The organism is Pilosibacter fragilis (genome assembly GCF_032490495.1).
GTDB classification, from domain to species: Bacteria; Bacillota; Clostridia; order Lachnospirales; family Lachnospiraceae; genus Pilosibacter; species Pilosibacter fragilis.
Window position 1 is genome coordinate 1 of record NZ_JAVYJB010000008.1, and the last position, 57,671, is coordinate 57,671.

At 49.2% G+C, this 57,671-nt stretch carries 49 protein-coding genes and 1 tRNA gene (1 of these 50 running past the window's edge); 37 read left to right on the forward strand and 13 right to left on the reverse strand.

All coding sequences use genetic code 11. The features are described from left to right. Positions 1-187 precede the first annotated feature (187 nt). The gene (locus ABCW45_RS09105; RefSeq protein ID WP_117470625.1) at positions 188-1,093 is read left to right on the forward strand and encodes an RsmB/NOP family class I SAM-dependent RNA methyltransferase; all 906 of its coding nucleotides are present in this window, start codon (positions 188-190) and stop codon (positions 1,091-1,093) included. 49 nt (positions 1,094-1,142) lie between these two features. Here the strand turns inward: ABCW45_RS09105 and ABCW45_RS09110 are convergent, their stop codons facing one another. Further along, entirely contained in the window at positions 1,143-2,522 is a 1,380-nt protein-coding gene (locus tag ABCW45_RS09110) for an MATE family efflux transporter (protein ID WP_343220744.1), read from the reverse strand. A 132-nt stretch (positions 2,523-2,654) separates the two neighbouring features. Here ABCW45_RS09110 and ABCW45_RS09115 point away from each other — a divergent pair, with 132 nt between their 5' ends. The 9 genes from ABCW45_RS09115 (at position 2,655) to ABCW45_RS09155 (ending at position 10,181) form a co-directional block, all read left to right on the forward strand. Next, on the forward strand, positions 2,655-3,602 hold the full coding sequence (locus ABCW45_RS09115) for a LysR family transcriptional regulator (protein WP_343220697.1): 948 nt from the start codon (positions 2,655-2,657) through the stop codon (positions 3,600-3,602). Positions 3,603-3,846: 244 nt separating this feature from the next. Next, complete coding sequence (locus ABCW45_RS09120) at positions 3,847-4,179, forward strand: hypothetical protein (RefSeq protein WP_015554964.1); 333 nt, start codon at positions 3,847-3,849, stop codon at positions 4,177-4,179. Further along, complete coding sequence (locus tag ABCW45_RS09125; protein WP_117503020.1) at positions 4,125-4,559, forward strand: AP2/ERF family transcription factor; 435 nt, start codon at positions 4,125-4,127, stop codon at positions 4,557-4,559. The genes ABCW45_RS09120 and ABCW45_RS09125 overlap by 55 nt, the downstream gene beginning before the upstream one ends. A gap of 788 nt (positions 4,560-5,347) precedes the next feature. Continuing rightward, positions 5,348-5,491 carry a hypothetical protein gene (locus ABCW45_RS09130; protein ID WP_117470627.1) on the forward strand — a complete coding sequence of 48 codons (144 nt, stop codon included), beginning with the start codon at positions 5,348-5,350 and terminating at the stop codon, positions 5,489-5,491. Then, on the forward strand, positions 5,472-6,188 hold the full coding sequence (locus tag ABCW45_RS09135) for a class C sortase (RefSeq protein ID WP_015554961.1): 717 nt from the start codon (positions 5,472-5,474) through the stop codon (positions 6,186-6,188). Before ABCW45_RS09130 ends, ABCW45_RS09135 begins: the two co-directional genes overlap by 20 nt. 77 nt (positions 6,189-6,265) lie before the next feature. Then, entirely contained in the window at positions 6,266-8,101 is a 1,836-nt protein-coding gene (locus tag ABCW45_RS09140) for an isopeptide-forming domain-containing fimbrial protein (protein ID WP_117552047.1), read from the forward strand. Positions 8,102-8,147: 46 nt separating this feature from the next. Continuing rightward, positions 8,148-9,101, forward strand: coding sequence for a hypothetical protein (locus ABCW45_RS09145; RefSeq protein ID WP_343220698.1), 954 nt, complete (start codon positions 8,148-8,150; stop codon positions 9,099-9,101). A 39-nt stretch (positions 9,102-9,140) separates the two neighbouring features. Then, positions 9,141-9,983 (forward strand): LPXTG cell wall anchor domain-containing protein, encoded by an 843-nt coding sequence (locus ABCW45_RS09150; protein WP_117503017.1) that lies wholly within the window; start codon positions 9,141-9,143, stop codon positions 9,981-9,983. 30 nt (positions 9,984-10,013) lie between these two features. Further along, the gene (locus tag ABCW45_RS09155; RefSeq protein WP_015554957.1) at positions 10,014-10,181 is read left to right on the forward strand and encodes a hypothetical protein; all 168 of its coding nucleotides are present in this window, start codon (positions 10,014-10,016) and stop codon (positions 10,179-10,181) included. A gap of 182 nt (positions 10,182-10,363) precedes the next feature. On the opposite strand, the gene lysS is transcribed toward ABCW45_RS09155, so the two are convergent. After that, positions 10,364-12,304, reverse strand: coding sequence for a lysine--tRNA ligase (gene lysS, locus ABCW45_RS09160; protein WP_343220699.1), 1,941 nt, complete (start codon positions 12,302-12,304; stop codon positions 10,364-10,366). 97 nt (positions 12,305-12,401) lie between these two features. Then, complete coding sequence (gene greA / locus ABCW45_RS09165) at positions 12,402-12,884, reverse strand: transcription elongation factor GreA (protein WP_015554956.1); 483 nt, start codon at positions 12,882-12,884, stop codon at positions 12,402-12,404. A gap of 327 nt (positions 12,885-13,211) precedes the next feature. Here greA and ABCW45_RS09170 point away from each other — a divergent pair, with 327 nt between their 5' ends. From ABCW45_RS09170 to ABCW45_RS09195, 6 genes are all read left to right on the forward strand, one after another. Continuing rightward, positions 13,212-13,430: a hypothetical protein gene (locus ABCW45_RS09170; protein ID WP_015554955.1), complete on the forward strand. Its 219-nt coding sequence runs from the start codon at positions 13,212-13,214 to the stop codon at positions 13,428-13,430. A 364-nt stretch (positions 13,431-13,794) separates the two neighbouring features. Further along, on the forward strand, positions 13,795-14,439 hold the full coding sequence (locus tag ABCW45_RS09175; protein ID WP_343220700.1) for a DUF4317 family protein: 645 nt from the start codon (positions 13,795-13,797) through the stop codon (positions 14,437-14,439). A gap of 46 nt (positions 14,440-14,485) precedes the next feature. Then, a complete protein-coding gene (locus ABCW45_RS09180; RefSeq protein ID WP_343220701.1) occupies positions 14,486-16,036 on the forward strand; it encodes a Y-family DNA polymerase in 1,551 nt (516 codons plus the stop codon). Further along, on the forward strand, positions 16,033-16,455 hold the full coding sequence (locus tag ABCW45_RS09185; protein WP_015554951.1) for a hypothetical protein: 423 nt from the start codon (positions 16,033-16,035) through the stop codon (positions 16,453-16,455). The genes ABCW45_RS09180 and ABCW45_RS09185 overlap by 4 nt, the downstream gene beginning before the upstream one ends. Before the next feature lie 190 nt (positions 16,456-16,645). Continuing rightward, positions 16,646-17,827: an iron-containing alcohol dehydrogenase gene (locus ABCW45_RS09190; protein ID WP_117503015.1), complete on the forward strand. Its 1,182-nt coding sequence runs from the start codon at positions 16,646-16,648 to the stop codon at positions 17,825-17,827. Between the two features lie 429 nt (positions 17,828-18,256). Then, positions 18,257-19,099, forward strand: a complete 843-nt coding sequence (locus ABCW45_RS09195) for a DegV family protein (protein ID WP_117484590.1) — start codon at positions 18,257-18,259, stop codon at positions 19,097-19,099. Between the two features lie 370 nt (positions 19,100-19,469). Here the strand turns inward: ABCW45_RS09195 and mnmL are convergent, their stop codons facing one another. Beyond that, a complete protein-coding gene (gene mnmL, locus ABCW45_RS09200) occupies positions 19,470-20,402 on the reverse strand; it encodes a tRNA modification radical SAM protein MnmL/YtqA (RefSeq protein WP_117566282.1) in 933 nt (310 codons plus the stop codon). A 361-nt stretch (positions 20,403-20,763) separates the two neighbouring features. Between mnmL and ABCW45_RS09205 the strand changes: the two genes are divergently transcribed. The 5 genes from ABCW45_RS09205 (at position 20,764) to ABCW45_RS09225 (ending at position 27,769) form a co-directional block, all read left to right on the forward strand. Continuing rightward, positions 20,764-22,050, forward strand: a complete 1,287-nt coding sequence (locus tag ABCW45_RS09205) for a galactokinase (protein ID WP_343220702.1) — start codon at positions 20,764-20,766, stop codon at positions 22,048-22,050. Next, positions 22,047-23,024, forward strand: coding sequence for a TAXI family TRAP transporter solute-binding subunit (locus ABCW45_RS09210; RefSeq protein ID WP_343220703.1), 978 nt, complete (start codon positions 22,047-22,049; stop codon positions 23,022-23,024). Before ABCW45_RS09205 ends, ABCW45_RS09210 begins: the two co-directional genes overlap by 4 nt. A gap of 56 nt (positions 23,025-23,080) precedes the next feature. After that, positions 23,081-24,031 (forward strand): DUF1177 domain-containing protein, encoded by a 951-nt coding sequence (locus tag ABCW45_RS09215; RefSeq protein ID WP_117470638.1) that lies wholly within the window; start codon positions 23,081-23,083, stop codon positions 24,029-24,031. 196 nt (positions 24,032-24,227) lie between these two features. Then, a complete protein-coding gene (locus ABCW45_RS09220; RefSeq protein ID WP_343220704.1) occupies positions 24,228-26,456 on the forward strand; it encodes a C40 family peptidase in 2,229 nt (742 codons plus the stop codon). 158 nt (positions 26,457-26,614) lie between these two features. After that, entirely contained in the window at positions 26,615-27,769 is a 1,155-nt protein-coding gene (locus ABCW45_RS09225; RefSeq protein ID WP_343220705.1) for an N-acetylmuramoyl-L-alanine amidase family protein, read from the forward strand. Between the two features lie 250 nt (positions 27,770-28,019). Here ABCW45_RS09225 and ABCW45_RS09230 read toward each other — a convergent pair. Beyond that, positions 28,020-28,092: transfer RNA gene (locus ABCW45_RS09230), tRNA-Ala, on the reverse strand. Between the two features lie 412 nt (positions 28,093-28,504). Here ABCW45_RS09230 and ABCW45_RS09235 point away from each other — a divergent pair. Together ABCW45_RS09235 and ABCW45_RS09240 are read left to right on the forward strand one after the other, a co-directional pair. Beyond that, positions 28,505-28,912, forward strand: coding sequence for a ribonuclease Z (locus ABCW45_RS09235; RefSeq protein WP_343220706.1), 408 nt, complete (start codon positions 28,505-28,507; stop codon positions 28,910-28,912). A gap of 167 nt (positions 28,913-29,079) precedes the next feature. Then, on the forward strand, positions 29,080-30,201 hold the full coding sequence (locus ABCW45_RS09240) for a DNA/RNA non-specific endonuclease (RefSeq protein WP_343220707.1): 1,122 nt from the start codon (positions 29,080-29,082) through the stop codon (positions 30,199-30,201). Positions 30,202-30,327: 126 nt separating this feature from the next. On the opposite strand, the gene ABCW45_RS09245 is transcribed toward ABCW45_RS09240, so the two are convergent. Continuing rightward, positions 30,328-31,239 carry an Rpn family recombination-promoting nuclease/putative transposase gene (locus tag ABCW45_RS09245; RefSeq protein WP_343220708.1) on the reverse strand — a complete coding sequence of 304 codons (912 nt, stop codon included), beginning with the start codon at positions 31,237-31,239 and terminating at the stop codon, positions 30,328-30,330. A 525-nt stretch (positions 31,240-31,764) separates the two neighbouring features. Here ABCW45_RS09245 and ABCW45_RS09250 point away from each other — a divergent pair. Then, positions 31,765-32,589, forward strand: a complete 825-nt coding sequence (locus tag ABCW45_RS09250) for an EFR1 family ferrodoxin (protein ID WP_343220709.1) — start codon at positions 31,765-31,767, stop codon at positions 32,587-32,589. 93 nt (positions 32,590-32,682) lie between these two features. Here the strand turns inward: ABCW45_RS09250 and ABCW45_RS09255 are convergent, their stop codons facing one another. Beyond that, complete coding sequence (locus ABCW45_RS09255; RefSeq protein ID WP_117470644.1) at positions 32,683-33,186, reverse strand: hypothetical protein; 504 nt, start codon at positions 33,184-33,186, stop codon at positions 32,683-32,685. A 120-nt stretch (positions 33,187-33,306) separates the two neighbouring features. Next, positions 33,307-34,062 (reverse strand): ATP-binding protein, encoded by a 756-nt coding sequence (locus tag ABCW45_RS09260; RefSeq protein WP_117470645.1) that lies wholly within the window; start codon positions 34,060-34,062, stop codon positions 33,307-33,309. 289 nt (positions 34,063-34,351) lie between these two features. Between ABCW45_RS09260 and ABCW45_RS09265 the strand changes: the two genes are divergently transcribed. From ABCW45_RS09265 to ABCW45_RS09310, 10 genes are all read left to right on the forward strand, one after another. Next, complete coding sequence (locus tag ABCW45_RS09265; RefSeq protein WP_117470646.1) at positions 34,352-35,008, forward strand: Crp/Fnr family transcriptional regulator; 657 nt, start codon at positions 34,352-34,354, stop codon at positions 35,006-35,008. Between the two features lie 167 nt (positions 35,009-35,175). Continuing rightward, positions 35,176-35,889: a peptidoglycan recognition protein family protein gene (locus tag ABCW45_RS09270; RefSeq protein ID WP_117470647.1), complete on the forward strand. Its 714-nt coding sequence runs from the start codon at positions 35,176-35,178 to the stop codon at positions 35,887-35,889. 205 nt (positions 35,890-36,094) lie between these two features. Beyond that, complete coding sequence (locus ABCW45_RS09275; protein WP_117484583.1) at positions 36,095-37,762, forward strand: Na/Pi cotransporter family protein; 1,668 nt, start codon at positions 36,095-36,097, stop codon at positions 37,760-37,762. A 172-nt stretch (positions 37,763-37,934) separates the two neighbouring features. Next, positions 37,935-38,672: a FadR/GntR family transcriptional regulator gene (locus ABCW45_RS09280; RefSeq protein WP_117470648.1), complete on the forward strand. Its 738-nt coding sequence runs from the start codon at positions 37,935-37,937 to the stop codon at positions 38,670-38,672. A 365-nt stretch (positions 38,673-39,037) separates the two neighbouring features. Beyond that, positions 39,038-40,393 carry a GntP family permease gene (locus tag ABCW45_RS09285; RefSeq protein WP_117470649.1) on the forward strand — a complete coding sequence of 452 codons (1,356 nt, stop codon included), beginning with the start codon at positions 39,038-39,040 and terminating at the stop codon, positions 40,391-40,393. Positions 40,394-40,543: 150 nt separating this feature from the next. Further along, entirely contained in the window at positions 40,544-42,283 is a 1,740-nt protein-coding gene (gene ilvD, locus ABCW45_RS09290) for a dihydroxy-acid dehydratase (protein ID WP_343220745.1), read from the forward strand. A 348-nt stretch (positions 42,284-42,631) separates the two neighbouring features. Continuing rightward, positions 42,632-44,992, forward strand: a complete 2,361-nt coding sequence (locus ABCW45_RS09295) for an ATP-dependent helicase (RefSeq protein ID WP_117484582.1) — start codon at positions 42,632-42,634, stop codon at positions 44,990-44,992. Between the two features lie 476 nt (positions 44,993-45,468). After that, positions 45,469-45,786 (forward strand): hypothetical protein, encoded by a 318-nt coding sequence (locus ABCW45_RS09300; RefSeq protein WP_015554931.1) that lies wholly within the window; start codon positions 45,469-45,471, stop codon positions 45,784-45,786. Between the two features lie 166 nt (positions 45,787-45,952). Beyond that, the gene (rlmD, locus tag ABCW45_RS09305; protein ID WP_117484581.1) at positions 45,953-47,623 is read left to right on the forward strand and encodes a 23S rRNA (uracil(1939)-C(5))-methyltransferase RlmD; all 1,671 of its coding nucleotides are present in this window, start codon (positions 45,953-45,955) and stop codon (positions 47,621-47,623) included. A 24-nt stretch (positions 47,624-47,647) separates the two neighbouring features. Further along, positions 47,648-47,893 carry a DUF6061 family protein gene (locus ABCW45_RS09310; RefSeq protein WP_117484580.1) on the forward strand — a complete coding sequence of 82 codons (246 nt, stop codon included), beginning with the start codon at positions 47,648-47,650 and terminating at the stop codon, positions 47,891-47,893. A 67-nt stretch (positions 47,894-47,960) separates the two neighbouring features. Here the strand turns inward: ABCW45_RS09310 and ABCW45_RS09315 are convergent, their stop codons facing one another. From ABCW45_RS09315 to ABCW45_RS09335, 5 genes are all read right to left on the reverse strand, one after another. Further along, entirely contained in the window at positions 47,961-50,186 is a 2,226-nt protein-coding gene (locus ABCW45_RS09315) for a sensor histidine kinase (protein ID WP_117484579.1), read from the reverse strand. 2 nt (positions 50,187-50,188) lie between these two features. After that, positions 50,189-50,860 carry a response regulator transcription factor gene (locus ABCW45_RS09320; RefSeq protein WP_117484578.1) on the reverse strand — a complete coding sequence of 224 codons (672 nt, stop codon included), beginning with the start codon at positions 50,858-50,860 and terminating at the stop codon, positions 50,189-50,191. Between the two features lie 85 nt (positions 50,861-50,945). After that, on the reverse strand, positions 50,946-52,118 hold the full coding sequence (locus ABCW45_RS09325; protein ID WP_117484577.1) for a sigma-70 family RNA polymerase sigma factor: 1,173 nt from the start codon (positions 52,116-52,118) through the stop codon (positions 50,946-50,948). Positions 52,119-52,162: 44 nt separating this feature from the next. After that, positions 52,163-52,795, reverse strand: a complete 633-nt coding sequence (locus tag ABCW45_RS09330) for a hypothetical protein (RefSeq protein ID WP_021683574.1) — start codon at positions 52,793-52,795, stop codon at positions 52,163-52,165. Then, a complete protein-coding gene (locus ABCW45_RS09335) occupies positions 52,788-53,915 on the reverse strand; it encodes a DUF6076 domain-containing protein (RefSeq protein WP_117484576.1) in 1,128 nt (375 codons plus the stop codon). The genes ABCW45_RS09330 and ABCW45_RS09335 overlap by 8 nt, the downstream gene beginning before the upstream one ends. Before the next feature lie 223 nt (positions 53,916-54,138). Here ABCW45_RS09335 and ABCW45_RS09340 point away from each other — a divergent pair, with 223 nt between their 5' ends. The 3 genes from ABCW45_RS09340 to ABCW45_RS09350 all read left to right on the forward strand — a co-directional run. Next, positions 54,139-54,759, forward strand: a complete 621-nt coding sequence (locus tag ABCW45_RS09340; RefSeq protein ID WP_039996408.1) for a CHC2 zinc finger domain-containing protein — start codon at positions 54,139-54,141, stop codon at positions 54,757-54,759. After that, the gene (locus ABCW45_RS09345; protein WP_117484575.1) at positions 54,734-56,125 is read left to right on the forward strand and encodes a DNA primase family protein; all 1,392 of its coding nucleotides are present in this window, start codon (positions 54,734-54,736) and stop codon (positions 56,123-56,125) included. Before ABCW45_RS09340 ends, ABCW45_RS09345 begins: the two co-directional genes overlap by 26 nt. 381 nt (positions 56,126-56,506) lie before the next feature. Then, positions 56,507-57,671: the 5' portion of a plasmid recombination protein gene (locus tag ABCW45_RS09350; protein ID WP_117484573.1), read on the forward strand. The gene runs 125 nt beyond the window's last position; the window shows 1,165 of its 1,290 coding nt (coding positions 1-1,165); its start codon is at positions 56,507-56,509; the stop codon falls past the right edge of the window.

Sequence of the window (57,671 nt, forward strand, 5' to 3'; positions counted from 1 at the left end):
AGAATTATATCGGCAACGAGAGCGGCCGCACATTTTGATTGATGTGTCAACTATAATTTATAAATTTTTGTTAGAGGTTTACCTCTTAGTGAACCAATAAGCTTAACTAAGTGACATTGGTACTGAATCGTTACATATTTTTGTGAATTGTGATAAGAGATAAGAAAAGATCGATAAGGAGCAGGTTATGGAACAGATGATTCCGGGATTTCTGGAAGAGATGTTGAAAAAACAGTATGGAGAGGAAGCTTTCGCGAAGATCCTCGCGGGATATCAGGCGAGACGCCCGGTGACACTCCGGGTCAATCCCCTAAAGGCGGACCGGAACTCGGTGGAGCAGGCACTTACCGGTGCCGGGATCGCGTTTAAAAATGTATCATGGTATGAGGACGCGATGATCATCGAGGGTGCAAGGGAGCCGGAGATCCAGGAACTTCCGATCTATAAGGAAGGCGGAATCTATCTCCAGAGCCTTTCCTCCATGCTGCCGCCGCTGTTTCTCGGTCCAAAGGCGGGAGAGTCCGTCCTCGATATGGCTGCCGCTCCGGGCGGAAAGACGACCCAGATGGCGGCGATGACGGGAAATCAGGCGCAGATCACGGCCTGCGAGAAGAATAAGGCGCGGTCGGAAAAGTTAAAATACAATCTGGAAAAGCAGGGGGCATCCGGAACCTACGTGATGGTGGAGGACGCAAGAAAGCTTGATGATTTCTTTTCCTTCGACCGGATCCTCTTAGACGCGCCCTGCAGCGGAAGCGGAACCGTAGAAGTGCGGGACGGTGTCTGCCGGACAAAAATCTCAAAGGAACTTGTGGAAAGATCCGCGAGAACGCAGGAAGAACTGTTAAAAAAAGCGCTGAAGCTCTTAAAATCCGGACATGAGATGGTCTACTCCACCTGCTCAATCTTAAAAGAGGAGAATGAAGGTCTCTTAAAGCGCGTGTTAAAGAGTTCAGGCGGAGAACTTGTACCGATCGGGGAAGAGTGGACGAAGGAACTTCCGTTACTTCCGAACGCGATGCCGGGGACACTCCTCGTGGGACCGGATGAATTGTTTGAGGGATTTTTTGTGGCGAAGATCAGAAAAAAATAGAAGCTCCGCGAGGAACTTCTATTTTTTTGCAAAAAAACGCTTTAAGCTTTTATTCCGCCTTGCGGTTCTCAACCTCGATCCGTTTCAGCTCAGGCATGATCGTGATCAGCATCGTGAGAATGCAGGCGGTTCCGCCGATGACATTGGAGACCGGCTCAGCGAGGAATACGCCGTCGGTTCCCATATGCATGGCGTAGGGGAGAAAGTAGGTCAGCGGTACGACGATGAATACTTTGCGGAGCAGGGAGAAGAAGATCGCAAAGACCTTCTTGTTCAGGGATTTAAATACCGCCTGACCGATGTACTGGAGGTCCATAAAGATAAAAGCCGCAAAATACATGTTCAGTGCCGGAACCGCATCCTGGATCAGCGCCGCGTCCGAGCTGAAAATACGGATCAGCGTTTCCGGGATGAGGATGATCATGCCCCACATGACGGCCGTGTAGCCGAAAACAAGGAGACTCATGATCAGAATGGATTTCCGCACGCGTCCCGGTCTGCGGGCACCGTAGTTGTAGCTCAGGATTGGGGAGGTTCCCTCTACCATGGCGTGGATCGGAGTCTCAACAAGCTGGCGCACACTGGAGATGATGGTCATGACGGAGATATAGATATCACCGCCGGTGACGGAAAGAATATTGTTGCAGCAGATCGTTACGAGACTGTTGGTGAGCTGCATGATAAATCCGGCTGCACCGAGGCTGAGGATATTTTTCGCGTGTCCGGTACATTCCGGGATCTCATTCTTATGAAGGAACCGCAGCTTCAACTCGGATTTTTTCGTGAGGAAAAACACGACGAAGGCGGCAGATAGGCACTGGGAGATCACGGTGGCGATGGCTGCGCCGCGGACGCCGAGTCCGAGGGCAAAAATAAAGAGCGGATCAAGCACAAGGTTCGTTCCGGCACCGATCGCGACGGATAACATGCCGATGCTGGAGTAGCCCTGGGCGTTGATAAACGGGTTCATGCCGACCGCGATCATCGACGGCAGGGTTCCGATCAGATAGAGCATCATATACGGATAGGCGTAAACGATGGCCTCAGCGGAAGCGCCGAAGAGGATCAGGATCGGGCGGGCGAAGAGGAAGCCGACCGCCATCAGGATCACCGCGCAGACACAGAGCATTGTAAAAGAAGTGTTCATAATGCGCCTTGCTGTGTCAGGGTCCTTTTTCCCGCGGAAGATCGAGAAGAGCGGTGCACCGCCGGTTCCAAAGAGATTGCTGAAGGCTGTGATGATGACAATGATCGGAAAGCATAAGCCGACCGCGCCGAGAGCGGCTGTTCCGATCTCCGGGATCCGCGCGATGTAGATGCGGTCCACGATATTATATAGAAGGTTTAAGATCTGGGCAATCAGCATGGGGAGCGCGGCTCCGAGGATATTGCCCGTTATGGTTCCGTTTTCAAAATCAATACGTTTCATATGTATGGTAGATTCGATTCGATCCTTTCTAAATTTTCTCTTGCGTTTCAAGTATAGCATCCCCTATAATATATGTAAATTATTGTTTTTGTATAGAAATAAAATAAAATCTATATAATATAAGAAGATTCTTTGTATTCAGACTATGATTTTTACGATCCGGGATCCGGATTCCACAATTCGCACCGCTGCGAGAGTGGAGGTCCGCAGATCGCCGGTCAGACAGGAGAGATGATGGAGATCAGACAGTTGGAATACTTCCGGGCCATCGTTGACGCCGGAACCATCAGCGGTGCGGCAAGAGAGCTTCATATGACACAGCCGCCGCTAAGCTACCAGATGAAAATGCTGGAGGAGGAACTTCAGGTGCCGCTTTTTATCCGCGGCATGAAGCATATTACACTGACGGAGGCGGGAAAAACGCTCTACGAACAGGCGGGAAAGATCCTGATGCTTTCGGAGGTAACGAAGCGTGAGGTCATAAAATCAAGTCAGGCGGCGACGATCCATATCGGAATGACTCCGTCCACCGTGTCCATGATGTCCCATTACCTGATGCGTTTTGCAAAAAGCCATCCCAATATCCATTTTGATATCCACGAGGGATCCACATTCACGATGAGGGATCAGCTTGAGAACCGGATTCTTGACCTCACGACCCTGCGCACGCCAATTACGTTAAGGGGCTGTGAGACGAAAACTCTGGCCGAGGAACGCCTTCTCGCCATGGCAGTTCCGGAGTTCCCTCTTTTAAAAGGACGCACATCGCTTCAGCTGCAGGAGCTCTCGGAACAGCCCCTGATCCTGTCCCACCGGTTTCAGAAATATATCGCCTCGAAGTTTGAGGAGGCGGGACTTGTCTGCGATATCTACCTTGCCTGTGAAGATGCAAGGACCGCGATCACGATGGCGGAACGGGGAATGGGGATCGCGATTCTGCCGACTTCGATGCTGGAACTTTCTGATAAGCTGAAAGCATGTGAGGTCTGTGATGCCGATTTTACAACAGAGGTCCTTCTTGCCTGGAGAAAAAGTCGGATTTCGTCGGAAATACAGGAATTTCTGGAATTTTGGAATTGAGAAATGTATTCGTGGAATGCATGAATCTTGAAAAAATCTTGCGAGCAGCTTTTGCAGGCAGATTAGACGAGTGATTTTCAAAAAAACATGCGGTCCTGGAAGCAGACTCGCAGATCGGATACTTTTTTAAATTAACTTTAGAAAGCGTAAAAAGTATGAAAATTTCATATAAGAACGATGAAGGATCGTCTAAGACAAGCCGTCCATGACATAATACACATTATGTCATGGACGGCTTTTTTGAATGAAAAAATGTATGATCGGAAAACGATACGGAAGTCTCGTGGTAATTGAAAAAGTGAAGATTTCAGGGAAACCGAAAACCTATTGGCGGTGTCAGTGGGACTGCGGGAATACATGCACCGTAGAAGATTCACACCTGAAAAACGGACATACGAAGAACTGTGGCTGCAGGAGACGGATCCGACTCCAGGAAAAACGCCTTGATCTCACCGGACAGCGGTACGGCAGGCTTGTGGTTCTGGGACCTGCAGCGGAGCTGACAGAAAAAAGGAAGGTACGATGGAGCAAAGTGGATCGTCCGAAGGTGATCGCGCGGATCGTCCGGGCAGGATGAGTGACTACTGGCTTTGCCAGTGTGACTGTGGAAAACAATGCATCTGCCAAAAAGAGAATCTCCGCTCCGGGGTCACAAGAAGCTGCGGCTGTCTTCAGGAAGCACAGAGAAAGGTAAATATGAAGAAAACCATCCATTTTATGGACGGAACCTGTGTGGAGCGGATCGCGTGCAGAAAGACATTTTCCAATAATACTTCCGGTCATCGCGGAGTATACAGAAGAGAAAACAACCGATGGAGAGCATCCATTGGCTTTCAGGGAAAGTCCTACAATCTTGGCAGCTTCGCAACCTATGAGGAGGCAGTTCAGGCGCGGCTGGACGCGGAAAAGCGGTTATATGATCCATTTTTAGCGAAATATCGCGAAGAAAATTCCTGAGGACGCAGGGGGATCACAATACTGATAAAAACACTTCCAACCGCAGGAATACCGGGCAGCTTTGCTGCATAGAATGCAGTTTAGGGAGTGATTTTTATAAATTTTTAAGGAGCAAGGGGGAAAGGAGGAGCTTTGTGAGCATACAGAGGCAGAAGAATCCTGTGTGCAGCAATTGAAATATTGACTCACAGTAACTGTTCGACAGAGATACAGTTACGATCCACGATTCAAAGAAGGAGGAAAAGAGAGATGAAGAAGCGCGGAATGAAAAAACGTGTTATGGCAGCACTCATGACGGCCTGTATGGTCGTTGGGTCTGTGCCGGGGGTGTCGTTGGCGGATGTGTCAGGTGAACCATCTGGTACGCTGACACCGGCTGCAAAGAAATATAACTTTGATGGAACAGCGTCAACAGAAGCAGACCCGGATATTGAGCTTAACAAGACAGCTGCATATAACGGAACATTTACTGAGAACGGTCAGACAGAACTTACAAAGACCTTTGAGGTTGGAACGAAACTCACGCTTGCGGATATTCCTGCATCCAAGGGTAAGAGCAGCAGTTACAGCGATCAGACCTGGGATAAATTCCCGGTTGGATATATTGTAGGAAAAGACGGAACGACCTTCACGATCACCTACAAGTGGAGATCAAGCGGCAGTGGCAGTGATTATGACTATAGCACCTCCACAAGAGGCAAAGCCACAAACGCAGCTGGTAAGTCCGGACGTTGGATCTTAGAGGGCGGCGAGTTCACGGAGGATAACGGGACAACACAAGAGGACACATGTACACCGGCTGGCATGAGATCGACGGCAAGTGGTATTACTTCAACACAGCATCCGACAAGGGAACACTTGGCGCAATACTTGCGAACACCACAACACCGGATGGATATCAGGTAGATGCAAATGGAGCATGGATCCGGTAATTCCGGCAGGAAACCTTCATGGCTCACCGGGCGCGGGATCCTCATAGCAGTCATGTTTCTTTTGGGACTGGGAATCTTTCTGTACCCGCATATCTGTGACTGGTACTATCAGTATCAGTTTAACAAGGCGATCGCGGCGTATGACCGGTTTCAGGGGATCGACTGCGAAGGAATGATCCAGGCGGCCAGAGAGTACAATGAAAGACTTGCAAAGAAAGAGGAACAGTTTCTGGTTCCCGCAGAGGAACGGGAGGAGCTTGACCACCTTCTGGATCCATGGGAAACAGGGATGATGGGATATGTGGACATTCCGAAGATCGGGGTCCACGTTCCCATTTACCACGGAACGGAAGAGCGGGCGCTTCAGTCGGGCGCCGGTTTCTGGTATGGGACAAGCCTGCCGGTGGGCGGTGAAAATACCCATTGTGTGCTGGCCGCCCATAACGGTCTTGTGAAGGCGAAACTGTTCACTGACCTGGACAAACTGGAAGTGGGAGATCGGTTCACTCTGGATGTCTTAAACGAGACATTCACGTATGAGGTGGATCAGATCCTCGTAACACTTCCGGAAGAGACGGAAGAACTTTATGTCCAGAACGGAAAAGACCTTGTGACGCTTTATACCTGTACTCCGTATGGGGTAAATACCCACAGGCTCCTTGTCCGCGGACACCGGGTAACAGAACCGGAAGAATGATGGAAAAAATGCGCCGGTTCACAAAAAAGTGAAAACGGAGCTTTTTTCGACATAAATTGACATGGAGGGAATCGAAAATGAAAAAGAAAATGAACAAGGTTTTAGTAGTCTGCACAGCGGCAGCAGCGATGACAGCATTTTCAGGAACCGCTTTTGGGGCAACTCTCGATCTGGAGTCAAAGACAGCGGTTGCTGACGCGAAGGATGGAGCCGGGGATATCCAGGAGGCCATAAATCAGATCTCGGGGAACGGAAATAAAGATGGGTGGACCATCAAAATAAAGTCTGGTACATATGACCGATTTACAATTCCGGCAGATTTTAAGAACATCACGGTTGAGGGAGAGAAAAACAGCGTTATTCAGGTGATGAATGCGTCAGTGGCAGACAACCTTTCAGATGCTGGCGGAATTAACGCGTTTGGCAGTAATATTACTTTAAAAGGACTTACAATTGATGCTGGAAATGTACCGGCTGAAGAGGGAAAGTTTACAGCAGCGGTTTCCAATCACAATGGCGCAGTAGGTGGAACTGGCTTTTCTCTTCATGTTGAAAACTGTACGATCAAGGGAACAGATTCACAATTTGCGGATGGTATTTTATTTGACAGTCCGGGATTTGATGTGAAAAATTGTAAAATTTCAGGTTTTAAGCAGGCAGTTGAATTCTTTGGAGATAATTTTGTAGTTCCGGAATCTGGAAATATGGTCAGTGGGAATACGTTCCGTGACTGTAGCTTTGCTATTCATGGATATTTTGGCGGCGGCTCGGATGGCGGAGTGCTGAGTTTTAAGAATAATAAGGTAACCGGTACGGATGATCTGCGCGCCAAAGTAGTGATTCAGGATCAGAGTAATACAGGGGCTGTTCGCGCGGATATCTCTGGAAACACATTTGTGAATGCACTTGTGGGACTTGTCAATCTGAGAGAAAACGGGAAAACGATCTCACCAGTATTGACCTCCAATGAGATGGGCGCAAACAGTTTTTATGTTGAGGCGGTGGAGCCGGGAACCATTGAATTTTATGCGACATATCATGCGCCGGAGAACAGCGAAGGCTGCTGGAGAGTGACAGGAATTGAAGATTTTGGCATTGATGCCGGATTAAATCCGGATGGATCCAAAGCAAAGATCGAGGAGTTGGTGGATGCAGCGAATGAAAGTGGATCCAGAACGTTGAGCATTACGGGAATTGATGAAAACAATCTGATCAAAACGTTCACTTATTTTAAAGATGGAATTTACTGGGACAGCGATAAGGAAAGTAAACCGTCGGTGGACAAAAAAGCGGATGGTCAGGACCGTATCGAGGCAGCAAGGCCAGGAGATGTTATTTCTTTTACACTGGAATCCAATCTGCCGCAGTCACTGTCAGCGCAGGTAAAAAGACGTACTCCAAATGACGACAGACCAGATGATGACAGACCATATATTATAGAAAAGCAGTCTTATCAGCTGATATTCCATGATAAGATGAGCAGTAATCTTTCTCTTAATCAGGCTACATTGAAAGTCGAAATCATGAATAATGGAAAGCTTGTGGAACTGCCGGAGAAATATTACATGGTGCGTACAGATCTTGAAGGTGAGACTTTCCGGGTAACAGTAGGACTTGTGGCAGCGTTTAATGATGGTCAGATCTCGTATGATCAGCTGAAGAATGCGGCACAGATCGTCGTATCTTATGACGCAACGGTAAAAGACAGTGTTATCAATGGAGACAAGGTGGAGAACCGTGCATGGGTCAACGACAGCGAAGAGGATATCGTTGACGGCCCGGTCATCGATCCAGATGTTCCGTCCACCGGTGGAGTTGGAACAAAAGCCTTCACAGCAGCAGGAATCGCCCTGATGGGAGTTGCAGCAGGTGCTGTGATCGTGACAGGTAAGAAAAAGAAAGAAGAACAGTAATTCAGACTTTTCGGATTGTTGCTAGTTATGAGAACGAGGTAGAGACATGAAAAAATCATGGAAAAGTTTCATGACCGTCACCGCAGCCGCTGCTGCGATGACGGCTGCCATGGCATTTTCTTCGTTGGCGGCTGTGGCGAAGGTAGATGATGACCTTCCGGAAAACCGTCATATCGTATCGGTAGCCTCCGGCGGATATGAGACGGGATTCCAGATCAAGGCGGCTCATGGCGCGGACATCTACGAGACGACAAGTTATCCGATCGATAAAAAGGCAGACGGCGAGGATGAGATCGGAACCGTAAGTCAGGGAAAGAAGATCGAGTTTACACTGACCTCCAGTCTTCCAAAGCTGCTTGCACGCTATGTTGTAACGGCATCCAACGCCTCACCGGCAAACTCCGCCAGGGAGATTCGCAAAGTCCGCGTACACAGTGCGTCCGGCGCGGAAACAGTCCGCGTACACAGTGCGTCCGGTGCGGAGACAGTCCACGTGTACAGCGCATCCGGTGCCCAGTTCCTTTCTGCAGATGAAAAATATGCGATCCCGGATTCTGTTGTGGAGACCATGGTCTTCCACGATGAGATGAACCGGTATCTGAAGTTTATCGACGGTACGCTCCGTGTGACTGCGGGCAGGGATGGAAAAGAAGTTCCTTCCGGGTATTACACGGTAACAGCCAGTGGTTCCAACGCATTCCGGGTTGAAGTTGATCTTGTAAAACTCTTTAATACCGGAATCATCGATTATGAAGATCTGACGGGTGAAAATCCGATTACAGTGACCTATGAAGCGGTCGTGACAGACGACGCGATCCAGGGGGACGAGCTGTTTAACGAAGCCTGGGTCAACGATGGAGAACATGACTCCGTGGAAGGTGCGGTCCTCGATAAGAAGGTTCCGTCCACAGGCGGAATGGGACGGGGAATGTTCACGGGTCTGGGACTCCTGTTTATGGGCACAGCGGCAGCAGCATGGAAGAGAAAAAGAAGCATGTAGATCAGATACAGAAATCGATGTAGAAGGAAGGAATCCAAGATGACAGGAATTCGGAAAAAGAATAAGATCCTGGGCTTTATTTTTGCCGTGCTTGCGGTATGGATGGTGATATTTCAAAATCCGTCCTACGCGGCACAGCGGTGCAGCCTGAATGTAAAAACAGAACAGGCCGGAATGACGGTATATCTCTATCGGGTTGCAGAAAAACAGGCGGGTGTCTATGTACTGAATGAGAATTTTCAGGCTTCCGGCGCGGATGTTTCCGGAGGAGGCTCCAGAGAGGCTGCGATCACTCTGACAAATTTTGTGAAGGCGCAGGGGACCCAGCCTTACCGGACCGGAACGGGAAGCGGAAAACATGTGTTTTTTCGGAATCTTCCGGATGGAGAGGCTCTCTACCTTGTGACGGGGGATCCGCTGACCGTTGGCGGCAAGACCTACATTCCGGCACCGGTTCTCGTGGAAGCGGGCGGTGCCGCGGCGGAAGCAGATATCAAGTGTGATATTGAAGAACCGGAAAACCCGACAAACCCAACGGAACCCACAAACCCGACGGATCCATCGAATCCGACCTCTCCGACCCGTTATTATGATGACAGCGATGATGACGACTGGGATCCGACTCCGAATAAGAAGCCGACTATCACAACAGCGGCTGACGAGACGGTGACGATCACAGATGCGGAGACACAGTCGGAAACCAGAGTGGAGGAGAGTACGGCAGAGAGTGAAACAGAGACATCTACGGAGACAACCGTGGAGAACGAAAAGAAGCTTCCCCAGACAGGACAGCTGTGGTGGCCGGTAGGGATCCTGCTCTCCGCAGGCGCGGTCCTTCTGGCGGCAGGTCTTGTGATGAAAAAGAGAAGTAAAGAAAAATAAAAAATTAAAGAGAAACATGAGGATACAGATATGAAAAAGAAAACGCTTCATCCCTCCGGATTTACAAGCAAATGGAGAGCATACTCCAGCACCACAACTCCGCCGACAGAACCGGGACGTTATACCATGACAGTCGTTGTCCTTGGCGGTAACTATCTGGCCTCCCCGATCAACCGGTCCTTCCAGATCACGAAGTAGAACGGCTGAATGGTAAAATCGCGGGTCCTGTAACCCGCGATCAGGAGACATTCATATGAAAAAAGTACGCATCACATTCCCGTTATCAGATCAATGGCGATGTGATGCGTATTTTAATGTAAAAAGAATGTGCCCAGGCGGCTCCGTAAGGAACCACCCGGGCACAGTAGATTGTTTCGTTATTAGTACAACTTTGCACCGGCCGGGATTCTGTCATCGACCATCAGGAGGTTCAGTCCCTCATGGCCATCTTTCTCATGGACTGCTGAGATCAGCATACCTTCGGAATCGATTCCCATCATCTTTCTCGGCGGAAGGTTCACAATCGCGATTGCTGTCTTTCCAACCAGCTCTTCCGGCTCGTAATACTCGTGAATACCGCTTAAGATCACGCGGTCCTTGCGCTCTCCGTCGTCCAATGTGAACTTCAGGAGTTTCTTGGACTTCGGTACCGCTTCACAGGCTAAAATCTTAACTGCGCGGAAATCGGATTTTGCGAATGTTTCGAAATCAACCATTTCTTTGAAGATCGGCTCGATCTTAACGTTGGAGAAATCGATCTTCTCAACAGTCTTTGCTGCCGGAGCGGCTACGGAAGACTTGGAAGATTTTTTGTCGGAATCTAAGGACTTCATTGTCGGGAAGAGCAGTACGTCACGGATCGCCGGGGAGTTTGTAAATAACATAACAAGACGGTCGATACCGTATCCGATACCACCGGTCGGCGGCATACCGATCTCAAGGGCATTTAAGAAGTCCTCGTCAGTGGTATTTGCCTCGTCATCACCGGCAGCAAGTGCTGCTTCCTGTGCTTTGAAACGCTCTCTCTGGTCGATCGGGTCGTTTAACTCGGAGTATGCGTTGCACATCTCACGGGCATAGATATAGAGCTCGAAACGCTCAACCTGCTCCGGGTGACCCGGTTTCTTCTTGGTAAGCGGGGAGATCTCGATCGGATGGTCTGTGATGAAGGTCGGCTGGATCAGGTGCTCCTCAACGAATTCCTCGAAGAAGAGGTTGATGATGTCGCCGCGGACATGACGATCCTCGTAGTGAACGCCCTTCTCATCCGCTAATTTCTTTGCTTCATCAGTTGTCGTGATCTCGTTGAAATCAATACCGGTGTATTTCTTGATCGCATCGATCATGGTAAGGCGCTCGAACGGCTTTCCAAGGTCGATCTCGACATCTGCGTACGGAATCGTTGTGGATCCGCAGATCTGCTTTGCGATATGACGGAACATATCCTCTGTGAGATCCATCATTCCCTGGTAATCCGTGTATGCCTGATATAACTCCATAAGAGTAAATTCCGGGTTGTGTCTTGTATCAAGACCTTCATTACGGAATACACGGCCGATCTCGTAAACGCGCTCCATACCGCCGACGATGAGTCTCTTTAAGTAGAGCTCAAGGGAGATACGAAGCTTTACATCCTCGTCGAGAGCGTTATAGTGTGTCTCGAACGGTCTCGCGGCAGCACCGCCTGCGTTTGCGACGAGCATCGGAGTCTCGACCTCAAGGAATCCGAGGTCATCTAAGTATCTGCGGATGCAGCTGATGATCTTGGAACGCATAACGAATGTCTTCTTAACGTCCTCGTTCATGATCAGGTCAACGTATCTCTGACGGTAACGGGTATCTGTGTTTGTAAGTCCGTGGTACTTCTCCGGAAGGATCTGTAAGCTCTTGGAGAGAAGTGTTACGGAATGGGCATGAACAGAGATCTCGCCCATCTTTGTTGTGAATACAAAGCCCTTGATGCCGACGATATCGCCGATATCCATTCTCTTGAAGTCTTTGTAGGAATCCTCACCGAGGTCATCGCGGCATACATAGCACTGGATGTTGCCCTTGAGATCCTGGACGTTGCAGAAGGAAGCTTTACCCATGACACGCTTGGACATAATACGTCCTGCGATGGAAACTTCCTTTCCGTCATATTCTGCGTAATGATCCTTGATATCTGCGCTGTGAGCTGTCTGATCATATTTTGTGATCTGGAACGGGTCTCTGCCCTCTGTCTGTAACTCAGAAAGCTTCTCGCGGCGCACCTTTAAGAGCTGGTGGATATCCTGCTCTTTTGCATTTGCATTCTTGTTCTGATTCTGCTGTTCAGCCACTTTTCTATTTCTCCTTCACTGTAGTCTTTGTGTATGATCGATACGGTCGTGTACAGAATTTTCAGTCCGGAAGCTTCCCGTCTGTACACGGCGGCGATCAATCGACTCTTTTAATATCGAGTACCTTATACTGGATAACTCCGGACTGTGTCTCAACGTCAACAACGTCACCAACGCGTTTTCCGATCAGCGCGTGTCCGACCGGGGACTCGTTGGAGATCTTATTCTCAAGGCTGTTTGCCTCTGTGGAACCAACGAGCTTGAATTCCATCTCCTCGTCGAAATCGACATCGTAAACCTTTACGATACATCCGACGTTGATCTTGTCAAGGTTTACCTCGTCCTCAACAACGACCTCCGCGTTCTTTAACAGCTTCTCGAGCTCTTCGATTCTTAACTCAATATCTCTCTGCTCGTCTTTCGCAGCATCGTACTCGGCGTTCTCGGATAAGTCTCCCTGTTCTCTTGCCTCTTTGATCTTCTGGGCAATCTCACGACGGCGGTTTACTTTCAGATCCTGAAGCTCATCCTCGTATTTTTTCAGTCCTGCATAAGTTAAAATATGTTTCTTATCAGCCATGACGTCTTACCTTTCTTATTGTTTCGGGGCAGAATGACCCTTTATAATTTTTAGCTTTACATTCTCTGTATTATAGCGTGAACACTGGGGATTGTCAAGAAGACGAAAGGCTTTGTTTTTGAGGATTTTCACGGTATCTTTTGATAAAAAATGACTCGTATGGACAGAGGCTGCATCTTATTAGGAAGAAACAGAAAACAGGGAAAGGACAGGAAATAACAGACAAGGCAAAAACAGGAATAATTACTGATATTTACTTGATATCCTATCCGCGCTATGCTATAATCAGGTTGATCAAAAATATTTATGAGAAAGGAAGTTACCAATATGCAGTACGCGATTGCACATTTAGATCAGGACGGCAACGGAGATTCCGACAAGAATCCATATATTTCCGTAGATTTTGAAAATAACCTTGAGTCATGTCTTGAGGCGGCAAATATGATGGAGGATGAGGGATATAAGGAGATCACACCGTTTATCCTTGAGGATGAGGGAAAAAGCGGCACTTATACCTGGGAGTATGTGAGACAGCATTCCATTTAAATTTGGAAAAGAGAAATTGGGGAGATCCTGCGGGGCGTGTGAATGCTCTGCGGGGTCTTTTTTGTTGCGATGAAGTTGGAAGAGGCTGTCGGCAGCAGGTCCTGTAAGTCTTGTAAGAAGGAAAAGATAGAAAAACTTGACGAACATATGTTCTGAATGTATAATGGAAACATAAGATTTTAGGGAGAGAATTGAGTCTGGAATCGAGATAAACCATATTAGGAAAGCCGCAGAGACATTTAGTGGCTATGTATTAGTAAGGGATGTTGGTGACAGGTTCTGTAGGTTTTTTGGAGTGCTGGAAGATGACAGATAAGACTGAATAAAAGCTAAGACTAAATAACAGAGAAAACGGAGAAAATATATGAATCAGATCAACCGTGAGGATATGCTGGAGCTTACGAGAAGAATGACATTGAAGAGAAACTGCTTTGACCGGATTGCAGGGGCTTATCTGGATAGGGAGGGGTTTGTAGACGGGACATTTAATAAGAATTTCCGTCAGCTCTCCCTGCCAGATCAGCAGAAGAATCTTGATATCGCGAAGACGATCCCGTTTTCGGAGACGAATGTGGCGTTGAAGGAATATGTCTTTTCGGGGGAGGAGAAAAAGCCCGGGAGTGTGTGGCAGCTGCTCTGCGCACTGCGGGAGTGTGAGCTGAAAAACGATGCACTGCTTGATATTTTTTATGAAGTGTTTGGGGAAAAATATCCGGCGTCGGGGGATTATGCGGTCTATTTCTTTCACGGGAATTATGATGTTCCGAGAAAGGCAAAGGATAAGGAAAGCCTCTGGGAATCGGAGGAAGTTTACCGGTTCCTAATCTGTGCGGTGTGCCCGGTGAGCGGAGATTATGAGCCGGGGATGCCGGTCTGCGGATTTATGTTTCCGGCGTTTAAGGACCGGGGACCGGATAATGGGCGGATTCAGGTGTTTGAAGCGGATCCGGCGCGGCCGCATAGGGATTTTTTAAATTTGATCTTGCCAGTGAGTGCATATATTTTGTGAAGGTATGTGGGGGAAATGGAAATTGATGTCGGAAGGGAGACGGGCTATGGCGGATAGAATGAGCAAGATGGATAGATCAAACAGAATTTACGCAGCGATCGATCTGAAGTCATTTTACGCCTCTGTTGAGGTGGTGGATCGAAAACTGGATCCGATGACGACGCACCTTGTCGTCGCGGACCGGAGCCGGACATCGAAAACGATCTGCCTTGCGGTATCGCCTTCTTTAAAGGCGTATGGGATTCCCGGACGCGCGCGCCTCTTTGAGGTGGAGCAGAAGGTGGAAGAGGTGAACCGGGAGAGAAGGCGGCGGGCCCCCGGTGGAAAATTCACGGGAAGTTCCTGTGATGCGGTTGAACTGACGAAAAGACCGGATCTTGCGCTGGATTTTATCGCTGCGCCGCCGCAGATGGCCCACTATATGGAGAAAAGTTCACAAATTTACCAGATCTATTTAAAATATGTGGCACCGGAAGATATCCATTCCTATTCGATCGATGAGGTCTTTATCGACCTGACTTCCTATCTTGAGACATACCATATGTCGGCGCATGAGCTGACGACACGGATGATCCGGAATGTGCAGAAAGAAACCGGAATTACGGCGACTGCGGGGATCGGAACGAATCTGTACCTTGCAAAGATCGCGATGGATATTATGGCAAAGCACATCGAACCGGACGCGGACGGAGTGCGTATCGCGGAACTGGATGAGATGAGTTACCGGAGATATCTGTGGGGACACCGTCCGCTGACGGATTTCTGGCGTGTGGGCCGGGGATACGCGAAAAAACTGGAAGAACGGGGAATCTACACGATGGGGGATATTGCCAGATGCTCCCTCGGAAAGGAAAACGATTATTATAACGAAGATCTTCTGTACCGGATGTTCGGTGTCAACGCGGAACTTCTGATCGACCATGCCTGGGGGTATGAGCCGTGTACGATCGCGGATGTCAAGGCGTACCAGCCGGAAAACCACAGCGTCGGATCCGGGCAGGTTCTTGCCTGTCCATATACCGTCCAGAAGGCAAGGCTCGTCGTGCGGGAGATGGCGGACCTTTTGGCTCTGGATCTTGTGGAGAAAAAGCTGACAGCGGACCAGGTGGTCTTGACGGTGGGATACGATATCGAAAACCTGACGGATTCAAAACTCAGAAAGAACTACAACGGGGAGATATCCACGGACCGTTATGGAAGACGGATCCCGAAACACTCCCACGGCTCCAGAAATCTTGGCGGGCAAACTTCCTCCACGAAACGGATCACGGAGGCGGTTATGGAGCTCTACGATGAGATCATGAATCCAAAGCTTCTTGTGCGCCGGATCGCGATTTCCGCAAACCATGTGGTCTGTGAGGGAACGGAACAGAAAGTGCAGGAGTACGAACAGTTGAATCTCTTTACCGATTACGGCACACAGGTGGAGCAGAAAAAGAAGGAAGAGGAAGAATTGGCGCGGGAAAAACGGATGCAGCAGGCGGTTCTGGAGATCAAGAAAAAGTTCGGAAAGAATGCGGTCTTAAAGGGAATGAATCTGGAAGAGGGCGCGACCGCGGTAAAGCGGAACAGCCAGATCGGAGGTCACAGGGCATGAGTACATGGGAGAAATATCGGGATATGATCGATCTTCCATATCCGGGAGAATCAAAGCATACCCGGATGCCGGTGAGGGACAGGGCAGCCCAGTTTGCTCCCTTTGCTGCGCTCACCGGATTTGGCGCAGTATTAAAAGAGACGGAACGTATTACAGAAAAGCGGATCGAGCTGGATGAATATGAAAAGGAAAAACTGAATGAGAATCTGCGGCTTCTATTGGAAAAACAGGAATCCCGTCCGGAAATCACAGTAACCTTTTTTGTACCCGATGAAAAGAAGGACGGAGGAGCATATCGGACGATCTCTGGTCATATAAAGAGAGTGGACGAGGAGAGTCATTGTTTGATTTTAGAGGAAGGGGAAAGAATTCTGCTGGAAGATATTTTTGATCTCGCATTCACTGCTCATGAAAAGTAAAGTTAGACGATATAAAAATGTTATGAAATTAACAACAAAATACTTGCGTTAATAATTTAACAATGATATAATGTTTATAGAGCTTAGGAAAACGAAGCGTGATTGGTTCTTAGTAAAACCTGTGAAACACAGGTCGGAAACGTGAGATCCCTGTCTGTAATGACAGAATTGTGAAAGGAGAAGAGAGCGTATGGCAAGATTTACATTACCGAGAGACATTTATCATGGAAAAGGATGTCTGGAAGAACTGAAGAATCTGAAAGGAAAGAAAGCATTTCTCGTAGTAGGCGGCGGTTCTATGAAACGCCAGGGATTCCTTGACAAGGCTGTTCATTACTTAAAAGACGGCGGAATGGAAGTTGAAGTCTTTGAGGGCGTAGAACCGGATCCGTCGGTGGAGACCGTTATGAGAGGCGCGGAAGCGATGCGCAAGTTTGAGCCGGACTGGATCGTATCCATGGGCGGCGGATCCCCGATCGATGCGGCGAAGGCGATGTGGGCATTCTATGAGTACCCGGAGACTACATTTGAAGATCTGATTACTCCGTTCAGTTTCCCGGAGCTGAGACAGAAAGCAAGATTCGCGGCGATTCCGTCCACATCCGGTACAGCTACAGAGGTAACAGCGTTCTCTGTCATCACAAACTATCAGACCGGAGTGAAATATCCGCTTGCTGACTTTAATATTACTCCGGATGTTGCGATCGTAGATCCGGATCTCGTGATGGGACTTCCGGTGAAACAGGTTGCCTATACCGGTATGGATGCCCTGACCCATGCGATCGAGGCGTATGTCTCCACATTAAACGGACCGTTTACGGATCCGCTGGCACTTCAGGCGATCGAGATGGTTCTGGAATACCTTCCGGCATCTTACAATGGAAATACCCATGCGAGAGAGGAGATGCATTACGCGCAGTGTCTCGCGGGAATGGCATTCTCTAATGCGCTTCTTGGAATCGTTCATTCTATGGCCCACAAGACGGGAGCTGCGTTCTCCACCGGACATATTCCGCACGGATGCGCGAACGCAATCTATCTTCCGTATGTCATCCAGTATAACGCGAAGGATACCGTCGCAGCTGATCGTTACGCGGAGATCGCAAGAAGAATGGGATTAGAGGGAAGATCCAGACAGGCCCTGATCAACAGTCTCTGCGCGAAGATCAATGAATTCAATGAGAAGCTGAATATTCCGAAGACACTGAAAGAATTCGGCATCAATGAGGACGAATTTAAGGAGAAGGTGGACCGTATCGCGGAACTCGCGGTTGGCGATGCATGTACCGGATCGAACCCGAGAGAGATCGATCCTGCGAATATGGCGAAGCTGCTTACCTGCACATATTACGGAACTGAAGTTGACTTTTAACGATAATTTGAGATGCGGCTGTGAGGGTGCTAAGCAGCTGTTGGAAAGATTATCCGCATAATATAAATATTGTGGTGTAATCAGATCTTGTATGGAGATCGAATTGGGAAAATCTCTGCCGGGAATATCCGGCAGAGATTTTCTGTTTGCAGGTTACTGTTCACGCCTTGCGCAAACAGTAACTGATTTTGCCGATGCTTCGCATTCCGAATCGGCAAAATCCACTACCACCACTGTATTGTACGGAATTTTCAGTTCAGAAAATTCCTACCCGCGTACAGTAACGTTTCCAGGACATATCAAGCGAGGTTTTTCTATCATTCTATTGACTTTCTGTAGAAGCCACTCTATAATATATGGTATTGAATACTACATCACAGGGAAAAATAAATGAGAACTGTGATAGGGAATAGAGCTGGAGGAAGCAGTATGAATTATAGAATTATTGGGGATAGCTGCATGGATCTTACTGAGGAGCAGAGGAAGGATCCGCATTTTACCCTGATCCCGTTTACGCTTATGGTGGAAGACCACCAGTTTGTTGACGATAAGAATTTTAACCAGAAGGAATTCTTAAAAATCGTAAAGGAAAGCCCGGAGTGTCCGAAGACTGCTTGCCCGTCTCCAGAGACATTTAAGGAAGCTTACTGCTGCGAGGAGGAGAATGTATTTGTTATTACGATCTCTTCCCACCTGAGCGGATGCTATAACAGTGCGGTTCTCGCAAAGAATCTTTATGAGGAAGAGTTTGGAACCGGAAAGAAGAATATCGTGGTGATCGATTCTGAGTCTGCTTCTACCGGAGAAGTAAATCTCGCGCTTTATGTTCAGGAACTCTGTGAGCAGGATATTCCGTTTGAAGAGATCGTAAAGAAAACTCTCGAGTACCGCGACAGACAGAAGACGTATTTTGTTCTGGAAACTCTGGATACATTGAGAAAGAACGGACGACTCACCGGACTTCAGGCGTTCTTCGCGACAAAATTAAACATTAAGCCTGTTATGGGTGCGGATCACGGCGTGATCATCAAACTGGATCAGGCCCGCGGAATCCAGAAGGCACTTCAGAGAATGGTGGAGATCGTTGTGAAAGATGCAGGAACAGTGGAAGATAAGTGTCTTACGATCGCTCACTGCAATGCGCCGGAACGTGCCCAGTATGTAAAAGAAAAATTTGAACAGGCCGCAAAGTTCAAAAAGATCATTGTGACCGAGACAGCCGGACTTGCTACCGTTTATGCAGGGGACGGCGGAATCATTGTGGCAGTGTAACTGTTCAGTAGGTCTGCGCACTTGCTGCGCTGACCGTAAGAAAACATAGGCTGGAAGGCAAAAATCCCATCAGCGAAGCTGATCTGGAATGGATTTTTGCACGTAACTATGAAGGTACTGAATAGTTACGTGGCAGTATAAATAACGGAAGAGAAATGAGAAAGGCGTTCGATCCACCCGGAGAAAAATCCGGATGATGGATTTAACGCCTTTTTATGTAGCAGGAAATTCTGAGAAATTCCCTGTTACATAAAAAGGCACTGACGTGCCAAAGATGCGCACTCGCGCGAAGATGTAGACTGTCGCAAGCGACCGCACGAGGCGCAGGAATGTGACAAGGCACATTCATTTTATCGAAATGAGAAAGCAGTTACAGGTCCATCCCCTGAAAAATATGATGTTCCTTTAAATATTTTGCAATGGAATTCAAAACCAGTCTTTTATTCCCGCTCCATTCCGGTGCGATCAGGATCGACTTTGGCCCGTCGCCGCTGATCCGATGGATCACAGTTTCCTGTGGGAGGATTTTTAAGCAGTCACCGATCAGTTCCAGATATTCCGGCAGTTCCAGTGTGTGAAACCCGCCGGATGCATAAAGATCGGCAAGATCTGTCCCTTTTAACACATGAAGGAGCTGCAGCTTGATCCCATCCACATGGAGCTTCCCAAGGTAATTCACGGTTTCCAGCATCTGTTCCCTCGACTCTCCGGGAAGTCCGAGGATCACATGGACGATCACCGTGAGTCCGGCAGCCTTTAACCTGCGGTAGGCATCCTCAAAAACGGGGAGCGCATATCCCCGGCGGATGAGTTTTGCCGTATCCTCATGGATCGTCTGCAGACCGAGTTCTATCCAGACTGGTTTTTCTTTATTTAACCGGGAAAGAAGCTCTACGGTTTCATCCGGGAGGCAGTCAGGCCGTGTACCGATGGAGAGTGCGCAGATCTCCGGGAGAGAGATTGCCTCAGAAAAGAGTTGTTTCAGATAGGAGAGTGGGGCATAAGTGTTTGTGTATGACTGGAAATACGCGATATAGGCAGCGTCATCTCCTGAGATCTTCCGGCTGACGCGGGCCTTCGCAAGGTCAGCCTGCTCTCTAAGGGATCCGGCCTGCTTTTCTGCAAAATCACCAGATCCGCCGGCACTGCAAAAGATACAGCCGCCTCTTCCCAGTGTGCCATCCCGGTTTGGACATGTCATGCCGCCGTCCAGAGCGAGTTTATAGACTTTTTTCCCAAATATCTTTTTTAATTCATAGTCGAGAGAGTGGTACGGTTTGCCATTCCAGTCTGTCTGAAGCATAAAACAGATCCTTTCAAAAAATAAGTTTTCCTTGCAACACATATACGAGGTATTATATAATAATAAGAGGTTTCTTTTCAACCTGATTTCCGGAAAAGTTACTGCGCCTGCTTTGCGCGTAGTTACTGTTCACGCCTTGCGCAAACAGTAACTGATTTTGCCGATGCTTCGCATTCCGAATCGGCAAAATCCACTACCACCACTGTATTGTACGGAATTTTCAGTTCAGAAAATTCCTACCTGTGTACAGTAACTGTGGGTACAGTAACCCGGAAAACACAGCAAAGCTTCCACATAAGGTGCCGGCTGTGAAAAAAATAAAAATATCCGCCAAAGCGGATCGAAAAGGAGAACTGGGGTTATGGATAGAGAAGCTGCAAAGAAAGCATTACAGAGCGCGAAAGCGACCGGATTTTTTACAGAAATGTATGGGGACGGTGCCGCTGAGAATGAAAAGCGCTATGAGCATGTTCTTGAGGGATTTGAAAAGTCATTCGGGGGGGATCAGGTGAGTCTTTTCACTTCCGCAGGACGTACCGAGATCAGCGGAAACCACACAGACCACAATAATGGAAAAGTTCTGGCTGGAAGCATCAACCTTGACTGTGTTGCCTGCGCGGCGGCAAACGGAACCGATGAGATTCACATTATCAGTGAGACATACAGCCAGAAATTCACGATCAATATCAAAAATTTAAAGCCGAGTGACAAGATGGCCGGAACCATCGACCTGACAAAGGGAATGCTGGCCGGATTTCAGGAGATGGGATATCAGATCGGCGGTTTCGACGCTTACATTACAAGCAACGTGATCAGCGCCGCCGGAGTCAGCTCCTCCGCTTCCTACGAAATGCTGATCTGTTCCATGATCAACGAGTTCTTCAATGACGGAAAAGTGGACGTCGTTACATATGCCCATGTCGGCAAATACGCGGAGAACAAATACTGGAATAAAGGTTCAGGTCTTCTCGACCAGATGGCATGCGCGGTGGGCGGCATGATCACCATCGACTTCAAGAATCCTTTAGAACCGGTTGTTGAGAAACTCAACTATGATTTCGGTGCTCAGGATCACAGTCTGATCATTGTCCAGACCGGAAAAGGTCATGCGGACTTAAGCGCTGAGTATTCCTCCATCCCGAATGAGATGAAGAGGGTGGCAGCCGTGTTTGGAAAGGAAGTCTGCGCGGATATCACGGAACAGGAAGTGATCGAAAATGCGGCGAAAGTGAGAAAAGAGGTGGGTGACCGCGCGTTCTTACGTGCCCTTCACTTCTTTGAGGAGAACAAGCGTGTTGAAAAACAGGTTCAGGCATTAAAGGAGAACCGTTTTGACGAATTCTTAAGCCTGATCACTGAATCCGGAAATTCTTCCTGGAAATGGCTCCAGAACTGCTATGTTCCGGGATCTGAGGAGCAGGGGATCACTTCCGCGTTAGCGCTCACAGAGTTATTTATCAAGGAAAAAGGCTGCGGCGCATGCCGTGTTCACGGCGGCGGATTTGCGGGCGTTATTATGGCGATGCTGCCGAATTCCGTGACAGACGAGTACATCGCTTATATTGAAAAGGCAATGGGAGAGGGAAGCGCATACCGTATGAGCATCCGCCCGTACGGAGCGGTATGCGTGGACGGATATATCGCATGAATCGGAGACACGCACGGAGCCTGATTCTTATAGCTGCCGCTTCCGGTGTATTGACTGCATGCTCAAAGCCGGATCCCGGTATGGGGGAGACGAGAAAACTCATTATGGGGACCTTCACTGAGGACAGCGTGACTGACCGGGCTGGAAAAGCCGTGGCGGCGACCATCAGCAACACAGTTCCCGGAGTCTACGTGGAGACCAGGCCGTCAAAAGGCGCCTATATGAATATAGAGCATCTGTTTGACGGGACATATGATCTCGTGATCGTTCCGGCTGGGGCAGCTTACGAGGCGTATACGGGAACCGGTGCCTGTGAGAGAGAAAAAAAGGAAAAACTTCGTGCAGTAGCGGCATGTTATCCGATCGTCTCCACATGGATATCCCCGAAGAAACTGGGACTTTCGAAGGTACAGGAACTGAAGGGGCATCCGCTTGCCGTGGGAAATGAAGGTTCTGAGACGGCAAAGGTATCCGGAGAAGTGTTCGATGTCCTTGGAATCGACAAGGAGAACACGGAGATCTGGTATTATGGGATCCAAGGTGGAGCCGACGGGGTCCGGGACCAGTGGGCTGATGGGATCCATGCGTTCACGGAGTCCCCTGTCCCGGCTTACCAGGAGCTGGCGGCAGAGTATGGGATCCGGTTCTTGTCCTACACGGACGAAGAACTGGATGAGATCTTAGACGGCCATCCGGAGTACAGTAAGATCAAAGTTCCGGCAGGAACTTATGAAAATCAGGACGATGAGGTCGGGACCTTCTGCGAAAAAGTCCTTGTCTGCGTGTCTGCGGATATGGATGAAGACCTTGTTCATGAGATCGCCTGGGCATTGGAGGTCAACGGACCGGTGTATACAGCCGGAGAACCGTTTATGCGGGCGATGGATGACAGGGAGTTCCGGGCTTCTAAGATCCCGATTCCGCTTCATGACGGGGCGAAACGGTATTATGAGGAGCAGGGATATTTCAAGTAAAATGTTCCTCAAAATAACAAGCGGTCTTATAAGAGACCGGGAAAAGGAGATGTCCTATGTTGTACAAAGAATTGATCGAATTATTTGACATGTTAGACAGCGCATCAGCGTCCGGCAGCGAGGTGGTGGAGTATTTTAGATCCATCGATCCCATGTGTCAGGTGGAAACGTATCCGCTTGAAGGACCAAAAGGTCATACAGATATGGTGAGAATCCTGATTCCGGGAAAAAACGGAAAATCAAAGGGCGGAAACGCTGGAACGATCGGCATTCTCGGACGCCTCGGCGGTCTGGGGGCAAGACCGGAACAGATCGGGTTTGTCTCCGACGGTGACGGCGCATTGACAGCGTTAGCGGTTGCCGCAAAGCTTCTCAGAATGCAGGCAAAGGGTGATTTCCTTGAGGGCGACGTATTCATATCTACCCATGTCTGCCCGGACGCTCCGACAGCTCCCCATGAACCGGTGCCGTTTATGAACTCCCCGGTGGAGACCTGGCAGGTGAATAAGGAGGAAGTGACGGACGATCTGGACGCAGTTCTGGTTGTGGATACCACAAAGGGAAACAGGATCATCAACCACCGTGGATTCGCAATCTCCCCGACGGTATGTCAGGGGTATATTTTGAGAGTCAGCGAGGATCTTCTCGATGTGATGCAGATGACAACAGGAAAACTTCCTTATGTATTTGCTCTGACACAGCAGGATATCACGCCTTATGGAAATGGAATCTTCCATTTAAACAGCATCCTGCAGCCTGCGACGGCGACAAAAGCCCCGGTGGTAGGCGTTGCGATCACGACAGAGACGACCGTTGCCGGATGTGCAACGGGAGCTACCCATATGGAAGATCTGGATGAGGCAGCCCGGTTTATGATCGAGTCGGCGAAGGCATTCGGAAGAGGAAAACTGAGTTTTCTGGACAAGGAGGAGTTTGCACGGATCAAGGAGCTTTACGGCAGCATGGAACACTTCCAGACGCTTGGAAAGAAGAGTGAAGAGGCGTAAGCTTCGGGAAAAGATCCGGGTCTCAGCCGGATTCCGGCAGCAGATGTAATTTTTTAAGAAATTTGACAGAAATTTATCATAAATCCCGGCGGAAAAAATTTGACAGGTTCTGCCGGGATTGTTACAATTACGGGTAGAGCAAAAATTGTAACAATATGCGATAACCGTCTATGGGACGGGGTGATGGAGAACATACATGTCAGACAGAGAAATGATAGAAGAAACTAAGAAAGACGTTCCGGATCAGATGGAGCCGGTGATCCCGGAGATCCCGGCGGAGAAATCCGAGAAAGAACCGGAGGTCGAAGCCGCAGAGTCCGCCAGCACAGAACCGGAGGTCGAAGCCGCAGAGGCCGCCAGCACGGAGCCGGAGACCAAGGCCGCAGATGCTGACGGCGCAGAGCCGGAGGCAAAGGCCGCAGAAGCCGCCAACACAGAGCCGGAGGCAGAGGCCGCAGAAGCCGACAACACAGAGCCGGAGGCAGAGGCCGCAGAAGCCGACAGCGCAGAGCCGGAGGCAAAGGCAGCAGAAGCCGACATCACAGAGCCGGAGGCAAAGGCAGCAGAAGCCGACAGCACAGAGCCGGAGGCAAAGGCTGCAGAAGCCGACAGCGCTGAATCGGAGACAGAGGAACAGAGATCCCGTTCTGCGGGAAGACGTTTCGGAAACCGAAGGGAAAAACAGCAGCCCGTGCGCCCGAAAAAAGAGCATCAGGCAAGTCAGCGTGAAAATATCTTAAGACTGCGTGAGATCAAAAAGAAAAAGGCGGCGATGCCGTATATGAAGATCCTCGCGGCAGGAGGAGCGGCTGTTGCAGTGGTCGCGGTGGTTGCGGTTGCAGGAACTGTGATCGGAAATCACAGGGACACTTTTTCCAGGGGGATGAAGGTTGAGACCGCAGCGGCTTCCTTAGAGACAACAGAGGCTGCATCTGAGAGCACCGGGGAGAGAAATATCGTTCTGGAGACCACGCTTTCTGCCGAGGAGATCGCGTCTAAGGAATATGAAAAGACGGTCCAGAGTATTGTGGACAGCTATGCAAATCTTGGGATTGCGGAGGTCTCAGGCTATCTGAACGTCAGAAAGACCCCGGAGAGCTTCGGTGAGGTCATAGGAAAGCTGCCGAAGGGCGGCGCCTGCGAGATTCTGGATACCTCCACAGATGGATGGTATAAGATCTCATCCGGCGGTGTGACCGGTTATGTAAGCTCCCAGTATGTCTATACCGGGGATGAGGCGAAAAAACTGGCTGCGGAAAATGTGGCTGAGCGTGCCGTGATCGATGCGGATAAGTTAAATGTCCGGTCAGAGCCGAAGGCGGATGCGAATGTTGTGGAGCAGGTATTTAAAAACGAAAGATATGACATCAGGGGGCAGCAGGACGGCTGGATCCAGATTTCTTCCGGATATATTTCTGCGGATTATGTCACCGTAAAATACGCTCTGGATGAGGCGATCAAGCAGGATATGAGACAGACGGTCTTAAGCCTTTATGATAATCTCGGTGTATCCAATGTGTCCAATTACCTGAATGTCCGCGACAATCCGGATGAGAAGAAGGGCAAGATCATCGCGAAGCTGCCGAGCAACGCAGGCTGTGATATCCTGGACACCTCCACGTCGGGCTGGTACAAGATCCGTTCCGGAAACATTACCGGTTATGTAAAATCTGAGTATATCCTGACAGGACAGCAGGCGAAGGACAAAGCGCTTCAGGTTGCAAAGCTGATGGCGATCTCCAACACGGACGGCGTCAATGTCCGCACAGAGCCGAACACGAATTCTTCGATCTACACACAGATCTCCAACAGCGAGCGATTCCTTGTAGCGGATCAGCAGGATGGCTGGGTAAAGATCGAGATCGATGATCAGGACGCATACCTGTCCAGCGATTATGTTGACGTTAAGTACGGTCTGGAAGAGGCGATCAAGTATACGCCGGTGGTTGAGGTTGCAGATACCTCTTCGAAGAATGATTCTAAGAACAGTTCAAAGAATAATTCCGGTAAGAAGAACAGCGCAAACGACGGGGCTGCCGGATCGAAGTCCGGAAGTGTTTCCTCCAAACGTGCCCAGATCGCAAACTACGCAGTTCAGTTCGTCGGAAACAGATATGTCTACGGCGGAACGAGCCTGACAAACGGAACGGACTGCTCCGGATTTACGATGTCTGTCATGGCGAAATTCGGTGTATCCCTGCCGCACAACTCCGGCGCGCAGTCGGGAAGCGGAAAGTCGATCACCTCGAGCCAGATGCGTCCGGGTGACCTTGTATTCTACTCCGGCAGCGGCGGAATCAACCATGTTGCGCTCTATATCGGTAATGGTCAGGTGTGCCATGCGTCCAACGCGAGATCCGGTATCAAGATCTCCACATGGAACTATCGTACTCCGGCGAAGATCGTGAATGTACTTGGTGATTAATTGAAAATTGGAAGATTTCGGACAGCCCGGTAGAGATGCCGGGCTGTCTTGATAAGGAAAGTAAATTTGGAAGAAATGAATTCCTCAGACTGGGAAGCCGGGACATATTAAAATTTTTCCGGGTGGATCAGATCCGGAATGCATGGGAAGGAAAGAATATGGAGAAAAAGAAGGGTATTAAGAGACATGCGGCAGGTCTCTGCGCAGGACTTGGCATCTTGTTCGCCGCAGCGGTACCGATGACGGCGTTTGCGGATACGGTTTATGTGAACGCGTCGAAATTAAATTACAGGAATCAGCCGTCCACTGTATCCGGGGCGGTTCTCGGAACACTGCCCCGCGGGACAGTACTTTCCAGAGTGAAAAACAATGGGGAGTGGAGCGAGGTGCAGATCGGCGGGGCGAAGACGACCGTCTATGTGGCAAGCCGCTATCTGACGACCAGCAAGCCGCAGAGCAGCACTGCGAAAACGGGGGCGGCAACTACGGGCGGAACATCCACAGTTGCTGCCGATGGAACCGTGACAGTACCCGACTCCTTAAAGGCGTATGTGGATAAGGCTTATCAGGTCGGAATGGATCCCAACTGGAAATACGCGGGGATGTCCGCGATCAACAGCGGTCACGCGGTGTTCTACCACAATGGAGCCGCGAACCGGAAAAATAAGGTGGTTGCCGTAAATGCTGGACATGGTACATCCGGCGGATCGAAGGTAAAGACATTCTGTCACCCGGATCAGACGGCGAAGGTGACAGGCGGAACGACGGGCGCAGGCGCGACAAAGGCGGTGGCGGTATCCGGCGGAATGACGTTCGCGGATGGAACGGCGGAGAGTACCGTGACGCTCCGTATGGCGCAGATCTTCCGGAATAAGCTTCTGGCGGCGGGATATGATGTGCTGATGATCCGCGATGGAAGTGATGTGCAGCTCGACAATGTGGCGAGAACTGTCATGGCAAACAATAAGGCTGACTGCCATATCGCCCTGCACTGGGATTCCACGAAGACGGACAAGGGCGCGTTTTACATGAGTGTGCCGAATAATGCCGCCTATCGTGCCATGGAGCCGGTGGCGTCCCACTGGGAGTCCCACAATAAGCTTGGAAGTGCGCTGGTTGGCGGATTGAAGCAGAACGGTGTGAAGATCTTCTCGTCGGGATCCATGGAGATGGATCTGACCCAGACGTCGTATTCTACGGTTCCGAGTATTGATATCGAACTGGGGGATGGGAAATCTGCTCATGATGATGCGACGTTAGGAAAACTGGCGGATGGACTTGTTGTCGGTGTGAACAGTTATTTTGGACAGTGATCCGGGCTCGTAAGTTCAAGACAGAATGAATGGAATGCCGCTGCTGGGGAAAATACCTGGCGGCGGTTTTTGGAATTAATGGGAGGTTATACCGGAACTTCCTGGTAATCAAAAAAATTACATGACGAAGATGTGCATTTGCGCGAAGATGTAGATTAACGCAGATGAATGCGAGGATGTTGAAAACTACGGGGGGGGACTCTTTCCATATAAAAAACACCATCTCTCAATGGAAATGGTGTTTTTTCAGTGGACCTGATCGGATTCGAACCGACGACCCCCACAATGCGAATGTGGTGCGCTCCCAACTGCGCTACAAGCCCATAACGATATTTTTTTGACCTCATTATTATCGCACCGCAGGGGACAGATGTCAAGATTTTCCATGGGAAAAATGAAAAAAAAGTTACCGCACAGCCACAACATTATCCAGACCAGCGAAGGGCTTTCAGGGATTTTTAACGCAGATTGTAACTATTCAGTACCTTCATAGTTACACGCAAAAATCCATTCCAGATCAGCTTCGCTGATGGGATTTTTGCCCTCCAGCCTATGTTTTCTTACGGTCAGCGCAGCAAGTGCGCAGACCTACTGAACAGTTACTGCAGATTTAACTTTTAACTAACTAGAGCTGAACGGTAAGATTTTCAGGAAAGAGACGCCGAACATATGTTTACATGAACGGAAACATAGTGTATAATACCCATATGGAAAGAAACAGAAAGAGGGGATCATATGGTACTGATCGTATGTGTGGATGATCATAATGGAATGATGTTCAATCACCGCCGCCAGAGTCAGGATCGTATCCTGCGGGCAGATATTCTGGAACTTACGGGTGGAAAAAAACTTTGGATGAATGCCTACAGCAGAAAACAGTTTGCGGAGAGTGATGCGGAGAAAATACGGGTGGATGAGACGTTTCTCGATGCTGCGGGGGACGGGGAGTTCTGCTTTGTGGAGAATGCGGACGTCTCTGGCTGTGCGGAGCGGATCGAGGAAATCTATCTCTACCACTGGAACAGGGATTATCCGGCGGATGTGTATTTTCCGGTGGACCTCAGCGTGTGGAAGTGCGTGGAGACGAAAGAATTTGCGGGATCTTCCCACGAGAAAATTACGAGAGAGCGGTATACCCGTTAAAATATGAATGTATGATAGGCAGAATGACGCTGGAGACAGTTCTAATTCCGATATTTCAGAAATATAGTGGGAGATTGGAGATTGGGACAGGGGGGAGTATGTACGGAGCATTTGGCGGAAAGGCGGACTGCGATAGAAAATATGGCAACAGAGGGGAATGACAGAATATGAATCATTTAAGAAAATGGCTGCTTTGCGTGATCGCGGTGGTCTCTTTGACGGTAACGGCCTGTGGGGGAGATGCGGCCGCTAATGTCAGTGTGGCGGCAGATGTTGCTCATGCGGCGGGAAATATCCTTGGAAGTCTTGCTGAGGCGGCAGAGAACTCCGGAGCTGGGAATAGCGGCGGACAGGGAAATAAAACGTCATCGGGGATGGCAGGAAACCCGTCGGCAACCGGGGAATTCCGTCTCTCCGATATTCCGGAGTATACGGACTCCCCCTATGTGGCGGTCAATGGAAATGTTCCGTATTTTACGGAGGACGACCTGACGGATGTCTCCTTTGAAAGCTACAGTGATTTGGATTCATTAGGCCGCTGCGGTGTGGCTTATGCCTCCGTCAGTACCGATACGATGCCGACGGAAAAGCGGGGTTCCATCGGAGAGGTAAAGCCAACAGGGTGGATCAATGCGAAATATGATTTTGTGGATGGAAAATATCTGTATAACCGATGCCATCTGATCGGATACCAGCTGACTGCGGAGAACGCGAACGAAAAGAATCTGATCACGGGTACGAGATACCTTAATGTTCAGGGAATGCTGCCGTTTGAGAACCTGACAGCCGACTATGTAAAAGAAACCGGAAACCATGTGATGTACCGCGTGACGCCGGTCTTTGAGGGAGATAACCTTGTGGCATCCGGAGTCCTGATGGAAGCGGAATCTGTGGAGGACGAAGGCGACGGAGTCCTGTTCTGTGTTTATGTTTACAATGTTCAGCCGGGAGTCACGATCGACTATGCGACGGGAAAGAGTGAACTGGCGAAGAGCGGAGGTGCAGGAGGCAGTCAAAGCGGAAGTGCGTCAGGTACCGGGAAAACGTCAGGTACATCGTCTACTGGAAACAATTCATCAGGGGCATCTGGAGGTGCCGGAAAAAACGATGCAGGAACCTCTGGAAAAGAGAGCGGAACCTATATCCTCAACACGAAGACCATGAAATTCCACCGACCGGACTGTGATTCTGTGAAGAATATTAAGTCTGAGAACCGAAAAGAGTATACGGGGGAGCGGGAGAAATTGATTGATGAGGGGTATGAGGCTTGTAAGAGTTGCAAACCGTAGAGAATATTTCAAAAACATATAAAATTAAGACAATATCAAAAGCCCGGCTTTATGCATTCAGAGTGCATGGAGCCGGGCTTTTGTTTAGACCATATTTGACATAAGAGTAAACTGAAAAATTAGAGATTAATCATGATTTGAGAAATCATGAAACATTTTTTCCGCAGTGCCTGTATCTAAACGAAAAGATTTACATAACTGCTGTATAATTTCAGAATCGGTAAGACCGTGTTCTCTTAGAACATTTATAATCGCATGGATTCCCTCAAGACGCCCTTCTTTGCGCCCTTCTTCAAGGCCCTCTTCATGGCCTACCTTACGTCCGATGTCAATACCAGTAGATAAAATACTCATATGTGCATCCTCCCATTCTTCACTCTGCTTTACTTCAGTAACAATTGCGTCTAGCCTGCGGATCCTGTCATCAAGGATAATAATCTCGGGATTGGAGAGCGTAGAGTTTTTCATATATTGAAGAAGACTCACGAGTTCATCCCGTTCGTTCTTACTGCTCATATTCAAAAATATCTTCATTGTCTCATCCCCCAGTTCCATCCCCGGAATCTGGTGACAGCGCTCTGTGAATGTGTACATTGCGCGATCCATTCCGAAGAGATCAGTTTGGGTGATGAATATCACGATCGTTGATGGCAAGTGGCGGTATTTTGTGTGTTTTCCTGCCTTTAGCGCCGGTGTATCAAGAAGTCCCTGATAATACCGGGAGCGCTTCCTGAGATCGTCCTCAGACGCATCATTCTGCATCTCTGTAGCAAATTGCCTGGAATCTTCCGCCAATGCCCAGGCGTCGAGCCGGATTCCGCGTCTTCCGTTTTTGTTGAGAATAACGTCCTCAACCCTTACCTGTGTAAGCCTGAGATCTGGCTCATCCAGGATAATACTGAGTACGCATTCCTGCGCCTCCTTGTGCTTCATTACCGCGAGAAACAGGGCGAAATCGCTGAGATTGACATTCATAAAATCGGGCGATTCCCTATACTCTTCAGTGGAGATGAGAGCATGGATCACTTGATTTTCCATTCAGTTACCTTCCTTTCCTGGAAAATTGGGCAGGAGAGGAATTGATACGAGACATCCCCGACTCCCTGCCAGTTGTTTGGGTGATTTCAGCAAAGAGTCTTCAGATGCCGTAATGGCCAGAATAGAAAATAGATCATAGAATTCGTTAGAAACCTTGCTTGGGATTATATTAGCATGTAGGAGTGGGGATGGCAATGTAGTTGGGTATTAAAAAATATTAAAAATTGATAAACTCATTGAGGACACAGAAGCAGAAGATTCCATCGAAATCGAGGAAGCTGAAGACACCGTAGAAATCAAGAAAGATGCCAGCGTAGAGTTCGTACTCGATGAGGCACCGGAGCTGTAAATTTCACGAAACAGAAAATGGAAAAGTCCCCGGAAGTAAAATTCCAGGGGCTTCTGTTTTTGTGGGAAGGAGGTTTCTTTTTGCATTGCAATATGCTATACTGATGGGAAGAAATTCATAAAGCAGATTTTATCTGCTAATAAAGAATCATATATCAAGGGAAAAGGTGAGGTATTATGAAGATCACAAAAGTATGGGCGGTATATTTCAGCCCCACAGGAAACACGAAAAAAGTAATCACAACGATGGCGAAAAAGGCGGCGGAAGTTCTTTCTGTGCCGATGGAGACATTTGATTTTACACTTCCGGAGAACCGGGAAGGTGTTACGAGCTTTGAAAGTGAGGATCTTGTATTTTTCAGCACACCGGTCTACGCGGGAAGAATTCCGAATAAGATGCTACCGTATGTGCAGAGCGCTTTTGAGGGAAATGGCGCATTTGCAGTACCGGTATCGGTATTCGGAAACAGAAACTTTGACAACGGTCTGATCGAGCTTCGCAACGAGCTGGAGCTTCACGGCTTCCATACGATCGCAGCTGCTGGAATCCCGACAGAGCATGTGTTCAGCAATAAGCTTGCGACAGGACGTCCGGATGCGGATGATCTCGCGAAGATCGCGGAATTTGGTGAGAAGGTCGCGAAGAAAGTTGCTGATATGACGGAGATCCCGGCAAAGATCGAGGTCCGCGGCGATGATCCGGTGACTTCCTACTATACACCGCTTGGAACGGATGGAAAACCTGCAGTGTTCTTAAAGGCGAAACCGAAGACAGACCCGGAAAAATGCACGAAGTGCGGAATCTGTGCGACCGTCTGTCCGATGGGATCCATCCCGAAGGACGCGCCGGATACCTGCACCGGAATCTGCATCAAGTGCCATGCCTGCATCAAGGCATGTCCGGCAGGCGCAAAGTATTTTGATGACGAGGCATTTTTATCTCATGTGGAAATGCTAAAACAGAATTACCAGAGACGGGCTGAGGCAGAGTGGTTTATCTGATGATTCTATGATTGTATAAAAAATGCATAAAAAATCAATGCAAAAGATTGATACAGAGGGCGAAAACAGGCTCCCTGTATCAATCTTTTTTTCTCAGTCATTCAGTGCTGCCAATTTTTCAAAATACGGCGCAAACAGCTCCTTTTCATATGCATATCCCGCCATGAACACGCAGTCCATAAAGAGTCGTGTGATCTCCGGATCTTCCTGCTCCGCGAGAATGCGCTTCCATTCCTCTTTCGCGTGCTGGCTGAGTTCTGCGAGCAGCCGGTTCCGGTCCTCGAAGAGGCCGTTGTCGGTGCAGTTTAAGTCCTTCGGAAGAAAGTCCGCAGTCCTTCCGCAGGGGGATGGGCAAGCGGCGCAGTCTGGGGAGACAATGGATTTCTGCTTGTGGATCTGTTCCACAAGGTCATTGGCGGCAGAAGAGGAGAGCGAGCCGCCCGGGGCCACGGATGCCAGGGCTGCAAAAAGGACCGGAGCAGTTCCAGCCGGGATTTCCTTTGCCTCCGCGGCGCGGGCGAGTCCGATGAGGGCGCAGATGACAGCGTCCTGCTCCGGGGTGCGGCCGGAGGTGTTTGTAGTAGTTGAGAGAGACATATAGGTTCCCTTCTTAAATATAAAAATGTCGATTCAGTACCTTCGTAGTTACAAGGAAAAATCTATTCCAGATCGGCTATGCCGATGGGATTTTCCAGAAGAACTGGCAGGGACGAGATCTTATTTCAAGATCCGTCCATCGGTACCGATTGTATATACCTGCCACGGAATAAACTTCCCGCTTGCCATCAGCGCGTTCTTCACAGCCGCCTCGATTCCTCCGCAGCACGGAACCTCCATGCGAACAACTGTCACGCTCTGGATATCATTATTGCGGATGATCTCTGTAAGCTTCTCGGAATAGTCTACGGAATCCAGCTTCGGACATCCGATCAGTGTCACATGTCCGTCAATGAAATCGTTGTGGAAGTTTCCGTATGCGTAAGCGGTGCAATCCGCGGCAACGAGAAGCTTCGCACCGTCAAAGTACGGGGCGCGGACCGGGACGAGCTTGATCTGAACCGGCCACTGGGATAGTCTGCTCTCCATGGAGACAGGTGCAGTGTGTCCCGGAATCGCTGCGTTGTTAGATGCAGGCGCGGAGGCATGTGTGATCGTGCGGCTCATGCTTCCCGGGCATCCTGTAAATTCCGGCTTCGGGGACGGTGCCTCTGTCGGCATGAGGGAAGCAGCTTTTCTTGCCGCCATGTGTGCCAGAACCGCCTCATGGTCATAAGCGGCAGCCTCGCGCTCCTCAAAGCTGATGGCGTCCGCCGGACAGGCCGGAAGACAGTTTCCAAGGCCGTCACAGTAATCGTCGCGGATCAGCTTCGCCTTTCCGTCGATCATCGCGATTGCGCCTTCCTGACAGGCTGCTGCGCATGCTCCGCAGCCGTTGCATTTTTCTTCATCAATTTTTACGATCGTTCTTTTCAATTTAAGTTCCCCTTTCAAAATGTGTAAATATTGTCTCAGCAATTTCTATTGCGGTGTATTTGCTGCCATGTATCCGGAAAAAGCGGATCGTGGCAGATTTTGTAAGTGTCATGTATTGACTTTTGTATCGTCAATATACTACAATGATGACAAAAAGTATGTTGTATTTCCAACGAAAAATCCGCAATGTGGTACATTCAGAACTGAAAAAAGGTAGACCGCACGTGATGGAAGAAGGAAACAGGAAAGTGCAAATGGCCGCCCGTGTTAGGTGAAAGAAAGGAAAACTATGATCCACAAAGAAGAAATTCCGGATTCCCCGCTTTTCGCCGGAATCCACCCGGAAGAAAAGGAGAGCATCTTGAAATGTCTCTCCGCAGTCGAAAAGAAATACGAAAAAGGCGACGCGGTCTTTCTTGCAGGAACTGCGATCCGCTCCATGGGATTCATCCTCTCCGGAAGTGTCGATATCTCCCGGGACGATTTCTGGGGAAACAGGCAGGTCCTTGGACATGCTGGGAGCGGCGAGCTCTTCGGAGAGGCCTATGCCTGTATGCCCGGCGAGTCTCTGATGGTAAATGTGGAGGCGGCGGAGAAGTGCCGGATCCTGTTTCTGGACATCGGAAAGATCCTAAACGTCTGCACCCCGGCATGCTCCCACCACAACCGCCTGATCCACAACCTTCTCTATATCATGGCGAAGAAAAATCTCATGCTGACGCGGAAGATCGACCACATGGGACAGAGGTCCATCCGGGAAAAGGTGATGGCGTACCTGTCCTTTGAGTCTGAAAAACAGAAGAAAAAGACCTTCGGAATCCCCTTTAACCGCCAGCAGCTCGCGGATTATCTCGCGGTGGACAGGAGCGCATTGTCTGCGGAGCTCTCCAGGATGAAAAAAGACGGGCTGATTGAATTTGAGAAGAATATTTTTACGCTTTTATAATGTAACGGTTCAGTGTCCTCGCGGTTACGCGCAAAAATCCATTCCAAATCGGCTGTGCCGATGGGATTTTTGACTTCCGGCATAGGTTTTCTTACGGTCAGCCCAGTAAGTGCATAGACCTGCGGAATAGACATCACAATTCTATATATAGAAGAAAGGAAAGAACAATGCCATACAGAGATGAGATCGAAGAGCGAAGGATCCGGCGGGAGGAAAACCGGAGAAGACGAAGAAAGCAGGAGCGGACCCGCCGCATGATCGTAGGCGGACTGGCCGCCGTGATCGTGATCGCCGTGATCGTCACGGCTGTGCTCGTGACAAAGAAGCTTACGGGGAGGAAACAGGTAAATCCGGCGGATGTGGCGGTTCCGGAGTATGTGAATGTGAATTTACTGACCCCGAATGAGTACTCACGGCCGCAGATCCCACTTGAGAAAGTAAACGGCATCGTGGTACACTATGTCGCAAATCCCTGCAGCACCGCTCTGGAAAACCGGAATTATTTTGAGGGATTAAAGGACCAGACAGGTTCGAAGACCACCTCTGTCAGCAGCCATTTTGTGATCGGTCTGGAAGGTGAGGTCGTCCAGTGCGTCCCGTTAAATGAGGTGGCCTACGCATCCAACAACCGCAACAGTGACACGATCTCCATCGAGTGCTGCCACCCGGATGAGACCGGAAAATTTTATGACAGTACATATCAGACGCTTGTAAACTTATGCGCGTACCTCTGTGTGGAATTTGATCTGAAGCCGGATGACGTGATCCGCCACTACGACGTGACGGGAAAGATCTGCCCGAAATATTTTGTGGATTATCCGGAGAAATGGGAGGACTTCCATAAGGATGTAAAGAAAGCGATAAAGATTCTGAAGAAGTAACGGGACATTCACTAAAAATTCGAAATTCATTTTGTATTCTTTACCTAAAATTTACAAATATTATATTTATAATTGAAAAAAGCGTGTGCTCTATGATATGATGGAACACGAAGGCAAATTTTGCAGAATCGGATCGAAACTGCGCTTTTGCCACGCCGCCGTGTTAAGACAACAGGCAGCGACAAAAGAGAATGGAGAAGGCATTATGAATATCGGATATCTGGAAAGTATCTTCAGTTTCCTCGGTGGTCTGGGCATGTTCCTTTACGGTATGAGCATCATGGGTGACGGCATGCAGAAGTCAGCGGGAAGTAAGCTGAACAAGTTCCTGAGAATGGTGACGGACAACAGACTTCTGGCAGTCGGTCTCGGCGCTCTGATCACCGCGATCCTGCACAGCAGCGGAGCCACAACCGTCATGGTCGTTGGTTTCGTAAACGCCGGAATTTTGAATCTGACCCAGGCGGTCGGAGTCATCATGGGCGCAAACATCGGTACAACGATCACCGCATGGATGGTTTCCTTAAACTCTCTGGGGGATGCGATGAAGATCCTGCAGCCGTCGTTTTTCGCGCCGCTCGTAGTTGCCATCGGCGCCGCCTTTTTGATGTTTTCCAAGAAGAAAAAGGAGAGTCTGGCAGGTGAGATCTGTATCGGTGTCGGCCTCCTGTTTGTGGGCCTGACCTTCATGTCAGGTTCTGTAGCACCGTACACGGATGCCCCGATCTTTGCGAAGGCGTTTGCGGTACTTGGAAGGAACCCGATCCTCGGTATTCTTGTCGGTGCCCTTGTAACTGCGATCATCCAGAGCTCCACCGCCTCTGTTGGTATCTTACAGACTCTGGCGATGAGCGGAGTGGTATCCACAAATGCCGCGATTTATATTACTCTTGGACAGAATATCGGATCATGTCTGACTGCCCTTTTATCCAGTGCAGGCACAAGCCGAAACGCAAAGCGCGCGTCCGTGATCCATCTGACCTTCAACAGCTTCGGTGCGGTCGTATTCGGAATCGGTATGTATATCATTTCCATGATGCGCCCGGATATTGCCCAGAGCAGTATCAATTCTTTCCAGATCTCGGTGTTCCATACATTCTTTAACGTGACGAACACCCTGCTCTTATTCCCGTTCGCGAAACAGCTCGTTGCGTTTTCCGGTCTGATCGTCCGCGAGACAGGTCAGGAAGAGGAGCAGAAGGAGACAAAGGAGGACGAGCTTCCGGTTCTCGACGAACGTATCTTCAAATCCCCGACCTTTGCCCTTGAAGTCGGTGTGATGGAAGTCGTTCATATGGGTAAGATGGCTCTCGCAAACTTAAAGCTTGCAACAAACGTCCTTCTGGAAAACAAATATGAATGTCTGGATGAGGTTTTTAAGAACGAGACAGAGATCGATATTTTAAATAAGAAGCTTACCGAATATCTCATTAAGGTCAACAACCTGTCCTTAAATGAGAAACAGAAAGTTCAGGTCAGCAACCTCTTCTACAGCATCAGCGATTTAGAACGTGTGGGCGACCATGCGGAAAACCTCGCAGAGGCGGCACAGTACCTGAAGGAACATGGACTCACTTTCTCAGAGACCGGGCTCGAGGATCTCAAAGAGATTTCGAGCGCGGCCATCGGAGCTGTGGACCATGCAGTCGCTGCCCGCCAGGATGGCGGAATGGAGGATATCCGTCAGGTCAGCAAGCTGGAAGACCGTGTGGATACTCTCGAGGAGGAGATGCGCGACAAGCACATCGAGCGTCTTTCCAAGAACGAGTGCAACCCGTCTGCCGGCGTTGTGTTCTTAGATATCCTGAGCAATCTGGAACGTATCTCCGACCATGCCTATAATGTGGCCGGATATGTGAAGGATGAGCTGTAAAGCGCATTTCATCTGATGATTTTGATCCCGCATACAGATTCCGGATAATATCCGGACTGTGTGCGGGATTTTTTAGTATTTGCGGTCATTTGGAAAAATCAGCTTGCCAGCATATGCGATCTTCCGTATAATGAAGACATCAGACAACTTGTAACAGAACATGGGGGAAACTATGGAGACGAAGAAAAAAGATGACCGGAAACTTCTGGGCAGCCAGATCGAGGACCGGATCTTAGAGTATATAAAAGAGAAACCGTTGGAGGTGGGAGACCGGCTTCCGAACGAGTTTGAACTTGCGGAGATGTTTGAGGTGGGACGAAGCACGATCCGCGAGGCGGTGAAAGGTCTGGTGACGAAAGGAGTTCTGCAGGTGCGGAGAGGCGCGGGAACGTATGTCAGCAGTCTGACGCCTGCGGAGGACGATCCGTTAAGGCTTAATGCAAAGCTCCATGACAGGTTTAAGCTGGCGCTGGATCTCTTTGACGTCCGTCTGATCTTAGAGCCGGAGATTGCCGCTAAGGCGGCAGTTTACGCGACGGACGAGGATATCGCGACCTTAAAGAGGCTGTGTAAGGAGACGGAGGAACTATATCTGGCGGACAAGGATCATATGCCGAAGGACATCGAGTTCCACACCTGGATCGCCCGGTGCAGCAAGAATCAGGTCATGGAGTCCCTGATCCCGATCATCAATTCGGGAATCAATACCTTCGTGAACCTGACGAGGCGCTCACTGCGGACAGAGACGATCACGACCCACCGGGCCATCACGGAAGCCATCGCAAATCATGATTCCACCGGGGCGCGGTGTGCCATGGTGATGCATCTGACGTATAACAGGCAGGAGCTTTTGAAACGTCGGACGGCCTATGAGGCGCAGGTCGAGACGGAAGAGAAGAAAGAACAGTAGAAGAGTAAAATGTCTGAAGTCATTCGAGTGGAATAAGAATGCTGAGAGCAGGGAAAAATAGTGCACAATTTTCCCCTGCTTTTTTTGTGCGAAAAAGAGAAAAGACAAAATACATCAGACAAGTATTGCAAATACCACAGAAAAATGTTAGATTAAGCCCATAGACATAAGACATCAGACAAATGCATTAAAGAATTTACTAAACAGCCTGACATGTCTGATGAAAAAGCGGAAAGCAGGAAAAACAAAATATGAACTGTTATTTCCAAATGCAACCATGAAGCGCAGAGCAGTCCGGTTCAGGGGTATGGAACGGATCTTTGCGCGGAACAACCAAAACAAATACACTGGGAGGTAAATTCACTATGTCTGAAGGAGTTGTACTCAACCCGACCCGCCTTGTCCTGGCAGCACTGATCGGTCTTGTGATCCTGCTCGTCCTGATCATCAAGTTTAATGTGCAGGCAATGATCGCGATCCTGATCGGAGCAATCAGCATCGGACTTCTTGCGGGAATGCCGACGAAAGATATTATCGCGGCAGTCAATGATGGAATTGGAAACACGTTAAAAGGAATTGCCCTGCTTGTAGGCTTAGGATCCATGTTCGGCGCGATCCTGGAGGTCTCGGGCGGCGCACAGACGATCGCCGTCACGATGGTAAAGAAATTCGGTGACGAGAAGGCCGCGTGGGCGCTTGGAATCACAGGTCTCGTGATCGCGATGCCGGTATTCTTCGATGCAGGACTGATCATTCTGATCCCGTTAGCATTCTCCCTTGCAAAGAAGACAAAGCGTTCCTCTCTTCACTATGTGATCCCGCTCCTTGCAGGACTTGCGGTTGGACATGCGTTCATTCCGCCGACACCGGGTCCGGTTCTCGTAGCAACGATGTTAAATGTAGATCTTGGCTGGGTCATCTTAGTCGGAATCTTCTGCGGAATCTTCGCGATGATCATAGCCGGTCCGGTCTGGGGATCCATCTGTGGTAAGAAGTTTTATGTTCCGGTACCGGAGAGTGTGGCAAATCAGGAAGAGATTGATGAGTCCAAGCTTCCGAGCTTCTGGCTGATCGTTGGGATCATTTTGATCCCGTTAGTGCTCATCATTCTGGACTCCATCTGCGGCGTTGTTCCGGCATTAGCCGGTGTTGCTCCGATCTTTGAGTTCTTAGGTGAGCCGTTCGTAGCACTGCTGCTCGCGACTCTGGCGGCCATGTTTGGTCTTGGCTTAAAGCATGGCTACACGATGAAAGAGCTTGAGAAGGTTATGACAAAGTCCTTAGAGCCGACCGGCCTCATCCTTCTCGTTACCGCCTGCGGCGGCGTGCTCCGCTATGTGCTTCAATACTCCGGTCTCGGAAATGTGATCGGAAACGCGGTTGCATCCATGAATCTTCCGATCGTTGTCCTTGCATTTATCATCGCAGTCCTTGTCCGTATCAGTGTCGGTTCCGCGACGGTTGCCATGACCATGGCGGCAGGTATCGTTGCGGCGCTTCCGGGAATCAGCGAGCTGTCCCCGTTATATCTGGCATGTACCGTAGCGGCAGTAGCGGGCGGCTCCACCGTATGCTCCCACTTCAATGATTCCGGTTTCTGGCTGGTAAGATCCCTCGTGGGAATCGACGAGAAGACGACTCTGAAAACCTGGACCATCATGGAGACCTTAGTCGGCGTGACCGGATTCCTTGTAGCACTTGTAATTTCATTCTTTGCGTAGTAGAAAGATGCAGATACGCAGCTTAAAGCCGCGGTGCATTCGAAACACAGAGAAAGAACAAAATTATTGGAAAGCGGTTCCAATAAAAGATATCATTCGCTCAGTAACGAGTAACACCCCACAAAGAAAGAAGGAAATATCATGAAATGTCTGAAGAGTCAGGAAATGAGAAAACTTGCACCGGAGCTTGATCCGTTAAGGATCGGAACGGGCTGGAAACCGGAAGAACTTGCGATGCCGCAGGTCATCATCGAGAGTACGGCAGGTGACAGCCATCCGGGAAGCGGACATCTCCATATCCTTGTAGATGAAGTAAAAAAAGGAATCGCTGAGGCAGGCGGTCACGGCGCGAAATATTTCTGCACCGATATCTGCGATGGCGAGAGCCAGGGAACCGATGGAATCAATTACAGCCTTGCAAGCCGTGAGATGATCGCGAACATGATCGAGATCCACGCGAACGCGACTCCCTTCGATGCCGGCGTATATCTCGCAAGCTGTGATAAGGGAATGCCGGCAAACCTCATGGGCTTATTCCGCGTGAATATTCCGGCTGTTGTTGTTCCGGGCGGAACCATGAATGCAGGTCCGGAGATGTTAACCCTGGAACAGCTGGGCATGTACAGCGCACAGTATGAGCGCGGTGAGATCGATGAGAACCGCTTAAACTGGGCAAAACACAACGCATGTCCGAGCTGCGGCGCTTGTTCCTTTATCGGAACTGCGTCCACCATGCAGATCATGGCTGAGGCTCTTGGCCTTGCCCTTCCGGGAAGCGCGTTGATGCCTGCGACAAGCCCGGATCTCTTAAACTACGCGAGAGAGGCCGGAAAACAGGCGGTTAAGCTTGCGAAGATGGACAACATGCGTCCGAGTGATATCGTGACGATGGACAGCTTTGAAAACGCGATCCTTGTACATGCGGCCATCTCCGGAAGTACAAACTGCTTACTCCACCTTCCGGCGATCGCTCATGAGCTTGGAATCGAGATCACAGGTGACACCTTCGACAGACTCCACCGCGGCGCGAAGTATCTTCTTGATATCCGCCCGGCAGGAAAGTGGCCGGCAGAGTGCTTCTACTATGCAGGCGGCGTTCCGGCGATCATGGAGGAGATCAAAGACCACCTTCACCTTGATGTCATGACCGTGACCGGAAAGATTCTCGGCGAGAACTTAAAGGAATTAAAAGAGAACGGATTCTATGAGCGCTGTGAAAAATGGCTTCAGAAGTTCAACGAGCGCTACGGAATCTCCATCACAAGACAGGACATCATCCGTCCGGCTGACAAGGCCATCGGAACCGACGGCAGCATCGCGATCCTGCGCGGAAACCTTGCTCCGGAAGGTGCGGTCATCAAGCACACCGCATGCCCGAAGGAGATGTTCAAGGCAGTCCTCAAGGCAAGACCGTTTGACAGCGAAGAAGAGTGCCTGGATGCCGTTTTAAAGCACAAGGTTGAGAAAGGCGACGCAGTCTTCATCCGTTACGAGGGACCGAAGGGAAGCGGTATGCCGGAGATGTTCTACACCTCCGAGGCCATCAGCAGCGATAAGGAGCTTGGCCGTTCCATCGCCCTGATCACAGACGGAAGATTCTCCGGTGCATCCACAGGTCCGGTTATCGGACACTGCAGCCCGGAGGCGGCAGATGGCGGCCCGATCGCGCTCGTTGAGGAAGGCGATCTTATCGAGGTCGATGTGATGGAGAGAAAGTTAAACATCATCGGTATCAAGGGCGAGCGAAAGACTCCGGAAGAGATCGACGCGGTCCTTGCCGAGAGAAAGAAAAACTGGAAGCCGAGAGAGCTCCGCTACAAGAGCGGTGTGCTCCGTATGTTCAGTGAGCATGCGGCAAGCCCGATGAAAGGTGCATATCTGGAATTCTAAAAAAATAAAATGAGACTGGCAGTAAATGCTGGCTGCCAGCTTGCAAAAGAAGCGTCCCGGATCGTGAGATGACAGTTCTCTCTGATCCGGGGCGTTTTTATATCATTACCATTTCGCATTCCCAATCGGAAAAATCTACTGCTGCCACTGTACTGTTACGGAATTATCAGTTCAGAAAATTCCTATCCGCATACAGGAACAGCTACATACTTTTCATATAATAAAGATTGCACGAACGAGTGTTCCTGTGGTAGAATGATGGTATCTGTTGTCGGAATACCGGCGGTTTCAGTATGTGGGAGATACGTGCAGAACCGTCAGCCTCCGGAAACGTGAAAGGGGAACAGAATGAACAATTACGATACATTAAATCCGATGCAGCGGGAAGCTGTCTTCACTACGGAAGGTCCGCTCTTAGTGCTGGCGGGCGCCGGATCCGGAAAGACACGGGCGCTGACGCACCGGGTTGCTTATTTAATAGAGGAAAAGGGTGTGAAGCCCTGGAATATCCTGGCGATCACCTTTACAAACAAGGCGGCGGGAGAGATGCGGGACCGTGTCAACAGCCTTGTGGAATACGGCGCGGACAGTGTCTGGGTCAGCACCTTCCACTCCCTCTGTGTGCGGATCTTAAGAAGATTTATTGAGAACATCGGCTACACGACGGATTTTTCCATCTATGATTCTGATGATACAAAAACCCTGATGAAACAGATCTTCAAGGATCTTGAGGTGAATACAAAGGTATTAAAAGAACGGGGTGTCCTCGGCGTGATCTCCTCCGCAAAGAACGAGATGATCAGTCCGGAAGAATTTATGCTCAGCGCGAAGGCTGAGGGGGATTCGAGACTGAAACGGATTGCGGAGCTCTATATGGAGTACCAGAAACGTTTAAAAAAGAACAATGCCCTGGATTTCGATGACCTTCTTGTAAAGACCGTGGAGTTGTTCCAGTCAAAGCAGGAAGTTTTGGAGTATTATCAGGACCGTTTCCGCTATATTATGGTGGATGAGTATCAGGATACAAATACGGTACAGTTTAAGCTTGTGAGCCTTTTAGCGGCAAAATACCGGAATATCTGCGTGGTGGGCGATGATGACCAGTCGATCTACCGGTTCCGCGGTGCGAATATCAGAAATATCTTAAGCTTTGAGGAGACGTTCCCGGGGGCGAAGGTGATCAAGCTGGAGCAGAATTACCGTTCCACAAAGATGATCCTGGATTCGGCGAATGAGGTGATCAGGAACAACACCGGAAGAAAGGATAAGACGCTCTGGACCGAGAACGAGGTCGGAGAGCGGCCGGTGTTCCGGGAGTTCAGCTCTTCCTTTGAGGAAGCGGAGTGGATCGTGCGGGATATCGTGAAGAGAGGCGGACCATGGAAGGATTACGCGATCCTCTACCGCACGAATGCCCAGTCCCGTATATTCGAGGAGAAATGTGTTGCGTACAATCTCCCGTATCGTCTCGTGGGCGGCGTAAACTTCTACCAGAGAAAAGAGATCAAGGATGTTCTCTGCTATTTAAAGACGATCGCCAATGGGCGGGATGACCTGGCTGTGCAGAGGATCATCAATGTTCCGAAGCGCGGAATCGGAGCTATGAGTGTCGCCCGGGTGAACATGTTCGCGATGGAAAACGATATGAGTTTCTATGAGGCGCTGGAGAGGGCGCAGGCTGTTCCGGGAATCGGAAAAGCGGCGTTAAAGATCGGAGTATTTACAGACCAGATCAGCGAGTTCCGGAAGATGTTAAAGGAAGAGACTCCGATCAAGGATGTGATCGAGGCGATCCTTGATAAGACAGGATATCGTGACGAGCTGAAGGAAGAGGGCGAGGTGGAAGCCGAGTCCAGAATGGAAAATATTGAGGAATTGATCAACAAGGCAGTCTCCTACTGGGAGAGCGCCGAGGAACCGAGTCTTTCCGCGTTCCTGGAGGAAGTTGCCCTGGTTGCGGATATCGACAGTATGGATGAGTCAGAGGATAGAATTATCCTTATGACACTGCATTCCGCGAAAGGTCTGGAGTTCCCGTATGTGTATCTTGCGGGAATGGAAGATGGACTTTTCCCGAGTATGATGTCTCTGATGGAGGGACCGGAGGCACTGGAGGAAGAGCGCCGTCTCTGCTATGTGGGAATCACGAGGGCGGAGAAGCGGCTGACGCTGACCGCCGCAAAGAGCCGTATGGTGAAGGGCGAGATGCAGTACGCGAGAACGAGCCGGTTTATTGACGAGATCCCGGATGTGTGCCTGGAACGTCCGGATCGGGATGATTCAAAGACCGGATGGAAGAAAATGGCAGACGCGTACAGGAACCTTCCGGAGGAAGCGGGACTTCCGTGGGCGAAGGCTTCCGGCGCGGACGGAAAAGCGGCTGACGGTCACACCGGAAGATTCCAGAACCGTCCGGCGGGTGTGAGTCTTTTTGGACAGAAATCCGATGCCTATAAGAATCCATATGCCTCCGGGACTTCTGCGGCGCCGAAGAACACGCCGACCTTCGGAAAGGCGTTCACCGTAGAAAAACCGAAGTCTTTGGATTACTCCGAAGGTGACCGCGTCCATCACATGCGTTTTGGTGACGGAACCGTGAAATCCATCGCGGACGGCGGAAAAGATTTCGAGGTCACAGTCGATTTTGATCATGCGGCGATCGGGACAAGGAAGATGTTTGCTTCCTTTGCGAAGCTGAAGAAGTTGTAAATAAATTAGCCAAAAGAAATTTAGTATTGATTTTTTGGGGGCAATCGCATATAATTAAAAACAGCTAAGGAAAGTGCTTATATGTCTATGAGTACGCGAAAACCCCCAGAGTGGCACCTCCGGGGGTTTTCTTGCTCTTTGCGGTGAGCCGAACCGTTTAGGCTGTTACTGTCGGTTGTCCCTATCCAGCCATTTGCAAACATAGTAGCCAACTATGCTTGCCGCGACAGAGACAAGGAAAGTGTTTATGTAATCTATAAATACCGCCTCCTTTCTGCTGGAGGTGCGACAGCAGTTTTATTTTATCATGTTTATTTGTAGAACTCCATATACTGCGGTATAAAAAAATGGTGTCTAAAACTATGAAAATTTAGGGATAGTAAAAACCATAAAATCATGATATACTATTACAAAGTATCTGTCCGTGCGGATTATTCTTGTCCGGGGCGGCTGTGAAACAGAAAGGATGTGTGAGGATGAACAAATTCGATACGATGAGTAAAGACGCACTCAGCAAAATGGAAGAGCTTATAAACGCGTCCAAGCTGAATGAACTGCTTCATAAAAAAGAAGAAGAGGATAAGAAAAAGAATTGTATCCTCTGGGTGCTTGCTATCATCGGCGCTGTTGCTGCTGTAGCCGGAATCGCATACGCAGTATATCGCTTCTTTACACCGGATTATCTGGAAGATTTTGAAGACGATTTCGACGATGATTTCGACGATGACTTTTTCGAGGAAGAGGAGGAAACTCCGAAAAAAGCTGTCGAGAAGGATGACGAGAAAGAAGCTTAAGCCGAAATGCTTACAAACACAATGAGAACGAGGCTGTGGCAGGGATCGCTTGCACAGCCTTTTTCTGTGCATAAAAACATATCAGGGAACGAGGCATCGTTTACGCGCTGTGCGATCAGAAACGGAAAAATCCGATTCCCGGCAGAAAAAGGAGTACAAAAATTATATGAAAAAAGGTGAGATCTACACTGGTACAGTGGAAAAGATGGATTTTCCAAATAAAGGAATCCTCCATATCGGAGAGGAAAAGGTAGTTGTAAAGAACGCGCTCCCGGGGCAGACCGTCGAGATCGCGATCTCCAAGCAGCGCAAAGGAAGATGCGAGGGAAGACTCCTTAAGGTCGTGACTCCCGCAGCATACGAAAACACAGAGGGTGCATGTCCTCATCGTGCGGACTGCGGCGGATGTACGTACCAGACGGTTCCTTATGAGGAACAGTTAAAGATCAAGGAGCAGCAGGTCCGGGCTCTTTTAGATCCGGTTCTTCCGGCCGGCTACAATTTTGAGGGGATCAAAGGTAGTCCGTTGACAAAGGCGTACCGCAACAAAATGGAATTTTCCTTCGGAGATGAGTTTAAGGACGGTCCCATGACTCTGGGAATGCATAAACGCGGCAGCTTTTATGATATCGTGACCGTGGACCAGTGTGTGCTGGTGCATCCGGATTGCTGTAAGATCTTAAGAGCGACGTTGGATTATTTTACGGAGCACGGAGCAGTCTTCTATAAAAAAATGGCGCATGTCGGTTATCTGAGACATCTTCTTGTCCGCCGCGGTGTGAAGACCGGGGAGATCCTTGTGGATCTTGTGACCTCCACCCAGACGGAGGGAACATGGAAGAGTGATAAGAATGAGGAAGCGCTGCTTGAGGGCTGGAAAGAAAAACTTCTTGGACTGGATCTGGAAGGCTCTTTTGCCGGAATTCTCCACACAGAAAACGACAGCCTTGCGGATGTGGTACAGAATGACCGCACGGTGATCCTTTACGGACAGGACTTCTTTATGGAAGAGCTTCTGGGATTAAAATTTAAGATCACTCCATTCTCCTTTTTCCAGACCAACTCTCTCGGTGCAGAGGTGCTCTATGAAACAGCCCGCGAATACATCGGTGAGACAGACGGAAGAAAGGTCTTCGATCTCTACAGCGGAACCGGTACCATTGCCCAGATCCTCGCTCCGGCGGCAGAACATGTGACCGGCGTGGAGATCATTGAGGAAGCTGTTGAGGCGGCGAAGGTGAACGCGGCGCAGAATGGACTGACAAACTGCGACTTCATCGCGGGGGATGTTTTAAAAGTATTAGATACCTTAGAGGAACGCCCGGATCTCATCGTTTTGGACCCGCCGAGAGACGGAATCCATCCGAAGGCGCTTCCAAAGATCATCGACCATTATGGATGCGAAAAAATGATCTATATTTCCTGCAAACCAACGAGCCTTGCGAGAGATCTCGTCGTGCTGCAGGCGAAAGGTTATGAGGTCACAAGAGTATGCTGCGTCGACATGTTCCCGGGGACGACGCAGGTAGAGACGGTTGTCTTGCTTTCCAAGGGTGAGGTCGACTCGAAAAAGATTCGGGTTGAGTTCTCTTTGGAAGATATGGATATGTCAGAGTTCCAAGATGGAGCTACCTATCCGCAGATCAAGGAGTATGTGTTGGAGCATACCGGGTTAAAGGTGTCCAACCTCTATATCTCACAGATTAAGCGGAAATGCGGGATTGAGGTAGGCAAAAACTATAATCTGCCGAAATCCGAGGATTCCAGACAGCCCCAGTGTCCACCAGAAAAAGAGAAAGCAATCCGAGAAGCATTCAAATATTTTGGGATGATCTAACATCCCGCAGAATGGAGGTTTCTTATGGATAGATTGATTTCTTGTGAGTTCAACATGGATAACGCCTGTGTGGAGCTGAAATTTGCAGATGGCAGCATGATTGCGATTGACACGATTGCCGTGGAGAATGAGGTTGCCGATAATATGTATCAGCGGTCGGAGCTGGACTGGCTAATCTACAACAAGCCGCTGGAATATGCACAGCTTGTGTTTGGCGGTGATTTAGAACGGTTTGTGCAAGGCGTATCGGAACATCAGTTGATGGATTGAACTGAATAAACATAGCGCAGCCCACCGGTCAAAATGATCGGTGGGCCGTGTTGTTTCTAACAAGGTTTTAAATTGTAAACTGGAACTCCACACCCGTCTTCGTGTTTCGGACAGAACACTTGCCGCCGTGCAGTTCCACGATATTCTTCGCAATAGCAAGACCAAGCCCCGTGCCGCCTCCGGAGCGGGATTCATCAACTCGATAGAAAGTGTCCCATACTTTAGCCAAAGCTTCTGCGGAAAGAGGCTTGCTGTCATTTTCGATGGAGAATGTGGTTTTACCACGATTGTTCTGAATCCGTACTGTGACACTGCCACCGGCGGGGGTGTACTTGACTGCATTGGTCGCAAAATTCTCAACCACCTGTGCAATTCGATTCTCGTCCGCAACGATGGTGCTTTGCTCCGGGAACTCGTAGCTGATCTGCAGTTCCTTTGCCTCTGCCGCCATTTGGAGTTTCTCGAAGATGGCTTTCGTAAGATCGGCAAGCGAAAACTCATCCCGTGAGAGCTTCACTTTACCCGCTTCAAGTCTGGACAAATCCAGCATCTCCAAAACCATACCGTCCGTTCGCTCGGCTTCCGCAAGGATCACATCCACATACTTATCACGTTTGTCTTCTGCAATGTGTTCCTTCAGTCCCTCTGCATAGCTGTGAATCACCGCCAGCGGAGTCTTCAGTTCATGGGCAATATTAGAGGTCATCTGACGACGGTTTTCCTCAGCTGCTTTTGCATACTCAAGTGCCGTGTTCAAGCGTGTAATCTCGTTTCTTTGCATCCGGCTCTTATCGCTATGCTTGGCGAAACCCTCTTGTAGCAACTTGCTTTCATACCAAGCTTTTGACATTTCCGGATATAGGTAGTTCTTCTCTTCTTCGCTCATCAGCGCTTCTCCAACCGATAGGACAGGTTGGATTAAATGATTTTTTATTATGGAGCGTAATACGAACACAAGTGCCACTGCAATAAGAAGTGTAATTAAGTACACAACGCTCAGTTCGCCAAATGCGGTGCGCCAAGGAGAGCAGTACACGACACTCACGGTATAAAAATGGAGATCAGGCGCTTCTTCTGCATAGGCAGCCTCCCCATAATAGTATGGGTCATAATAGGTTTCTCCATCGAAGCTGTGACAGTAGTTCACACTTGGGATTAAAAGGTCAAGGCCATCGTAGAAAGTCAAATTCTTTGCTCCGGCAGCCAGTTCCGGTCCAAGTTTGGCAACAAGGGAAGCTACATTTTCATAGTCTGTTCCTTTGTACGAAAAAGCAGGAGATATCTCATTATAGCAAACATCAAACCAATCAGAGTAGAATACAACAACGTCCTCACTGGATAAAGCGTCAGAGGCATCTTCGTACATGGTGTTCCATTGAAGATCGTAATCCTCTACGATGCCGGAAACGGTATACTGACCACTTCCCTTTGAATCTAAGGCATGCTGGAATTCGTCCCAATCGATATATTCAATTTTGATGGGTGTGAACTCGACACCATCAAAAGTCCCGGTAAAGCGCATTGCGGCAGCATCGAATGTCAGATCGCTGTTGCTGAGTATCTCCTTACCTTTCTCAGTAAGCATTTCTCTATCAAAGAAAGCACGGGCATTATTCCCGGATCTTTCCTCTCGATTATCCCATTGGTTTTCTGTCAAATACTCGAAGTAAAAGAAATCCGACCAACTACATTCAAGAAGATTTCCTCCTGCATCATAAACAGCAGTAGCAGAATATACCTTGTTGCTGTTTGGCCGCTTTAGAAATTCATCATCTTCACCAACTATAAATCTCGCACCATAAAAAGTATCTGCATGTCCGCCGTCGTCTACCGCCTCCCACCGGCGATTTGCATCGTAGTTCGCATAACTGGAATCAAAACCTTTCCCCAACCAGTGTTCAAAGCTTCGAGTTGCGATGGTAGATGCAAAATCGCGATAGCCATTTAGATATCTTGTGGCGGCATACTCAGCAGTAACGGAGGTCAAGCAGAACATTCCTGCTCCCCAAATTACAAACAATGCGAGGGAAAGTAGGCAAGTAATAGCTGTCAGAGCGGTACGCTGTTTCTTTTTCCTTGCTCTGATTAGACCAACCACGATGATGGCGACAGCCAAAACAACCTTTACAATTCCTTGAAACAGTTTATCCTGTACTAATTCCCAAATAATGCTTTCACCAGAATAATAAGCTACAAGGTCTTTCCCGATTGTTGCATAATTGCGGAAATCAACAATCGCCCAGATTAGGAAAAGAGCTGATGCAATCCGATAGCCTTTGGAGATTTTTTTCATCGTCACCCCTCCAATCTATAACCCGCCTTAATAACGGTCTTGATGCATTCGGCATAGTCGCCAAGTTTTTCTCTCAATCGCTTAATATGGGTATCTACAGCCCGAGATTCGCCCTCGTAGTCGTAACCCCAGCACTTAACCAGAAGTTGCTCACGGCTCATGACAAGGTTTTTATTCTGCATCAGGCAGCGAAGGAGAGCAAACTCCTTCGGCGTCAAAAAGACTTCCTTGCCTCCAGCATAAGCTCTGCCTGCAGTCAGCTCCAGAGTGATCCCGCTGACCTCCATCCGGTCACCGGCAAGGACACTGCGCTGATTACGCTTGATGAGCGCCATAGTTTTTGCATAAAGGACAGACATGGTGAATGGCTTCGTCACATAATCATCTGCACCGAGTTCATAACCCAGCAGTTTGTCCTCCTCGTCGGAAAGGGCTGTGAGGAAAATGATAGGAACATCGTTTGTTCTGCGCACAGCACGGCAGACAGAAAGCCCATCAAGCTCCGGCATCATAATGTCAAGCAAAACTGCGTCAAATTCATTTTCATCAATCAGCTCAAGCGCCTGTATTCCGTTGCTTGCTTCAACAGGCAGTTCTCCCTTGCTGCTGAAATAGTCACACAGGATTTCCAGCAACTTGGCCTCATCTTCTACAATCAAAATCTTACTGTTCATAATACTTTTCCTCCTTTCGCCCTTACTGTACAACACCGATTTGTATTCTCTGTGTCAAAAGAAATGATTTTTAATATTTATAAGCTTATTCAAACGCTACTGTAGTTTCCTTTGGCAGCTTCTCATTCTCGCAGCTCAAAAGGTAGGATATTACCTTGTTGGCAAAGCGGTTTGTTTTCATGGTATCCCAATCGGCAAGTCGGATAATCTCCGCTGTGCCGTTTTCAAAATCCAAGGAAATCTCGCCCCATTCGCCGTCGCAGTCTGCCTGGTATTCGTAGATTGCGGCGGCAATTTTCTTTTTGCGCTTGGTTTTGGACTTCTGTTTCAGCCGGACAGCATGGATTGCGCCCTCGGCAACCAATAATTCCGTCAGCCTGTCCACCGCTTTCCGGTAGGCTCGCTCTGCACCGCTGGCTGTGCTGCCCTCGAACATAACTGCAAGTTCCTCAAAGGTGGGACGACCTTTCCATGAGCCGACACGCCCACAGGTCATGCAGATTGCCAGCCGCTTTTCAAGCAAGGTCTGCTCCCGGTAGTTCAGTTTCTCAAAAGCCCGCTGCACCTTTTCTGCCTGTATGCCGTTCCAGAGAATGTCGGCATAGTTCCAAGTATCATCAAGGGCAACATCTTCGTCGGTTTCCTCGCCGTCCTCGTCTGTCACATAGAAAGGCTGCTGATTGCGGATGCCACGGACAACTTTCAGATATTCTTCCGCAAGGGCAAGATCACAGTTGTACTTCTTGGCAAATTCGCTGACTGCATCCTTGCTGTTATGGTAGAGCCAAGCCATTGACCGCACCATTTTGTAATTGGTCAGGGAGGATACCGACCATTTTTCTTCTCCCATGCGAAAACGTAGCATAGCATCCCGAATGAATGGAAAAATGTATGTAGCATACTTCGCACCCTTGGCAGGATCATAGTCCATCAGCTTTTGGAGCATTTGCTCCCGGCAGGAGAGCTTTATATCTATAAATCGGTCTGTGTCGTACAGATCGCCGCCATCCACACCGAGAAAGTCTTTGATGCGCTTGTTAAGTTGCGGCTCGTAGTGGTGTAGGAAGAATGAGAAATATATCAGGTTCTTATCCTGCAAGGCAGACAGGATATATTCGTTCAGATTGCCCACCGCTGGAGGCTCCGGTTCCAGTTGGAAGATGCGCTCTGCCGCATAAGGAATGATGCCGTCACCGTGCGGATTGACAGCGTGTTTTGGTATGTATCCGGTCATGTCCCATGAAAAATCACTCAGCATAGCGCACCTCCTTTCGGTTCTTTCTCTATCAATATCGACAGTAATTATGCATCGAACTTTTTGTTAGTAGTATTATTTTCGTCGTCCATCATATCGCTTAGCACGGCAAAAGCTTGGCTCAGCGGCACAGCCTTAGAAGTCCAGTTTTTCAAACTAAACAAGTTGGAAGATTCATCAAACACATCAAATTCGTCTGTCCCATCAGTGATTTTCTTCAAGTACAACATTTCTATCAAATACAAAGCTCCCAAGATATTTAGTACATTCTCCTGCTTTGCTTGCTTCAACTGCTCATAGCGGTTGTGCTTGACATCTGTAAATGCTCCCCACCATTGCAACGACTGTGCGGGCTGGGTAATATCCCAATTCATAAACGGTTGTATTTCGATATCGTATTCCTGTACACTGATTTTTTGATTTTTTATATCCGGTGTGTTGGTCAAAATATACTGTGCATAGTCTGCAACCGTTTTTCGATCCGTTGTATTGAAACCGCAAAACTCTTTGAATACAGTATCCAACTCTGCCCCTATGGCTTGAATTAAGAGGGCATATCCGTTAGAAAATGCATCAAAATTGTCCTCATGTAGTTCTACAAACTCTATTGATTCAACAAAACGCTTTTCGAGCATTAAGTAGTATTTCCAATGATTCTGACTAAGTTCTTTTCTATTCACGTTTGTCCCTTTCTTTGTATATTTTTGCACTTGCTTCCTTTTTCAAAGCCGCCTGGTCCATTTCTTTTTCATAAGCTCCCTTGGCATAGGCTACATTGCTCAATGCCCGGAGCATCTTATCTTTTGCCAGCTTTTTCATAACCTCTGCAAGATCAGCGTCCAGAGTACCACGCTTCACATAGCGGTTTATGGTGTTCAGCCGTTTCTCATAAATCTGTTTCACCGGATGATCGTCCGCAAGCTCCCGTTGTTCTCTGCCTTTCAGGTTGCCGATCTGCCGACAGGTGCGGTGCAGCTTGTCCCCCGGTGCATAGCCGCCACAGTATTTGGTGTGCCGTGCGTTGGTGGTCAGAAACCACTTGCCGCAGATTTTGCATTTCTTCGGTGCATGACCAACACACAGGCCCTCAAAGAGATCAGACCGGAACATCCCTACAAAGGATACATAGTGCATCCGCTTGACCAGCTTCGCAACTTTTTCGCCGGGACGGATGACGGATACATACTGAACGGAATTGTTCAGGGTAGACATCCAGGCATTGCCTTCCGTGATGGAAAACTCCGGCGGGAAATAGCTGCCGAACATTTTTGCAAAACCCTCTGCGGTGCGGTCTGCTTCGTTGCCGTCTGTTTTTTCTGCAAAATCAAGCATGGCCGTTTGGTATTCCCCAAGGGAGTATGCCAGATGCCCGAAAACTGCGGTATAGCGTTGGAGCATCATCGCATCGGTAAAGTTCTGGATTTCTTCAAACTGCAAAGAATTGGTTGCGGCTTTTATGGCAAACTCCACATATTTCAGCGCATTGTCCACAGTAAAGACTTTTTCAATCCGTTTTCTGTGCTTTGGTATATCCATATAGGAGAACGGCGGAGTTTCGCTGAGAATATCCAACATCGCCAGAGTAGCTTCCCTTGCAATGGGACAGAGTGCAGAAGCATCCTGTCCGGCGTTTAATGTTCCGAGCAGCAGATTGATGTTCTCGCATTGCTCGTTCATCCTTGAAATGGTATCCGCAGGGACATTCAGCGCATCACAGGCAAGCGTGCCGACAGGAAGTGTTTTTCCCTCATATATAACCGTATCCTGCCAAAAATCCAATGTCATCAGTTCTTGGTTCATGCTTGCCCCTCCTGTCCTGTTTTTCTACTTTCTTGATTGTATCATGCAAATGTAAAGAAATCCATATTCTCTGAAAAGTTGTCCTGTTTTTTGAAACGGGGTTGTCCTCCGATTAGCCTGTTTTTTGAAAAATCCGTCATAACCATAATAGAAGGAGCGAAGCACCTGCCAATCACGGCGGCTGCTTCGTGCTTTCCAGAATATTATGAACGGAGGGTTTTCTATGACAATCTATGAAACCATCAAGGCGGCAATCAGCGTCAAGCAAGCCGCCGAACACTACGGGCTGAAAGTGAGCCACAACGGCATGGCTTGCTGCCCGTTCCACAACGACAGGCATCCGAGCTTGAAGCTGAATGAGGACTATTTTTTCTGCTTCGGCTGCGGAGCCAAAGGGGATGTGATCGACCTTGTGGCAAGGCTGTTCAATCTGAGCAGTTATGAAGCAGCGCAAAAGCTGGCTTTGGACTTCGGGCTTGACCCGAAACCGCCCACTGCCGCAGCTATGGTCAAGCCGAAGCGTCCCTATATCCGTCAGTTCCGGGAGGATGAAATGCTGTGCTTCCGGGTGCTGACGGATTATTTGCATCTGTTGGAAGATTGGAAAGTGCGCTATGCTCCCAAGACACCGGAAGATGCTCTGGATGACCGTTTTGTGGAAGCCTGCCAGATGCACTGCCATATCGAATATATGGCAGATGTGCTGACGGTGGGTGATCTGGAAGAACGGGTGGCATTGGTGGACAAGCTGATGCAGGACGGCAAAATTGCTTTTCTGCAAGAGTATACCGCACGAAAGAAAAAGGAGGTGGCGCACCATGGCGAAGAACCGGAAAACGCCTGATATGAACTTGCCCATGTGGTTTGACGGGCAGAACATCAACGAAGCTCTGTTTTGTGAAGAATTTCTGCAAGAGCGCAGGATCATCTTCGCAAACGGAGCTTTTTTCACGCCCGATGGTCGAGTGACGGACGATCTTCCTCTGCGTGGGGAGATTTACGACAAGCTGAAATTCTGTGCCGTAAACAATATCCCCCGGAAGATCACCAACATTCTGGAAGTGCTGAAACTGGAAGCGCAAGTGCCGGACTTTCCACCGGAGCAGGATCGGATTCATTTGTCCAACGGTACGCTGCTATTGAACGGCACATTTACCGAGGGCAGACCGGCTATCGTGCGGAGCCGTTTGCCGGTTGCTTACAATCCCGATGCTACTGCGCCGGTGATCTGGCTGAACTTTCTGGATGGGTTGCTTTACGCCGAGGACATTCCAACTTTGCAGGAGTTTATCGGCTATTGCCTGATTCCCTCCAACAAGGGGCAGCGCATGATGGTGATTAAAGGCAACGGCGGCGAGGGTAAATCTCAAATCGGTGCGGTACTGTCTACCATCTTCGGCACGAATATGAAAGACGGCAGCATCGGCAAGATTTCTGAAAACCGCTTCGCCCGTGCCGATTTGGAACACATTCTCCTGTGCGTGGATGATGATATGCGGATGGAAGTTCTGCGCCAGACCAACTATGTAAAATCCATTGTCACCGCACAGGGCAAGATGGATTTGGAACGCAAAGGCAAGCAGAGTTATCAGGGTTGGATGTTCGCCCGATTGCTGGCATTCAGCAACGGTGATCTGCAAGCCTTGTATGACCGCAGTGACGGATTTTATCGCAGACAGCTTGTGCTGACCACCAAGGAAAAGCCAGTGGACAGAGCTGACGATCCCGACCTTGCGGAGAAGATGAAAGTCGAATCCGAGGGTATCTTCCTGTGGGCATTTGAAGGCTTACAGCGGCTTGTTGCCAACAACTTTAAGTTTACGGAGAGTGAGCGTATCCGGGAAAACCGGGAAGCGGTCAAGCGTGACAACAACAATATCTTTGATTTCATGGATTCCGAGGGATACATCCAGCGTAAAGCGGATGCGTCCATCAGTTCCAAGGATTTCTATGAAATCTACCGGATGTGGTGCGAAGAAAATTCCCTTGCACCGCTGAAAGCTCGCAGCTTCAGCGACGCCATGATTGCCAATGCCGGGAGATTCAATCTGGAACATTGCAACAATATCACCAACTCTGCCGGACGGCGGGTTTGGGGATTCATGGGAGTGGAAGCCATTGCACGACCTCATATAAATGGGTTTTACGGAGATTCGCCGTGTACGTACGTACCGGAGGACATTCCGGAGGAATGGCGGCAGGTCGAGTAAATCCCATTGCTGGTACGTATGTACGCAGCAAAAGAGCGTGAAACGCTCGTTATAGAAACAGCACACATCCTCTCGTTCGGGCTGTTTCTATGTCCACAGGCTTTTGAAAAAGTGTCTGTGGACATCGGCTGCAAGAGGAAGTTGACACAGAACAGCTTCATGCAGACGGGGCTGACCATGGGAAAAGGCGCAGACATTTTCGCCTTGGTCAGCAGAGGTCACCGCAGTGACCGCATTCCCCCTCGGGAGAGCCCTCGGAGAGCCCACGGCACTTTGCAGCCAGTATGGATGAAAGTGTCATAGTGGGTTATTACACTTTGAAAAAGTGCCTCTCCGTAGCTCCCCACTGTCTGCAAATCTCAAAGAAAGGACAAAAATCCAATGGCAAGAAATGATGGAATAGACCGTACCATAGCCAGAAATCAGGACTTGAAAACGCCTGCGGATGTGGCGAAGGTACAGGAACACAATGAGCGTGAAAAGGACAGCTACAGCAATCAGGACATCGTGCCGGAGCGCACTTCTCTGAACGTTCATTTCAAAGCCCCCACGGATGATTATGTGAAAATGTTTGAGCAGATGGAGCATGATAATGTGATCTCCACAAGAGGTCTGAAACCGGATGCTGTGAAATACGGCGAGTTGGTGTTTGATGTGAACTCCGCCTATTTCTACAACCACGGCGGCTATGAATTTGCGAAACAGTTTTATACCGATGCCTATAAAGCCGCTGTGGAGATCGTGGGTGGTGAGCAGTATATCCTCTCCGCTGTGATGCACGCCGATGAGCGCAACCGGGCAATGTCCGAAGCTCTTGGCGAGGATGTGTACCACTATCACCTTCATGTGGTTTATATCCCGGTGGTGGAAAAGCAGATTCTTTGGTCGAAGCGGTGTAAGGATGAAGCACTCCGGGGAACGGTAAAGGAAACAATTACACAGGTCAGCCGAAGTAAGAAATGGGACTCCAAGCCGTTGCTTGATGAAAACGGAAATCCCATGCTCAATGCAAACGGAAAAAAGATTTTGAAGTCGTCCTACAGTGTGTTGCAGGATGACTTTTTTCATTTCATGCGAGCTGCCGGATATACCGATGTGAAGCGTGGAGAGCGTGGAAGCACCGAGGAACATCTGACGGTGACACAGTTCAAGGTGCAGGCAGAACAGCAGCGTTTGGAAGCTGTGACCGGACAGGTGGCACAGGCGGAGCAGAGTTTGGAGAATGCCAAAGCTGCCACGGAGAAACAGAAAAGGAAACTGGAAGCGCTGCAAAAGGAAACCAAGACGGCAAAGACTCTTGCACTGACGGTGCAGGATATTGAAGCGATGGGCAAAAAGGCCACATTCGGAAACAATATCACTCTGACACCGGATGAATGCCGCACACTCAAAGATTATGCTGTCAGTAGCTTTGCGGAAAAGGCAGAGAAGATCAAGTACAAGCAGAAATTCGAGCAAGCGGAGAAAAGTGCAAAAACATGGAAGCAGCGGTACGATGCGTTGCATGAACAATATCAAGAGCTGAAAAAGAAAGCCCAGCCCTTCT

Bases quoted from the DNA above. Each gene is read 5' to 3' on its own strand.
- ABCW45_RS09105 (WP_117470625.1), top strand. From the start codon at position 188: ATGGAACAGATGATTCCGGGATTTCTGGAAGAGATGTTGAAAAAACAG.
- ABCW45_RS09110 (WP_343220744.1), bottom strand. From the start codon at position 2,522: ATGAAACGTATTGATTTTGAAAACGGAACCATAACGGGCAATATCCTC.
- ABCW45_RS09120 (WP_015554964.1), top strand. From the start codon at position 3,847: ATGAAAAAATGTATGATCGGAAAACGATACGGAAGTCTCGTGGTAATT.
- ABCW45_RS09125 (WP_117503020.1), top strand. From the start codon at position 4,125: ATGGAGCAAAGTGGATCGTCCGAAGGTGATCGCGCGGATCGTCCGGGC.
- ABCW45_RS09130 (WP_117470627.1), top strand. From the start codon at position 5,348: ATGTACACCGGCTGGCATGAGATCGACGGCAAGTGGTATTACTTCAAC.
- ABCW45_RS09135 (WP_015554961.1), top strand. From the start codon at position 5,472: ATGGAGCATGGATCCGGTAATTCCGGCAGGAAACCTTCATGGCTCACC.
- ABCW45_RS09140 (WP_117552047.1), top strand. From the start codon at position 6,266: ATGAAAAAGAAAATGAACAAGGTTTTAGTAGTCTGCACAGCGGCAGCA.
- ABCW45_RS09145 (WP_343220698.1), top strand. From the start codon at position 8,148: ATGAAAAAATCATGGAAAAGTTTCATGACCGTCACCGCAGCCGCTGCT.
- ABCW45_RS09150 (WP_117503017.1), top strand. From the start codon at position 9,141: ATGACAGGAATTCGGAAAAAGAATAAGATCCTGGGCTTTATTTTTGCC.
- ABCW45_RS09155 (WP_015554957.1), top strand. From the start codon at position 10,014: ATGAAAAAGAAAACGCTTCATCCCTCCGGATTTACAAGCAAATGGAGA.
- greA (WP_015554956.1), bottom strand. From the start codon at position 12,884: ATGGCTGATAAGAAACATATTTTAACTTATGCAGGACTGAAAAAATAC.
- ABCW45_RS09170 (WP_015554955.1), top strand. From the start codon at position 13,212: ATGCAGTACGCGATTGCACATTTAGATCAGGACGGCAACGGAGATTCC.
- ABCW45_RS09175 (WP_343220700.1), top strand. From the start codon at position 13,795: ATGAATCAGATCAACCGTGAGGATATGCTGGAGCTTACGAGAAGAATG.
- ABCW45_RS09180 (WP_343220701.1), top strand. From the start codon at position 14,486: ATGGCGGATAGAATGAGCAAGATGGATAGATCAAACAGAATTTACGCA.
- ABCW45_RS09185 (WP_015554951.1), top strand. From the start codon at position 16,033: ATGAGTACATGGGAGAAATATCGGGATATGATCGATCTTCCATATCCG.
- ABCW45_RS09190 (WP_117503015.1), top strand. From the start codon at position 16,646: ATGGCAAGATTTACATTACCGAGAGACATTTATCATGGAAAAGGATGT.
- ABCW45_RS09195 (WP_117484590.1), top strand. From the start codon at position 18,257: ATGAATTATAGAATTATTGGGGATAGCTGCATGGATCTTACTGAGGAG.
- mnmL (WP_117566282.1), bottom strand. From the start codon at position 20,402: ATGCTTCAGACAGACTGGAATGGCAAACCGTACCACTCTCTCGACTAT.
- ABCW45_RS09205 (WP_343220702.1), top strand. From the start codon at position 20,764: ATGGATAGAGAAGCTGCAAAGAAAGCATTACAGAGCGCGAAAGCGACC.
- ABCW45_RS09210 (WP_343220703.1), top strand. From the start codon at position 22,047: ATGAATCGGAGACACGCACGGAGCCTGATTCTTATAGCTGCCGCTTCC.
- ABCW45_RS09215 (WP_117470638.1), top strand. From the start codon at position 23,081: ATGTTGTACAAAGAATTGATCGAATTATTTGACATGTTAGACAGCGCA.
- ABCW45_RS09220 (WP_343220704.1), top strand. From the start codon at position 24,228: ATGTCAGACAGAGAAATGATAGAAGAAACTAAGAAAGACGTTCCGGAT.
- ABCW45_RS09225 (WP_343220705.1), top strand. From the start codon at position 26,615: ATGGAGAAAAAGAAGGGTATTAAGAGACATGCGGCAGGTCTCTGCGCA.
- ABCW45_RS09235 (WP_343220706.1), top strand. From the start codon at position 28,505: ATGGTACTGATCGTATGTGTGGATGATCATAATGGAATGATGTTCAAT.
- ABCW45_RS09240 (WP_343220707.1), top strand. From the start codon at position 29,080: ATGAATCATTTAAGAAAATGGCTGCTTTGCGTGATCGCGGTGGTCTCT.
- ABCW45_RS09245 (WP_343220708.1), bottom strand. From the start codon at position 31,239: ATGGAAAATCAAGTGATCCATGCTCTCATCTCCACTGAAGAGTATAGG.
- ABCW45_RS09250 (WP_343220709.1), top strand. From the start codon at position 31,765: ATGAAGATCACAAAAGTATGGGCGGTATATTTCAGCCCCACAGGAAAC.
- ABCW45_RS09255 (WP_117470644.1), bottom strand. From the start codon at position 33,186: ATGTCTCTCTCAACTACTACAAACACCTCCGGCCGCACCCCGGAGCAG.
- ABCW45_RS09265 (WP_117470646.1), top strand. From the start codon at position 34,352: ATGATCCACAAAGAAGAAATTCCGGATTCCCCGCTTTTCGCCGGAATC.
- ABCW45_RS09270 (WP_117470647.1), top strand. From the start codon at position 35,176: ATGCCATACAGAGATGAGATCGAAGAGCGAAGGATCCGGCGGGAGGAA.
- ABCW45_RS09275 (WP_117484583.1), top strand. From the start codon at position 36,095: ATGAATATCGGATATCTGGAAAGTATCTTCAGTTTCCTCGGTGGTCTG.
- ABCW45_RS09280 (WP_117470648.1), top strand. From the start codon at position 37,935: ATGGAGACGAAGAAAAAAGATGACCGGAAACTTCTGGGCAGCCAGATC.
- ABCW45_RS09285 (WP_117470649.1), top strand. From the start codon at position 39,038: ATGTCTGAAGGAGTTGTACTCAACCCGACCCGCCTTGTCCTGGCAGCA.
- ABCW45_RS09295 (WP_117484582.1), top strand. From the start codon at position 42,632: ATGAACAATTACGATACATTAAATCCGATGCAGCGGGAAGCTGTCTTC.
- ABCW45_RS09300 (WP_015554931.1), top strand. From the start codon at position 45,469: ATGAACAAATTCGATACGATGAGTAAAGACGCACTCAGCAAAATGGAA.
- rlmD (WP_117484581.1), top strand. From the start codon at position 45,953: ATGAAAAAAGGTGAGATCTACACTGGTACAGTGGAAAAGATGGATTTT.
- ABCW45_RS09310 (WP_117484580.1), top strand. From the start codon at position 47,648: ATGGATAGATTGATTTCTTGTGAGTTCAACATGGATAACGCCTGTGTG.
- ABCW45_RS09315 (WP_117484579.1), bottom strand. From the start codon at position 50,186: ATGAAAAAAATCTCCAAAGGCTATCGGATTGCATCAGCTCTTTTCCTA.
- ABCW45_RS09320 (WP_117484578.1), bottom strand. From the start codon at position 50,860: ATGAACAGTAAGATTTTGATTGTAGAAGATGAGGCCAAGTTGCTGGAA.
- ABCW45_RS09325 (WP_117484577.1), bottom strand. From the start codon at position 52,118: ATGCTGAGTGATTTTTCATGGGACATGACCGGATACATACCAAAACAC.
- ABCW45_RS09335 (WP_117484576.1), bottom strand. From the start codon at position 53,915: ATGAACCAAGAACTGATGACATTGGATTTTTGGCAGGATACGGTTATA.
- ABCW45_RS09340 (WP_039996408.1), top strand. From the start codon at position 54,139: ATGACAATCTATGAAACCATCAAGGCGGCAATCAGCGTCAAGCAAGCC.
- ABCW45_RS09345 (WP_117484575.1), top strand. From the start codon at position 54,734: ATGGCGAAGAACCGGAAAACGCCTGATATGAACTTGCCCATGTGGTTT.